Origin of the sequence: Halorubrum distributum JCM 10118 (assembly GCF_000337335.1) — an archaeon.
In the GTDB taxonomy this organism is placed as follows: domain Archaea; phylum Halobacteriota; class Halobacteria; order Halobacteriales; family Haloferacaceae; genus Halorubrum; species Halorubrum distributum.
Map to the genome: position 1 here is coordinate 108,220 of NZ_AOJN01000023.1, position 49,321 is coordinate 157,540.

A 49,321-nucleotide genomic window follows, 5' to 3' on the forward strand; every position below is an offset into this window, starting at 1 on the left:
GGTCGCCGAGAGCGTCGTCGACTCCTCGGAGATCATCAACACGCTCTCCGGCGGCGGCGTCTCCACGGTCGGCTACGCGGAGGAGGAGGTCGAGGAGCGCTCCTCGGGCGGCCTGCTCTCGCGGCTGCGCGACGACGGCGACGACGAGGAGCTCGACAGCGCCCACACCACGAACCGGATCACCAGCCTCGTGCGCAAGGCGGCGCTCGGCCGGCTCACGCTCCCCTGCGAGATCGAGGGCGCCGAGCGCGCACTCCTCGTGCTCGCTGGCCCGCCGGAGTACCTCAACCGGAAGGGTATCGAGCGCGGGCGGAAGTGGCTCGAAGAGCAGACCGGCTCGATGGAGGTCCGGGGCGGGGACTACCCGTACCGCGGCGCCGGCTTCGTCGCGACCGTCATCCTGCTCGCGGGCGTCACGAACGTCCCGCGGATCAAGGAGCTCCAGCAGGTCGCCATCGAGGCGCAGGACAACCTCGACGAGATCCGCGAGGAGAGCGACGAGAACCTCGACGAGCTCGTCAGCGACGACAGCGACGAGCTGGAATCCCTGTTCTAGGGCCCGCCGTCCGCTGCGATGGAGGTCATCGTCCCCTTTTCGACCGACCGCCCGAAGTCGCGACTCTCCGATGTCCTCTCGCCCGACGAGCGACGTGACTTCGCGAGAGCGATGCTCGACGACGTACTCGACGCGGTCGCGGCCGCCGACGGCGAGCCGCGCGTCCTCGCCACCGACCCGGTCGACGTCGACTCGCCGGTCACCGTCGACGACCGCCCGCTGACAGACGCGGTGAACGCGGCGCTGGACGCGCGGCTGGGAGCGGACAGCGAACGCGGAGGAGCAGTTGAGCCGGTCGCCGTCGTGATGGCCGACCTCGCGCTCGCGACGCCGGCCGCGCTCGACCGCCTGTTCGAGGCCGGCCGCGACGCGGACGTGGCCGTGGCGCCGGGCCGCGGCGGCGGCACGAACGCGTTCGTGGCCTCGCACCCGGAGTTCCAGGTGGACTACCACGGCGCGTCGTACCTCGACCACCGCGAGATCGCGAGCGAAATCGACGCGGCGTTCAGGACGGTCGACTCCCATCGGCTCGGCACCGACGTCGACGAGCCGGCCGACCTCGCGGAGGTGCTGATCCACGCCGAGGGGCGGGCCGCGGCGTGGCTCCGCGAGGCCGGCTTCGCGCTCGACGCGGAAGAGGGGCGCGTGGCGGCGGTTCGAGAGTGAGGCGCCGCCGAACCGCGCCGCGCGCCTCCCGCCCCGTCCGCGGTCAGTGACGCGACAGTGAGGTCACCGCCGAGTCAACTCGCCCGTTTCTTGGATGTCGAAGAGAAGGGCCTCCGTCTCGTCCCCCGACGGGACGAAGTGAACGTGGCCCTCGTCGGTCAGCGTCGAGTTCTCTTCGTACGCGCGATAGCGGACGAGATACCGTCCCGCGTCGACGACCCCCTCGGCCGTCGCCTCCCCGTCGGGCCCGACGTCGAACGACGAACTGAACGCTCTCGCCGCGGCCTCCGTCGCACCGTCGTCGCCGTAGAACGCTACTTCGACGGTGTAGGGTGCGTCCGTCTGGTTGAACACGGTCACGTCGATTCGAGCGCCGCGCGATCGGAGCCGCGAACAGCCGGCGAAGGCACCGGCCGCGGCGGCACCAGCTGCCCGAAGCGCGGATCGTCGGGAGGGCATGGCTTCATCGTCGAGAGACGCGGGTTATCGGCTTTCGGCTCGCTTCCGACCCGAACCGCGCGTCCCCTCTCGCGCGGAGGCCGGCTCTGTTGTCCGACCCGTGTCGGCCGGCCGCGGCGTAACCGGATCCGGTGTCGTCGAGGGATCCGCAACCGCGATTCTTTTTAAACGCCGACCGCGAGTGACGGCCGTGTTCGCCGGAGCCGACGAGTACGACGTCGACGTGACGGTCGACGAGCGGGCGGTCGAGCGGCTGCTCTCGGTCCGCCCGACCGACGTCGACGCGGCCGACCGGCTCACCTTCGCGCGCAACGTCTTCATCCCGCTCACGACGGCGTGCCGGTACTCCTGTACGTACTGTACCTACTACGACGTGCCCGGCGAGGCGTCGCTCCTGTCGCCCGAGGAGGTGCGCGAGCAGTGCCGCGTCGGCGCCGACGCGGGCTGTACGGAGGCGCTTTTCACCTTCGGCGACGAGCCCGACGAGCGGTACACCGAGATCCACGAGACGCTCGCGGAGTGGGGGTTCGACTCGGTCCACGACTACCTCTACCGCGCCTGCGAGATCGCCTTGGAGGAGGGGCTGCTCCCCCACTCGAACCCCGGCGACCTGACCGAGGGCCAGTTCGCCGACCTCCGCGAGGTGAACGCGTCGATGGGCGTCATGCTGGAGACGACCGCCGACGTCGACGCGCACAGCGGTGGCCGCCGGAAGACGCCCGGCCAGCGGCTCAACACGATCCGCGCGGCGGGTCGGCAGGGCGTCCCGTTCACCACCGGAATCTTGGTCGGGATCGGGGAGGACTGGCGCGACCGCGCCGAGAGCCTGCTCGCGATCCGCGAGCTCCACGAGCGACACGGTCACGTCCAGGAGGTCATCGTCCAGAACGTCGTCCCCAACGAGCGCTCCGACTTCCCGAAGCCCGACCTCGCGACGATGCGCCGAGTCGTGGCGATGGCCCGCGCGGCGCTCCCGCCCGAGGTGTCGGTTCAGGTGCCGCCGAACCTCTCGCCGGCGGCGGACCTCGTCGACTGCGGGATCGACGACCTGGGCGGCGTCTCGCCGGTGACGGACGACTACATCAACCCGGCGTACGAGTGGCCAGACCACGGGGAGCTCGAAGCGGTGGCGGACGCCGGCGGCGTCCCCCTCCGCGAGCGCCTCCCGACGTACGCGCGGTTCCTCCCTGACGAAATCCGGCCCGCGGGCGTCGACCCCGCCCCGGAGCCCGACGGTCGCGAGGCGTGGATCCCGCCGACGGTCCGAGAACGGATCGCCGCGGACGACGTCCACGGGCGCCGGCTGCGAGCGGTCGCGCGCGGCGACGGGCCGCTCGCGGTTCGGAGCGACTGACGCGCCGCCGCTTCGGGGCGATCGACGCCTCGCGCCGGACGTAAACAACCGCGCTGCCAGTAGCTTCTTTATATAGTCTCGTGAAAGAGTCTCTGATGGCTCCCTTACAGTTCGACGCGATCACGAACGCGGTCGACGTGGCGGCGCTCGCGACCACGGCGCTCCGGTTCGTCGCCGGCTTCCTCGCCGTGTTGTTGCTCGGAAGACTCGTCCTGATTCCCGGGCTCCGGCGGGTCGTCAGGTCGCGCGGGTTCGACGAGGCCGTGTTGAGCCTCGGGACGAACGTCCTCAACGCCGTCATCTGGGTGGCCGCGATCGCGATCGGCTTCGCCGTGGCCGGCTACGGGAGCTTCCTCTCGGCGTTCGCGGTGTTCGGCGGCGCCATCGCGCTCGCGGTCGGCTTCGCCGCGCAGGACCTCCTCGGGAACTTCGTCGCCGGCGTGTTCATCCTCAAGGACAAGCCGTTCGCGGTCGGCGACTGGATCGAGTGGGGCGGCAACTCCGGTCGCGTCGAGGAGATCGACCTTCGCGTCTCGCGGGTCCGGACGTTCGACAACGAGCTGGTGACGGTGCCGAACGGCGACCTCGCGAACAGCGCGGTGACGAACCCCGTCGCCTACGACACGCTCCGACAGAAGTTCGTCTTCGGGATCGGGTACGACGACGACATCGAGACGGCGACCGACATCATCGTCGAGAAGGCCGAGGCCCACGAGGAGATCCTCGACGACCCCGGCGTCTCGGTCCGGCTCGTCGAGCTCGGCGACTCGGCCGTCGGGCTCCAGTCGCGCTGGTGGATCGCCGACCCCGACCGCGGCGACTTCGTCCGCGTGCGCTCCGAGTACGTCACCGCGGTGAAGGAGGCGTTCGACGACGCCGGCATCGACATGCCGTACGTCCACCGGCAGCTCACCGGGAGCGTCGAAGTGATCGAGGACGTCGCCGCCGACGAGTAGGCCTCACCCGACCTCTTCCTCCGCGTCGCCCGCGTCGGGCCGGTACTGCCGGCTGACCGCCTGCCAGCGGTTCGAGCGGAACCGGTAGCCGTTCAGTCCGGCCGGCACGAGCTTCTCCGCCACCAGCGCCGCGTAGAGGCCGCCGACGCCGAGCGGCGTGACGAGCCCGACCAGCGCGACCGGGAGCGCGAACGCGTACAGCCCGATCATCGACGCGACGAAGGGCCACCGCGTGTCGCCCGCGCCGCGCAGCGACCCCGTGATCGAGCCGTCGACGCCGAGCGGGACCGCCGAGACCGCGGCGGCGACGACGAACGCCGCCGTCGCGCTCACCGCGGCCGGGTCGTCGACGAACACGCCGGCGATCGGCGCGGCGGCGGCGATCACGGCGGCCGACGCGAGGACGTAGACGACCGCAGACAGGGCGATCACGTCGCGGCCGTACGCGGTCGCGAGCGACTCCTCGCCCGCGCCGAGCCGCTGGCCGACGAGCGTGCTCGCGGCGATCGAGAACCCCCAGCTGAAGGAGCCGAGCAGGGCCCTGACGCGGCGGCCGACCTCCAGGGCGGCGACCGTCGCGGAGCCGAACGACGACGCGATCCAGAGGAGGGGGAAGACGACGACACCCTCGGCAACCCGCCGCGCGATGAGCGGTGCGGACACGCGGAGCAGCTGTCGGGTGAGCCCCGCGTCGAGCCACGGCCCGGAAACGCCGACCGGCACGGGCGAGGCGCCGCGGCCGAAGTACGAGCGCCCGGTCATCCCCCACGCGAGGACGAGCCCGACGGCGGCGATGGAGACCGCGGTGCCGAGCCCCGCGCCGAACACGCCCAGTCCCGCGCCGAGGACGAGCCACGTCGTGAGGACGACGTTCAGCATCGCGCCGCCGGCGCGCGCGACCATCGGGGTGCGGGTGTCGCCGACGCCGGCGTACGTCCGGCTGGCGATCATGTTGAAGAACTCGAAGGCGAGCGCTGGCGCCGTCACGACGAGGTAGGTCGTCCCCGCGGACAGCGCCGCCCCGTCGCCGCCGACGAGGCCGATCAGCCGCTCCGCGCCGAGGACGTAGCCCGCGACGATCGGCGCGACGAGCAGCGCGGCCACGAGCAGCGACTGCTTGACGACCAATCCCGCCCGCTCGCTCTCGTCGCCGCCGTAGTTCTGCGAGACGAGCGAGACGGTGCCGCCCGCGAGTCCGATGGAGACGAACTTCGCGAGCTGCCAGAACGCGAAGGCGTACCCGAGCCCGGCGACCGCCGAGACGCCGAGCGCGTACCCGATCACGGCGAGGTCGACGGTGTTCTTCGACATGATCGCGAACCCCGTCACGATCCTGGGCCACGCGAGTCCCATCGTCTCGTCGAGCCGCGATCGGTCGATGACGCCGGCCCGGTCGAGAGCGCCCGCGACCGCCTCGCCGACGCGGACGGCGCCGTTCCGGAGCCGGGATAACATTGGACCGCGGTACGGACCGGGCGGGCTTGTGTCTGTCCGTCCGACCCGCGTCCCCGGGCTCGCCCGTCCGCGGAGCGCAACCGTTTTTACCTGACTATCCGCTTGTACCACGCATGAATATCGGCGGGTGGCAGACGTATCTCGTCACGGCGACGAGCCGCTCCGCGGGGCGCACGACGCCGGAGGTGGTCGCGGCCGCGCTGGACGGTGGCGTTGACGTCGTCCAGCTCCGCGACAAAGCGGCGAGTGCGCGGGAGCGCTACGAGACGGGGCTTCGGCTCCGCGAGCTGACCGCCGAGGCGGGCGTCCCGCTCGTGGTGAACGACCGGATCGACCTCGCCGCCGCGGTCGACGCCGACGGCGTCCACCTCGGGCAGTCGGACCTCCCGGTCGCGGTCGCCCGCGAACAGCTGGGCGAGGAGGCCGTCGTCGGCGTCTCGGCCTCGACGGTCGAACAGGCCGAGGCGGCCGAGGCCGCGGGCGCGGACTACCTCGGCGTCGGCGCCGTCTACGGCACCGACTCGAAGGACGTCTCCGGCGACCGGAACGGGATCGGCGTCGAGCGGATCGCCGCGGTCGCCGACGCGGTCGAGATACCCGTGATCGGGATCGGCGGCATCGACGCGGGGAACGCGGCGCCGGTGGTTGCGGCGGGCGCGACCGGCGTCGCGGTCCTGTCGGCGATCACGGCCGCCGAGGACCCGGCGGCGGCGACCGCGGCGATCCGGGAGGCGGTGACGGAGTGAGGCGAACGCGGCCGGACCGACGCGTCCGGCTCGTTCACCACTCGCGTTCGAACTCGGGGGCGAACAGCCGCGCCGACATCGGCGCCGGGTCGCCCTCGGTGAGGTTGTACTCCGAGAAGTCGGTGACGCCAGCCTCGCGGAGGAGCTCTTCGTCGTAGAAGCTCTCGCCCGTGCACTCCGCCGGGTCGCGCGCGAGGATCTCGAGGACCGCGTCGGAGACGACCTCGGGGGTGCGCCAGTCGTCCTCGGTGCCGAGCCCGAAGTAGCGCGTCGCGCGGGTGTCGATCGTCGTCACCGGCCAGAAGGTGTTGCAGCCGACGTCGTCGCTCGCCAGCTCCTCGGCGAGCGAGAGCGTGACGAACGACATCCCGAGCTTCGACCACGCGTACGGCGCCTTGCCCGGCGAGCGGTCGGTCGTGACCGGCGGGGCGTTCGTCAGCAGCCACGCCTCGTCGAGGTCCGCGAGGTGGTCGGCGAAGGCGTGCGCGACGAGGTGCGTCCCGCGGACGTTCACGTCGGTCAGGAGGTCGAAGCGGTCGGCCGGCAGGTCGGCGACGTTCGCCAGCTGGATCGCGCTCGCGTTGTTGATGACGATGTCGACCTCGCCGAAGCGATCGATCGCCTCCTCAACGACTTCGTCGACCCGGTCCTCGTCGCGGAGGTCGAGTTCGAGCGCGAGCGCTTCGGGCCCGCGCTCGCGCACTTCGCGGGCCGTCTGCTCGATCGATCCCGCCAGCTCGGAGTCGTCGTCGTCCGTCGTCTTGCCCGTCGAGACGATGTTACACCCGTGGTCGGCGAGCGCGAGCGCTAGCTGTTTGCCGATGCCGCGAGTCGTTCCGGTGATGAACGCCGTCGAGCCCGAGAGGTCGGGGTCCGCGAGTGGCATACCCCACCTTCGACCGGCCGCGGGATAATTCTCGGTGGTCGAGCGCGGAATCGACGATGTGGTATTTAAATACCGAGGAGCGGCGGCGACATCTGTTTATAAATAACAACCGCGGTGGCGCGTGCCTCCGAGTGGCCGCCGGAGGCGGCCGCGAGGAGCACGCGCGAGGGAGTCGCTGGCGCCATCGGCGCCAGCGACGAGGCTGGGGAGGTGTGAGGTGCGGTCGCTGTGCGGGGCGGGACTCAAAGGGGCAGCCGCGAGGCGGGCGCAGGCGACGTAAGCACCGCAGCGAGCAACGCGAGCGAGGAGCGCAGCGAGCGTGCGCCCGCCTCGCGGCTGGGGCTTTGGAGGTGTTCGTCGCCGATCTGCGGACGGATGTTTATAACTGAGCGGCTGGGGCTTTGGAGGTGTTCGCCGGCGATCTGCGGACGGATGTTTATAACTGAGCAACTGGGGCTTTGGAGGTGTCTCCCGTCGCCGATCTGCGGACGGATGTTTATAACTGAGCGGCTGGGGCTTTGGAGGTGTCTCCCGTCGCTCCGTCAGCAATCATTTATAAACAAACGGCTGAGACTTTCCCAACCTTTGTCGCCGATTCGGCGGAAATCCACACTCATCGCGTCGCGGACTTCCACTCCCGAAGTCCCAGCCGCTCGCCGTTCAGGTCCTCGGCGGGCGCCTCGGTGGCGGCCCAGACGAAAAGCGGCGCGACGCTCTCGGGGTCGCGGGCGCGCTCCTTCCCGGTGAGGTCGGTGGCGACGAGGCCGGGGTCGACGACGCCGACCGTCGCGTCGAGGTCCGCGGCGAAGCCGCGCGCGACCGCCTCGGCGGCCGCCTTCGACACCGCGTACGCGCCCATCCCGGGCTTCGACTCGGCCGCGACCGCGCCCGACGGGACGACGACGCGCGCGTCGTCGGCGAGGTGGGGGACGGCCTCGGTGATCGTCGCGAACACGCCGCGCGCGTTCGTGCGCATCGTGTCGTCGTAGTCGGCGTACGAGAGCTCGGTCGTCGGGCTCTCGCCCGGCGCGCCGTGGAACACGCCGGCGTTCGCGAACACGACGTCGACCGGGCCGGCCTCGCGAGCGATGCGCTCGAAGAAGCGTTCGAGGTCGAACTCGTCGCGCACGTCGACCCGGTCGCCCCACGCGGTGCCGCGCTCGGCCGCGGTCTCGTCGGCCTCGTCTCCGTCCGAGCCGTCGCCGTCTTCGGAAGCCTCCGTGTCGCCCGCGTCGTCGCCCTCGCCGTTCAGCGCCGCGACGGTGCGATCGACGGCCGCGCCGTCGCGTCCGGAGACGGCGACGAACGCCCCCTCGTCGACGAACGCCTCGGCGACGGCTCTCCCGATCCCGCTCGTTGCGCCGGTGATCGCGACCGTCAGGTCCATGTGGAACCCGGTACGCGCGTCGGCGACTTAGTGGTATCCACTCGCGTCGGGACCGGCGGAGCGGGTCTCCCGCCTCGCCCGGCATCCCGGACACGTTCGGGACGTTTCCGCGGCGCGTCTGACCGGATTTATACCGTCGCCGCTCCTACGATCGCGTATGGACGTGGTCCCGGACATCGACGGCGTCGCCGGCGAGTCCGTCGTCGTGATCGGCGGCGGATTCGGCGGCCTCTCGACGGCCTGTTACCTCGCGGACGCCGGCGCGGACGTCACGCTGCTGGAGAAGAACGAGCAGCTCGGCGGGCGCGCCAGCCGGCTCGAAGTCGACGGCTTCCGGTTCGACATGGGGCCGTCGTGGTACCTGATGCCGGACGTGTTCGAGCGGTTCTTCGGTCACTTCGGCCGGTCGCCCGACGAGTTCTACGAGCTGGAGCGGCTCGACCCGCACTACCGGGTGTTCTGGAAGGACGGGGACAAGGTCGACGTGCTGCCGGACCGCGAGGAGAACAGGGAGATATTCGAGTCGTACGAGCCCGGCGCGGGCGAGGCGTTCGACGCGTACCTCGAGGAGTCGCAGCGCACCTACGAGATCGGGATGGAGCACTTCGTGTACGAGGACCGCCCGCGGCTGCGCGACTACGTGGACAAAGACGTCCTCCGCTACTCGTGGGGGCTCTCGCTTTTGGGCAAGATGCAGGGGCACGTCGAGGACTACTTCGACCACCCGAAGCTCCAGCAGCTGATGCAGTACACGCTCGTGTTCCTCGGCGGCTCGCCGACGAACACGCCGGCGCTGTACAACCTGATGAGCCACGTCGACTACAACATGGGCGTCTACTACCCCGAGGGCGGGATCGGCGCCGTCGTCGACGGCATCGTCGAGCTCGCCGAGGAGCTCGGCGTCGAGTTCGTCACCGACGCCGAGGTGACCGGCATCGAGGGGCGGTACGGCGCCTTCGCGGTCGACACCGAGAACGGCGAGCGCTACCTCGCCGACCGCGTCGTCTCCGACGCCGACTACGCGCACACGGAACAGGAGCTGCTGCCCGAGCGCAAGCGGCAGTACACCGAGGAGTACTGGGAGTCGCGGACGTACGCCCCCTCCGCGTTCCTGCTGTACCTCGGCGTTGAGGGCGACGTGCCGAACCTCGAACACCACACGCTCGTCCTCCCCACCGACTGGGACGGGCACTTCGCGCAGATCTTCGACGACCCCGAGTGGCCAGACGACCCCGCCTACTACCTCTGCGTCCCCTCGAAGACCGACGACACGGTCGCGCCGGAGGGCCACAGCAACCTCTTCGCGCTCGTTCCGATCGCGCCCGGCCTTGCGGACACCCCGGAGATCCGCAACCGCTACCGCGACCTCGTCATCGACGACATCGCCGAGAACACCGACACCGACCTCCGCGGCCGGATCGTCGTCGAGGAGACGTTCTCCGTCGACGACTTCGCGGACCGGTACAACAGCTACGCGGGCAGCGCGCTCGGCTTAGCGCACACGCTCACCCAGACCTCGCTGCTCCGCCCGCCGCACACCTCCGACGCGGTCGACGGGCTCTACTTCACGGGGTCGACGACGACGCCCGGCATCGGCGTCCCGATGTGCCTCATCAGCGGGGGGCTGACCGCGGAAGCGATGGCCGACGACGACGTGTGATCTCCGCCGTGAGCGACCAGAACCGATCCGCCGAGGACGAGCAGCCTCACTCCCCCGGGGAGGATCGGGAGCGGCCCGCCGGGACCGGGAGCGAAGGGCTCCGCTACCTGTTTGTGCTGTCGCGGCCGCGCTTCTGGCTGTACCTCGCCGGCCCCGTCGCGGTCGGCGTCACCTACGGCATCGACGCCGTGAGCGGACTGTTCACGCCCGTCACGATCGCGCTCGCCGCCTACTTCCTCGTCCCCGCGAACGTGTTCCTCTACGGCGTCAACGACGTGTTCGACGCCGACATCGACGTGCTGAATCCGAAGAAGGAGGGCCGCGAGGCGCGCTGGCGAGGGAGCCGGTTCGTGATCGCCGCCGTCGTCGCGTCGGGCCTCCTCGGACTCGCGACGCTCGCGATCACGCCCCGCGTCGCGTGGCCGTACCTGCTCGGGTTCCTCGTCCTCGCGGTCGGCTACAGCGCGCCGCCCGCCCGCTTCAAGACGACGCCGTTCCTCGACTCGCTGTCGAACGGGCTGTACGCCCTGCCGGGCGCGGCGGCGTACGCGACCGTCGCGGGAGCGCACCCGCCGCTCGCGGCGCTCGCCGGCGCGTGGCTCTGGACGATGGGGATGCACACGTTCTCCGCGATCCCCGACATCGAACCGGACCGGGCGGCGGGGATCGACACGACCGCGACGTTCCTCGGCGAGGGGCGCACGTACGGCTACTGCTTCGCGGCGTGGACCGCCGCGGCCGCCGCGTTCTGGCTCGTCGACCCGCGGCTCGGCGCCCTGCTCGGGGTGTACCCGGTCTTCGTCGCGTGGGTTGCGCGCTCGTCGGTCTCGGTCGACCGCGCCTACTGGTGGTTCCCGGCGCTCAACACCGTCGTCGGCACGCTGCTGTCGATGGGCGGCCTCTGGCGGGTGTACCCGCTCTGGGAGGCGCTGCCGTGACCGACGGCGACGGCGGGGGATCGGCCGAGGGCGGCTCGGCAGGGGACGGGGCGACCGGAGGCGCCGCCGCCGCGACGACCCCCTCCGGGCTCGACGACCTCCGCGAGCGCGCGCCCGACACGCGCCGCGAGGCGGAGGCCCTGTTCGACCGACTCGTCCGCGAGAACCGCTTCACCATCGCGGTCGTCTTCCCGCTCGTCGGGGCGATCGCGCTCGTCGGCAGCGCCGAGGGGTGGGTGCCGGAGCCGTTCGCGTTCCACCCGTGGTTCGTGCTGTTCGGCGTGATCGTGATGCGCTCGCCGCTGGTCGTGGGCGTGTTGCCGACGATCGACCGCCGCGCGCTCGGCTGGATCGGCGTGCTGACCGCGTACACGTACCTCATCGAAGGGGTCGGCGTCGCGACCGGGTGGCCGTACGGGGAGTTCGCGTACACAGTCGACCTCGGGCCGATGCTCGGGGGCGTGCCGGTCGCGCTCCCCGTCTTCTTCATCCCGCTCGTGATGAACGCCTACCTGCTCTGCCTGCTGCTGCTCGGGTCGCGGGCCGACAGCGTGTGGGTCCGGCTGGCGACGGTGATCCCGGTCGTCGTCGCGATGGACGTCGTCTTGGACCCCGGCGCGGTGTCGCTCGGCTTCTGGGACTTCGGCGGCGGGGCGTTCTACGGCGTCCCCCTCTCGAACTACGCCGGGTGGGTGCTGTCCGCGGTCGTCGCAGTGGTCACGCTCGACCGCGCCTTCGCCGCGGCGGGGATCCGCGAGCGCCTCCGGGACTGCGAGTTCATGCTCGACGACATGGTGAGCTTCGTGATCCTCTGGGGCGGAATCAACGTCTGGTTCGGGAACCTCCTGCCCGCGGCGGTCGCGGCCGCGTTCGGCGTCGGCCTCGTCCGCGCCGACCGGTTCGACACGCGGCTGTTCACCGAGTGGCGGCGGTCGTAGGCTCCCGCCCGACTCGGCCGGCTTATATACCGGGATCGCGTTTGCTCGCTCGTGACCGACGGCGGCAATCGCGGCGGACGACCCCTGGAGGACAGACAGCGATGAGCGACCTCGCCATCGACTACGGCGACCACGATCGGGTGCGCGAGGTCGTCGACCGGCTGACATACTGCGCCGAGCACGTCAGCGTCTCCTTCGACGGGTGGGAGGAGCCGCACGTGAAGGGGCCGGGGCTCTACTTCGCCGTCATCGGCGACAGCGACTACGGCGCGTACGCTGACCCGATGGGCGACAACTGCTGGCCGCGAGACACCGCCCCTTCCGTCTTCGACGGCGACGCGCTCGCGGCCGCCGCCGAGTCGGTGAGCGTCGCGCAGGACGGCGGCGTCGTCGTCGCCGTCGACGGCGAGATCGAGAGCCAGATGGTCCGGTTCCGCGACCTCGGCACCCGCGACGAGGAGGCCGACCTCGTCGACGACGTGAGCTACGAGCCGTGGATGGGGTCGCGACATATGAGCGCGATCGAGACCTCCGTCCGGCCCGAGGTCGTCGCGACGGTGACCCTGAGCGAGGAGACCGGGCGCGTCAGCGTCTTCCGCGACGGCGAAGCGAACAGCATGCGGCGCGAGGAGATCGGCGGCCGCTGGCGGGGCGAGTAGCGCTCCCCGCTTCGCCTCGCGCGCGGCGCTCCCGGACGCCGATACCGAGGCCCCACCGTTAAGCCCGGGCCGGGCGAACGTCGACGCATGTACGACGAGATCCTGGTGCCGACCGACGGAAGCGAGGCCGTCGACCGCGCGCTCGACCACGCGATACGGCTCGCGACGGACCACGACGCGACGCTCCACGCGCTGTACGTCGTCGACCAGCGGGTGACGACCGCCAACTCGGGCGACCTCCACGAGGAGGTCGTCGCAGATCTCGAATCGCAGGGCGAGGCCGCGGTCGACGCGGTCGCCGACGCGGCGAGCGAGGCCGGCCTCGACGTCGAGACCCACATCGCGCACGGGACGCCGGACACGGAGATCGTCGAGTACGCCGACGAGTTCGGCATCGACGTGATCGTGATGAGCCCGGAGGGGAAGTCGCCGCGCGAGCGGATCCAGTCGCTCGGGAGCGTCTCCGACCGCGTCGCCGACGACGCGTCGGTGCCGGTGTTCCTCATCAAATAGCGAAACGCCCCGATCGTCGGCCGCGGTCCCGGCTCGTCCGAGCCAGTTAGGTGGATCCGGACGCGACCGGTCGACATGGAACTCACGGTGCTCGGGTCCGGCAGCGCGATGCCGGTCCCCGACCGCGCGCAGGCCGGCTACCTCCTCGACGACGGCGACCGGTCGCTGCTCGTCGACTGCGGCAGCGGCGTCCTCCAGCGGCTCGCCGGGACGGACGCGGGCTACGAGGGCGTCTCGACGGTCCTGTTGACCCATCACCACCTCGACCACGTCGCGGCGCTGCTCCCGCTCCTCAAGGCGCGCTGGCTCGCCGGCGAGGAACACCTCGAAGTCGTCGGCCCCGCGGGGACGAAGTCGCTCGTCGACGGCCTGCTCGACGTCCACGACTACCTCGACGGGCGGATCGACCTGGCGGTCCGCGAGGTGTCGGCGTCGCGCTCGTTCAGCGCCGGCGGGTTCGACGTGACCGCGCGCGAGACGCGCCACTCGATGAACGGGTTCGCCTACCGGTTCTCGCCGCCGAGTTCGGACGCCGAGGCCAGCGACGGGCCGCTCGCGCTCTCCGGCGACACCGAGGCGTTCGCGGGGATGGCGTCGTTCGCGGACGGCGCGGAGCTGTTGGTTCACGACTGCTCGTTCCCGGACGACGTCGACGTGTCGAACCACCCGCGGCCGACGAGCCTCGGCGAGTCGCTCGCGGGCGCGGAGATCGGGACGCTCCTCCTCTCGCACCTCTACCCGCACACCGGCGGCCGCGAGCGCGAGATGGAACAGGGGGTCCGCGACGCGGGGTTCGACGGCGAAGTGCGGACCGCGACCGACGGGCTCCGCCTGTCGCTCTGAACCCGGACTCGTAACCGACGGTCGCCGCAGTCACGGCCGCGACGTAACCGCTGAGTGTTACGCACCCACACGTTCAACCCGGATATTTAAGCGCGCGTAGTCGCTCCGGACTCGTATGGCCGGCCCACTCGCGGACGACTTCGGACGGGAGGTGACGGGGGTGCGGATCTCGCTCACCGACCGGTGTAACTTCGACTGCGTCTACTGTCACAACGAGGGGCTCGGGGACACGCGCGGGCCGATGGAGCCGAGCGACGAGGAGATGACCGCCGACGACGTGGTGCGCTTCCTGGAGGTCGTCGAGGGGTACGGCGTCGACGCCGTGAAGTTCACCGGCGGCGAGCCGATGCTCCGGCAGGACCTCGAAGAGATCATCGAGCGCACGCCCGACTCGATGGAGGTCTCGATGACGACGAACGGCACGTTCCTCCCCGGGCGCGCCGAGGACCTGAAGGCCGCCGGGCTCGACCGCGTCAACGTCTCGCAGGACGCGCTCGACCCGGACGACTTCGCGGAGGTGACGAAGTCCGGGGCCTACGAGAAGGTCTTGGAGGGGGTCAAAGCCGCAGTCGACGCCGGGCTCGACCCCGTGAAGCTCAACATGGTCGTGTTCACGCACACCGCGGGCTACGTCGAGGAGATGGTCGATCACGTCGCCGACAACCAGGGGCTCCAGCTCCAGCTCATCCAGTACATGCCGGAGCTGACCGGCAAGCCCGAGTGGAACGTCGACATCGGGCGCGTCCACGACTGGCTCGCGGAGAAGGCCGACCGCGTCGAGCACCGCGAGATGCACGACCGGAAGCGGTACTTCGTCGGCGAGGAGAGCGACGACGAGACGGGCGGCATGGTCGAGATCGTCGACCCCGTCGAGAACGAGGAGTTCTGCGCCAACTGCGGCCGCGTCCGCGTCACCCACGAGGGCTACCTGAAGGGCTGTCTCAACCGCAACGACGACCTCCGCTCGATGGGCGAGATGACCCGCGAGGAGATCGCGGAGACCTTCGAGGAAGTGGTGGCGAACCGCGTGCCCTACTACGGCGAGTACCTCGTCGAGGGCGAGGACGGCGAGTACGAACTGAACGAGAAGTACCTCGGGACGCCGCCCGCGGCGGACTGAGTCTATTTTTATTGGGAGCGCGTCGCTGTCCGAATCATTGCTTTTGAACTGTTCGAAAGCATTGAACGGAGTCGACTTTATGACCGGTATTTTCGGCGCTTAATACGCAGGGTGAGTGTTGATTGTCAACCAAATCAATCTGTACCAGAAACAACAGCTGAATACAAACTCCAAGAGACTGATCGGGGAAAAGGAAAAATATCGTAGGCTGAATTTAACGATATGGACGAGTGGACGGCAGAAGACCTCTCACCGGAAGAATCTGCGATGATCGTGGATTTTGTCGAGTGGGCAGGAGAGTTTGATAGGCAAGTATTGGAGAAGCAAACAGTCGAAGGAGATCAGGATGCTATCGGGATTGAGGAGGCATTCGAGTTTTTGATGCCACACATATCTGAAGGGGCCACTGAGTTTGACGCGAAGATGCTCAAACTCTTTCGGTTAGAAAAGGAAATCAAATCAGGACCTGTTTTTGAGTACGAATATGAAAGTGAGTTACCGCCTGACTCAACAGTAACAGCAGAAGGACTCAATGCGTTCTTGAAAAGAGAGGAACTGAGAGAATTCTTCAGTATTGCGGGCCAGATGATTGAGTCACTAAGTGTTGAATTGGTCATGGAAAAAGTAGTAGAGCCATCCAAGAAGAGTAAATCTGTCCGAAGACGAGTGGAGAGGAAGTCACAAAAAGAGCGAGAGTGGTTACTTCATATTACAGGCAACATATCTGACGGAGAAAAGGGGGAAATAAGACGGACTTACGACATGCGAAGTTCATTGGTCCACGACTCTGAGAATGTCTTTGTCGATGATATTGATATACCAACTGATGTTGATCGGGGAGTGAAAGCAGTCAATATCTTACATGAAAACCTACATGGTATAGAATTGAAACATCGATTTGGTGATTTGGTGGCTTAGCGGGACAGTAGGTGATTTATGCTTGTGAGTGGCGGAGAGAACAAACGAGCACGGTGGGATTCGAACCAAAATCAGACGTGCTCGCTCACTGCGTTCGCTGCGCGCGACTGATAGGATTCGAATCCCTGTGCCGCTACTGCTCGCTTCGCTCGCAGATAGCGGGCACGGTGGGATTCGAACCCACGACCATCGGATTAGAAGTCCGACGCTCTATCCGGGCTGAGCTACGTGCCCTCATCAACTCCTGATTCCCCGCGTCTAAAAACGCCCGCGGTTCGCGTCGGGAATTGCCCGAGTCGACCGCGTTCAGTAGCTGTACTCGACGACGGTGTTCCCGTCCGGATCCGTGACGAACACGGTGTCGCCGCCGTTGTTCCAGACCGGCGACCCGCGCCCCAGTACACCGTGTCGTCGGTGTCGTTGCCGCTGCCGGTGTACAGCGTGATCGTCGTGCCCGGATCGACGCTGATCCCGGAGAACGTGTAGCTGTTGTCGACCTCGTCGTCGACGACGCACCCGTCGAGGTCGACCGTCTCGTCGCCCTGATTCACGAAGCTGACGTACTCGTCTTCGGTCTGGTCGCCCTCGGGGTCGGCGACGAGTTCGTCGACCGCGAGGTCGACGCTCGACCCGCCGTCCCCGCCGTCGTCGCCGTCGCCGTAGGCGCCGAACAGGTCGAAGTCGGTGTCGAAGTTCGTCGTCGTCGGATTCTCCGGCCCGCCGAGGTTGTTCTCCTCGTCGGTCACCGCATCGCCGGTCCGCAGGTCGGAGCCGAGGTCGGCGGCGAGCGCGTCGAGGTTGTCGCGGGCGTCGGCCGCGTCCTCCGCTCCGGCGCCGGCGAGGATGACGGCGCCGCCGTCGTCGCGGAAGTCCTCGATGGCGGCGACCTCGTCGCTCCCGAGTTCGTCGTCGGGCGCGGTGACGATCACCGCGCGGGCCTCGGCGAGGTCGCGCCCGGTGTCGTCGTCGAAGTCGTTCTTGCCGTCGAACTCGATCGCGAACCCTTCGAGGTAGCGCTGGAAGTAGGCGGCGTCCTCCGCGGAGAGCGCGTAGTCGGCCGCGAACTGGCCGTGCCCGCCGTCGATGACGACGCTCCCCTCGCGGCCGTCGGCCGAGACGGCGTCGATCAGGTTCGCGAGGAAGACGTAGTTCCCGTACGGCTCTGTTCCGGGACCGTCCTCGTCGCTCTCGAAGCTCTCGGCGGGGAGCGGTCCGCCCAGCAGCGCGACGTTGCTCGCCTCGTCGACGCCGACGAGCGGGTCGCCGCCCTCGGAACTGACGGGCACGCGGTCGCCCGCGATGTCTCCGTTCGCGGTCGCGACCGAGGAGGCGAACGGAACGAACAGCTCGTCGACCGGCTCGTCGCCCATGGGGGGCGTGTCCGCGACGTCGGAGATCTCCCAGATCCCGTCGCCGGCGTCGCGGGCGGCGCGTTCGAGGTCCCAGTACGCGTCGTGGTTCGCCAGCCCGGAGTCGTACACCCGGGCCCAGCCGTCCTCGATCGCCTTCGCGTTGTAGACGCTGCCGTCCGGGAGTTCGAGGAAGCCGAGCAGGCGGTTAAAGTTGCCGCGGAGCCCCTCGTTCTCGTCGAACGACAGGGTGACCGTGCTCCCGACTTCGAGCTGGGATTCTGCGTAGTCGGTCGCCTCGTCGCCCTTGGTCTTGAGCGCCGGACCGTCGTCGATCCCCTCGTACTCCTGAAGCCGCTCCTCGGTATCGCCGGTCTCCGGGGTGTCGATGCCGAGGATCCGCACCGTGTCCTCGATCCCGGAGTCGAACGCCACGTCGGCCGTGTCGCCGTCGGCGACGCTGACGACCTCGACCTCGTACTCCTCGGTCGGGTCGAGTTCGAGTCCGAGCCCCTCGCGGTCGGCGAACAGCCCGGGGTAGTTCTCGGTATCGAGGTCGCTCGTCGTCGGAACGAACTGGGCGCCGGTGTTGTTCTCGGGGTCGATCACCTGATTGTCGTTGAACCGGATCTGCGTGTCGATCCCGCTCGCCACCGCGTTGAGGTTGTCCGTCTGGTCGAAGTTGTTGAAGTCCGACTGGTCCATCAACACGATCAGCCCGCCCGCGTCGGCGAAGTCGTCGAGTGCGCCGAGTTCGTCCGGAGTGAACGACTCCGACGGCGACGTGATCACGATCGCGCTGGCCGGGCCGAGCAGGTCGGTCTCGAGGTCGGTCGTCGCCGCCACGTCGTAGCCGTTCTCCCCCGCGTATCCCTCGAACCCGGAGTGACTGGCGAGGTCGTAGAACTGCCCGTGGCCCTCGTCCCACAGCACCGTCTCCGAGTCGGCGTACTCGTCGAGGACGTTCAACAGCACCTCCTCGTTCCCGTACTCGCCGAACGTGACGCCGTCGTCTTGCCCGAACGGGAAGCCGAACGCGACCACGGGAAGGTTCTGGTCGACCGCCATCAGCGGCAGCGGCTCGTCGTCCGGGTAGGTCGTGGCGTCGCCGTTGCCGTCCGCGTCGACGGACTGCGCGGTCGACTCGGCCGCGACCGCGATCGCCTCGCTCGGCAGGTAGCCGTCGTCTTCGGCCAGCAGGCTCGCGGTCGAGTCGAACACCAACTGGTCGACGAACTCGGTCGGCGCGTCGCCGGGGCCGTCGCCCGGGTCCTCGATCGGTCCGTCGCCGACGCCGACGGTGATCGACACCTCGCCGTCGGTCGGATCGTCGCCCGCGTCGACCTCGACGCCGACCGCGACCGCCTCGCCGACGTCGAGTTCGACTGTCGGGTCGGGGCCGAGCTCCTCGCCGTCGACGGTGAGCGCGAACTCGGCGTCGCCGATCGCGCCGTCGTCGACCGTCGCGAACAGCCCGAGGTCCTCGGTGCCCTGGTTGCTCACCTGGAACACCTCGCCGACCTCGTAGACGGTGCCCGAGCCGAACCCGGTGCCGCCGCCCTCCACCTCGTCGAAGACCAGGGCGAGCTCGCCGGAGTCGTCGACGAACGCGAACTCGTCGTCGAGTGGGGTGAGCGACAGCAGCGAGCTCGCGTCGTCCGCGAGCGCGACCGTCGCGTCCCGCTCGGCGCTCGCCGTGTCGAACGCGCCCGTGGCGATCGCTCCGCCGCCGGCCGCGGTCGCGCCGAGGCCGATGATGACGCTGCGGCGCTTCATAGTTCACCCTCCGCGAGGAAGAAGTCGGGAAACTCGTCGTCGTTGAAGTTGCTCGTTTGCGGTACGTACGGCGCGAAGCCGCTGTTTTCCTCGTCAGTCACTTCGTCGAAGTTAAATCGGAACGCGGGGTCGAGTTCCTCGAGTATCTCATTCAATTCACCGTTGGAAGTGCCGTCGTACGATGCGGTCCCGTGGAGGAACACCGCACCGCCGTCGTCGACGAAGTCTGCGAGCGCGGACCGCTCCCCCTCCGAGAAGCCGCCGAAGTCCGCGACGTCGCCGTTAGTGGTCGCGATCATCACCGCATCGGCGTCGTCGAGCGAGTCGACGAAGTCGCTCTCGAGCGCCTGAACGTTGAATTCGCGTCCTTCGGCCACGGACTCGAGATCCGAGAAGTCGCCTGCGAGCGTCCGTTCCTGGCCGTGCGTCTCGTCGTACAACACCGTGCCGGTCCCGTCGAGCGTGACCTCCCAGGCGTTCACGATGAGCGTCCGATTATCGTCGACGCCGCTGGCGTTCGGGCCGAGCCCGGACCCGAACCCGACGATGCTGCCGTCGGCCGCCGCCAGCGGAATTTCGGCGTCGTCCGGATACGAGACGAACCCGTCGTCGTCCTCTGGATTTCCGTTCTCCGCCGTCGGCTCCGCGCGGACCGCGACGACCGAGTCGTCGTCGAGCGGGTTCCCGTCGGCGTCCGTGAGGCTCGACGTCGAGTAGAACTCCGCCATGTCGATCGTCTCGGGCGGCTCCGGCGTGGGGTCGTCCGGCTCGTCGTCGCCCTCCTCGAAGGCCGCCTCGATGGTGATGTCGATGTCGAGGTCCTCGGTGACGTCGACGTCGCCCGTCTCCACGTAGGTCCCGACCGACTGCTCGTCGCCGGTCTCCAAGACCACCGCGTTGTCGGGGTCGTCGAGGACCCCGTCGCGGTCGCCCGTCGGGTAGAGCCGGAACTCGCCGTCGAACGAGCCGGTGTCGCTCGTCGCGGTGATCGAGACCGTCTCGGTCCCCTGATTGGCGATCGCGAACACCTCGTCGAAGAAGAACTGCGAGTTGCGCCCGATCCCGTCGCCCACGCCCGAGACGTCCCCGAACGCGAGCGCGAGCTCGCCGTCGCCGTCCGTCGTCGCGTACGCGCTCTTCGAGACCAGGCCGAGGTACGCGTCCTCGTCGTCCGCGAAGTTCACCGTCGCGGTCCGCTCGGCGCTCGCCGTGTCGAACGCGCCCGTCCCGATGAGTGTTATCCCGCCGATACCGCCGGCCGCCGCTCCCGTGATGAGTGTTCGTCGTCGCATGAATCGTCCGCGGCCGGCGCGCGCCGTCGCGACTCTCCACCGTCCGAACGGAACCGCGAGGCGCGAGATTCCAGAAAGCGGAGGGCGAGCGCGAGGGGAAGTACGAGTCGTACTGTCACACGTCAGCCACGAACGCCCCGTCAGACGGCTAATTTAAATAATTTTATACTAGTCGTCCGGAATGATCTCCCCCACTACGGAGCGTTCCGGAGCGCTCCGAAACGCTCCGCAGTCGAGGGCCGAGTGCCCCCGCGGTCCGTCCCGTGCGGAGAGCAGACTAACCTCCGCCGGCGGGCGGCGCCTCTCAACAGCAGACATAAGTCCGCGAGCGGAGTATCCGCCGATAATGAACGTCATCGGAACCGTCGGCCTCCCCGGCAGCGGGAAGGGGGAGGCGGCGAACGTGGCCGAGGCGGCTGGCATCCCCGTCGTCGTCATGGGCGACGTGGTCCGCGCCGAGTGTCGCCGCCGCGGCCTCGATCCGGCGCAACACCACGGTCGGATGGCCGGCACGCTCCGCGAGGAGGAGGGCGACGACGCCATCGCCGCCCGGACGCTCCCCCGGATTCGGGAGGCCGCGGCCGAGAGCGACCGCGACGACACCGTCCTCGTCGACGGCCTCCGCTCGACCGTCGAGCTCGAACGCTTCCGCGAGGCGTTCGGCGACGACTTCACCCTCGTCGCGATCCGCGCGCCGTTCGAGCTGCGCGCCGAGCGGCTGGGCGAGCGCGGCCGCGACCACTCCGACTCCGACATGGCGGCGCTCCGCGAGCGCGACGAGCGCGAGGTGGAGCTCGGCCTCGGCGACACCCTCGAACGGGCCGACGTGGAGATCGACAACACCGACAGCCTCGCGGCGTTCCGCGAGCGCGTCCGCGAGGTGCTGGGCGTCGCGGACGCGGAGTCTGGCTCCTCCGACGGCGACCCCGCCGACGCCGAGGCGCCCGGGGCCGGAGGTGACGGCGCGTGATCTACAGCGTCGACGTCCGGATCGAGACGCCGGTCAACGACACGGAGGTGACCGACCGGGTCGCGGACGCGGTCGAGAACGTCTTCCCCGACGCGGAGCCGGTCCACGAGGACGGGCGGCTCGTCTCCGAGACGCACAGCCTCGACGCCTTCTCCGACGTGCTCCACGAGCAGGAGATACTCGACACCGCGCGGCGCGTCTTCCGACAGAACAGCACCGACGAGGGGTTCGCCTTCTCGCTGAAGAAGCAGGCGGCGTTCGAGGGCGTCGTCAACTTCGCGGTCGGCGAGCCGGACGAGCTCGGCGAGATCGACGTCGACGTGCGCGTCCGCGAGCCGGACGTCGAGTCGTTCATCGACTACGTCGCGCCCGAGACCGACGAGGGACAGCCCGTCGACCCCGTCCGCGAGTACGGCGACCGGTTCGACCCCGAGGACGAGGCGTACTGAGGCGCCAGACGGCGCGAGCGGGTCCTTCGCTTCAGTTACTCAGCGCCGACGAGCCCGCGCCGCCGATAGCACCGAAGACGGCCGGGTAGACGGCGCCGGCGAGCAGGACGGCGGTAACGATGTCCGGCGCCACGCTCCCGTCGCCGACGGCGTACCGGAACAGGAACGCCCCGACGACCGCGAGCGGGAGGTAGCCGGCCGCGACGAGCGCTCCCGAGCGGGCGCCGTCGAGGGGACTGTCCGCGTCGGCGACCCGACCCGCGACGAGGCCCGCGACCAGCAGTAGGACCGGCGGGACGAGTAGCAGGAACCCCGCGCCCTCGGCCTCCATGAGGAGGTTCCGCGACGACGTGCCGCCGAACACCGCTGGCGACACGGTCTCGACGAAGTGGGCGTTGTAGAACATCCAGCCGGACACCTGCCACGCCGAGATGGGGTCCCCCCCGAACAGCTCGGCGAGGAAGTTCAGGCCCGACAGCCCCTCCTCGATCCGGCCGCTCTGCGTGACGTAGACGGACAGGTAGCCGACGAGGTACGCGGCGGCGCCGGCGACCGCGCCGCCGACCGCCTCTCTGGCGATGCTCGGATCCGAACCGGTCGTCGCGGTCGTTCCACCGGATGGTGACGAGGACATGCGCTCGGTGTCGTTTCGGGCGCCGTAAGTGTTTGTTGGGTCGGGATCGTCAGCGTAATTCAACGGCGTACTCGGTTGAAACGCCTCGCACCGTCGGAGCTACCCCGTGTTCAGGCGGTCGACTCCCGCCACTCCGCCTGCGAGATCGTGTACCGGACCTCGTCGTGGACGCTCCCGTCGGCGTAGACGAGCGCGTTGCGGAGGCGTCCCTCCCGTCGCCCGCCGAGCCGGTCGACGTACTTCTCGATGGCGCGCCGCGACTGCTCGTTGTCCGGGTGGTGGCTCACGGCGACGACGTCCAAGTCGAGGTCGTCGAACGCGACCGCGACGAGCGCGGCCGCCCGCTCGCCGGAGTAGCCGCGCCCCCAGAACCGCTTCCGCAGCCACGTGCCGAGGACGGCGGTTCGCTTCTCCCAGTCGACCTCGAAGCCGCCGAACCCGGCTATCTCCCCCGCGCCGTCCTCGCCCTCGCGGGGCCGGATCACGTATCCCGCGGCCTCGTCCGCCTCGAACAGCTCGCGGTTGCGTTCGAGGAACTCCAGCGTCTCTTTCTTCGTCTCGTGGGGGTCCCAGGTGACGTACTCGGTCACCTCGTCGATGCCGAGATCCGACGAACAGATCCGGTAGCACTCGTCGAGGTCGACGTTTTCGGGGCCGCCGACCTCGAGTCGGAGTCGGTCCGTCTCGATCGTCTCCGGGAACATACCGGCGAAGACGACGACCTGCGGATAAAACCCACCGGCGCTCTGCGAACCGTTCGCACGACGAGCTCGGAGGCTCCCGTCGAACGTCGGGGACTCAGTCGTCGAGCGCGTCCGCGAGGTCGGCGCCGACGCTCGCGATCGCGTCGCGGGCCCGGTCGACCTCTTGCATCGTCATGAACCCGTGGACCATCGACGGGTAGTTCTCGTAGCGCGTCGCGACGCCGTCCGCGACGAGCTTCTCCGCGTACGCCGTTCCGCCGTCCCGAAGCGGGTCGAAGCCAGCGGTGACGACCGTCGCGGGCGCGACGCCGGAGAGGTCGCCCGCGTGTATCGGGTCGGCGTACGGGTTCCGGCGGTGGATCTCGTTCCGGTAGTAGGCCTCCGAGAACCACTCGATGTCGTCCCGCGAGAGGACGATCCCGCCGTGTTCGCGCACCGACTCCTGTTCGGGGTCGATTCCGATTCCGGGGTACAAAAGCGCCTGGCGCTCGATGTCGGGGCCGTCCCGCTCGGCGGCCATGAGGGCGGTGACGGCCGCGAGGTTGCCGCCCGCGGAGTCGCCCGCGACCGCGACGTCGCCGGTGCCGCGGAGCCGCTCCGTCGAGTCCGCCGCCCACTCGACCGCGGCGTAGGCGTCCTCGACGGCGGCCGGGAACGGGTGTTCGGGCGCGAGGCGGTACTCGACGGAGAGGACGGCACAGCCGCTCTCTCGGGTGAGATGTCGACAGAGCCAGTCGTGGGTCTCGACGCTCCCGAGGACGAACCCGCCGCCGTGGAAGAAGACGACGGTCGGGAACGGGGGGTCGCCGTCCGGGAGGTACAGACGCGCCTGGCTGTCGCCCGCGGGCACCGGGACCGTCACCGACTCGGTCGCCCCGACGCTCGGCGGGTTGCGGTTCTGAAGCCGCGTCAGGGGGCCGGTCAGGAGCCGGAGCAGTTTCAGCTTGTAGCGACCGTGCGGGAGGGGAATACGCGACTGGCGGGCCGCGGCACGCTTCGCCTGGGGGTCGATCTGGTCGGCGCTCACGTCCCGAGACTCGTCGGGCCCTCGACAAGACGGTTGCGGCGGGGTCGCCGGAGGTCGTCGACTTCGGCGTGCGCGCGTTCGGACCGGTCACCGCACCAGTCCGGCCGCCCGCAGCTCCTCGCGGATCGCGGCGCGTTTCACCAGCGCGAAGCCGACGCAGATGATCAGGAAGCCGGCGACCGTCGTTGCGGTGATCCCCTCGTCGAGGACGAGCCAGCCGACGACGGCGGCGAACACGGGCGCGACGTAGGAGACGAGGTTGATCTCGATCGGGCCGAGCCGGTCGAGCAGGTCGAAGTAGATGAGGAAGCCGATACCGCTCGCGACGACCGAGAGGTAGCCCAGGGCGAGCAGCGACTCCGTCGTCCACACCGCCCCGGCGATCGACTCGCCGAGCGCGAGCGAGACCACGTGGGTGAGCCCGGCGCCGAGCAGCATCGACCACGCCTCCATCGTCTCGATGGAGATGTCGGCCTCGGAGGCCCGCGAGAGGACGGAGCCGAGCGCGAACGAGGCGGCCGCGAGCAGCACGAGCAGCTTCGCGCCCGTGCCGCCGCCGGTCAGGTTCGCGGGGTCGGGGTTCGCGAGGACGACCGCGCCGACGAGTCCGATCGCCAGCCCGAGCGCGCCGATCGCGGTCAGCCGCTCCGCGGGGAGGAAGGCGCGCGCGAACACCGTGGTCAGGAGCGGCGAGAGGCTGACGATGACGGCCGCGACGGCGCTCGTCACCGCCGGGTCGGTCTCGCCGACGAACAGGAACGAGTGGTACGCGGCGATGATGAACACAGCGCCGGAGAGGACTTCCAACCACGCGTCGCGGCCGCGGGGGATCGGGTCGTCGACCGCGTACGCCGCGTAGGCGAGCATGACGACGCCCGCCACGTCGTACCGGAGCGCCGCGAACAGCACCGGCGGGACGTACGCCAGCCCCGCCTTGATCGCGACGAACGCCGAGCCCCAGACGGCGGCGAGGACCAAGAACAGCGAGAGGTTTCTGAGACGGCTCACGTCCGCCCTCTCCCCGCGGCGCGCCAAAAGGTTCCGGAAACGGCCGCGTTCGCTGGATTCGCCAGGGAGGGAACGGCGGGCGGATGCCCCTACCGGACTCGGTACCCGTCGGCGTCGCGGGCGACGACGCCCACGTCGGAGAGCCGGCGGAGCGCGCCCTCAACGGTCGACTCCCGCGCGCCGACCTCGTCGGCGACCGCCGCGGGCGTGCCGTCCGTCTCGACCACCGCGGCGATGACGGCCGCGAAGAAGCGGCTGTCGGCCTGCCCGCCGAGCCGCTCGTCGATCTCGGCGAGGGCGTCCTCGACGCGGCCCTGGACCCACCGCTGGGCGAGCGAGAGCTCGCGGTCGAGGTCCTGGAGTCGCGCGAACTCCTCGGCGAGCTCCGCGAGGTCGCCCGTCGAGCCCGAGCCGTCGGGGGCCTCGATCGAGAGGTGCGGACAGCGGCCGGACATGTCGAGGCTGTTCTTCGCCGGGTAGGCGCTCTTCGCGCCGAAGCCGTACGGCGAGACGCTCACCTCCAGCCGGAGGCTGCGCGCGATCCGGAAGTACTTCCGCCGCTGGTCGTCCGTCGTCGACTCGACGACCCCGGCCTCCTCCAGCTTCCGCAGGTGGTCGATCACCGCCTTCGGACTCACGTCCAAGTACTCCGAGATCTCCGTGACGTAACAGGGCTTGGTGGCGAGAAGCCGGAGGATGCGCCGCCGGTTCTCGTTGCCGAGGAGATCGAGCAGTACCGCGGAGTCCATTAACGTGTAGTTAGCGTTCAGCGGATAAAAGGTTGGCTTCCGGAGACGGACGCGTCGGGCGGAGATCGAAGGACGGGACGGCGGGTGGTGCGGTTCGTTCGTGCTCGCTTTCGCCCGCCGCTGAGGCGGTCGCCCCCGAGCGCGTGCGGCTCGCTCGCTCGACCGCCTCACGCTGCGACGTATCTCGATCCCGCCGCGGCGGCCCAAATACTGATTACCGTGACGGCGCACCCTTACGGAGGGAATGCCCGAGAAACAGCCGCGTCCCGAATGGAACCTCTCCGAGCGGGACACGATCATCTTACAGGAACTCGCGCGCGACCCGCAGCTCACCTCCCGCAGGCTCCGGGACCTCCTCGACGAGGAGTACGACATCGACGTCTCTCACGTCACCGTCAACGAGTCGATCCGGCGGATGCGCGAGGACGGGGTGTTCCGGGAGGCGCTCGTCCCCAACGAGGAACACCTCTTCTTCTCGCTTTTCGAGTTCCAGTTCAACCCCGAGGGGTTCGAAGAGAACTGGCGGGACGCGCTCGAACACATCCGGTCGAGCCGCCACACGTTCATGTACTTCCTCTCCGACGGCGACTACCAGTGGAAGACCATCATGATGTTCAAAGACCGCGAACAGGAGTCGAAGTGGATCCACGAGTTCTACAAGGAGTACGGCGAGCTCATCACCAACCTCCGCAACTCCGTCGTGACGAACGTCCTCAAGTTCGGGACCGACCCCGAGCTGTTCGAGGTGTTTCAGGAGGACGGCGACGACGAGTGACCGTCGTCATCGGTCACCGAATCAGTCGAACTCCCCGAACCGAGTGACGGCCTCCAGCTCCTCCGTCGGCGGGTCCTCGAACGCGTCCCGTGCGATCGTCCGCCGGTGGACCTCGTCGGCGCCGTCGACGATGCGGAACTGCCGGACGTTCTCGTGGAAGCGCGCGATCGGCAGGTCGTAGGCGATCCCGTTCCCGCCGCAGAACTGGAGCGCGTCGTCGATCGCCTCCTGGACCACGTTCGCCGCGAACGTCTTCGCCATCGCCACCTCGATCCGCGCCTCGTGGCCGTCGGCGATCCGGCCGGCCGCGTGCCGCACCATCGTGCGGGCGGCGTGGAGCTCGGTCCGGCGGTCGGCGATCCGGAACCGCGGCCCCTGCTTCTCCGAGAGCGGCTCGCCGAACCCCTCCCGCTCGGAGAGGTAGGCGGTCGCGATGTCGAGCGCGCGGTCGGCCATCCCGGCGTACCGCATACAGTGGGTGAGCCGGGCCGGCCCGAGCCGCCGTTGGACCAGCGTGAACCCCTCGTTTTCCTCGCCGAGCGTGTTCTCGACCGGGGCCCGGACGCCGTCGAACCGGATCTCGGCGTGCGTCGTCCCCACCAACCCCTCGCCGAGGTGCGGGATGTTCCGGACGATCTCGACGCCGTCGGCGTCGGCGGGCACGAGGATGACCGAACAGCCCGCGTACGGGTGCGCCTCCTGGTCGGTGCGCGCGAACGTCAGGAACACGTCGGCGTCGAGTCCCCCCGTCGTCCACCACTTGTGGCCGTCGATGACCCACTCGTCGCCGTCCTTCTCGGCGGTCGTCCCCAGCATCTTCGGGTCCGACCCTCCGCCTCCCATCGGCTCGGTCATCGCGAAGCCGGAGTCGATCTCGCCGGCCGCGAGCGGGCGGAGCCAGCGCTCCTTCTGGTCCTCGGTGGCCGCGATCTCGAGGGTGTGCATGTTCCCCTCGTCCGGCGCCGCACACCGGAGCGCGGTCGGGCCGAGCAGGCTCCGTCCCGCCTCCTCGAACACGGGGAGCATCTCGCGGAAGCCGAGCCCGAGCCCGCCGTACTCCTCGTCGACCTGCGGGGCGTAGATCCCCTCGTCGCGCGCGGCGTCGCGCAGCGCCTCGATCTCCGCCGGCGGGATCGGCCCCCGTCCGAGCCACTCCCGCTCGACCGGGAGCACCGTCTCCTCGACGAACTCCCTGACAGCTTCGGCGACCTCCGGTCCGCGTCCGATGTCGTCGTACTCCATACCGTTCCTTATTTAGCAATGTAAATAGTGGTTCCGGCTATTCTCCCAAAATTCTATATGAGGGGAAACTGATCCCCAATGTACCGAAAAATAGATTTACAATGTTAGCCGAATATGCGACAACCGATGAAAGCCGTTCGGGCATAGATCGGTCACCCGCCGTTGCCTCCGGACCGCGTCGAACGGAGGACGACCGGTCGTGACCGACCCCGACTACCTCGACAGGCTGGTCGACGACGACGCGCTCGGGACGTATCTCGCGGCCGAGTTCGGGCCGGTGGACACGTTCGACGTCGAGCGACACGCCGAGGGGCACTCGAACGAGACGCTGTTCGTCACGTGGGGCGACCGCGAGCTGGTCATCCGGCGGCCGCCGCCCGGCGAGACGGCCGACACGGCCCACGACGTGCTCCGCGAACACCGCGTCGTCGACGCGCTCGGAGACACCGGCGTCCCGGTGCCCCAGACGCTGCGCGCCTGCGACGACCCCGCGGTGCTCGGGAGCGACTTCTACGTCATGGAGCGCGCCGACGGCGACGTGCTGCGCGACGCCGAGCCGCAGCGGTTCGCCGACCCGACCGCCCGCGAGCGGGTCGGGGTCGAACTCGTCGACACGCTGGCGGCGATCCACGCGGTCGACTACGAGGCGGTCGGCCTCGGTGAGTTCGGTCGCCCGGCGGGGTACACGGGCCGGCAGGTCGAGCGCTGGACGGACCAGCTCGACTGGGCCTTCGGGACGACGGAGTCGGTCAGGGAGGTACCCGACCTGGTCGCCGTCGGCGACTGGCTCGCCGACAACGTGCCCGACGAGCACCCGGAGACGCTCGTCCACGGCGACTTCAAGCTCGACAACGTGATGTACGGGCCCGGGACGCCGCCCGCGGTCGTCGCCGTCTTCGACTGGGAGCTGTCGACGCTCGGCGACCCCCTCGCCGACCTCGGCTGGCTGCTGCTGTTCTGGTACGACGAGGGCGACCCGGACCCGGCGATGCCCGACTTGATGTCGACGTTCACCGCCCGCGAAGGGTACCCGACCCGTGCGGAACTGATCGACCGGTACGAGGCGGTGACGGGCCGCGAGTTCGCCCACGAGCGGTTCTACCGCGCGCTCGCGGCGTACAAGATGGCCGCGCTCGGCGAGATGTTCCTCGCGCGGCACCTGAACGACGACAGCGACGACCCGCTGTATCCGAAGATGGAGTCGCAGGTCCCCGAGCTCGCGGCGCGGACGCTCGCGTACGTCGAAGGCGAGACCGAGCGATTGTAGGCCCGCAGTCGGGCCGCGGGCGGTGACTTACCGCGCCGTCCAGCCGCCGTCCGCGGCGAGCGTCTCGCCGGTGACGAAGCTCGCCGCGTCGCTCGCGAGGAAGACGACCGGGCCGGCGATCTCCATCGGCTCGGCGAAGCGGTCGAGCGGCGTCCGGTCCAGGATCGATTCTCGGAGCCGCTCGTTCTCCTGGAGCGTCTCCGTCAGGTCGGTCGCGACGTAGCCGGGGGCGACGGCGTTCACCCGCACGTCCGGCGCCCAGTCCATCGCCGCGCTCTTCGTCAGCCCGACCAGCCCGTGCTTCGACGCGACGTACGGATGCTGTTTCGGGAGGCCGACCTCCCCCGCCACGCTGGCGACGTTGACGACGCTCCCCTCGGCCTCCCGGAGGTGCGGGCCGGCGGCCCGGAGGGTCCGGAACGCGCCCCGCAGGTTCACGTCGAGCACGCCGTCGACCGCGTCCGACTCGACCTCGCTCGGGTCGCCGAGCGCGTCCCCCGGGTTGAACCCGGCGTTGTTGACGAGGACGTCGAGCGAGCCGAACGCCTCGACAGTCTCCTCGACGAGCGCGGCCACGTCGTCGTCGTCGGTCACGTCGGCGGTGATCCCGCGCGCCTCGACGCCCATGTCGCGGGCCTCGTCGGCGACGGCCTCGACCTCCGCGGCCGTCCGCGCCGAGGGGACGACCGTCGCCCCCGCCGCGACCAGCCCGAGGGTGACGGCGCGCCCGATTCCGCGCCCGCCGCCGGTGACGACGGCGACCTTCCCGGAGAGGTCCGGGAGGGCGTCGCCCGGCGTCGGGGCGGCGGCGTCCGCCCCGTCTCCGTCGGCCGACGGCGCGTCGTCGCCGCTCATTCGCCGCCCCCCTCGCCCGGGGCGTACGGGAGCTCCGGCTCCTCGACGGTCTCCCGCAGGGTCTTCTTGTCGAACTTCCCGGTCGCGGTCTTCGGGATCTCCTCGCGGAACCGCACGTCGTCCGGGAGCCACCAGCGCGGGAACTCCTCCTTGAGGAACGCCCGGACGGCGTCCACGTCGAGCTCGCGGCCCGCCTTCGGCACGACGAACGCCAGCGGCCGCTCCTGCCAGCGCTCGTGCGGCGCCGCGATCACGACGGCCTCGGCGACGTCGTCGTGCGCAATCAGCGCGTTCTCCAGCTCGATGCTGGAGATCCACTCGCCGCCCGACTTGATCACGTCCTTGGCGCGGTCGACGACCTCGACGTACCCGTCCTCGTCGACGGTGACGATGTCGCCGGTGCGGAGCCACCGGGCGCCGCCGTCCTCGGCCGCGACGAAGTCCGTCTCGTTGGCCTCCGGGCGGTTGTAGTACTCTCCGACAACCGTGGGGCCCCGGACGAGCAGCTCGCCGAACGCCTCGCCGTCCCAGGCGATCGGCTCGCCGTCGTCTCCGACGACCCGCATCTCCAGCCCGGGCGAGAGCAGCCCCTGTTTCGCCCGCTTGTCGAGTTCCGCCTCGCGGTCGCCGTCCGCGGTTCCGGAGGCCGGCCGCGAGACCGAGCCGATGCTCATCGTCTCGGTCATCCCCCACGCGTGTTCGATCGTCACGTCGTGTTCGTCCTCGTACCGGCGCATCACTTCCCGCGGCGCGGCGCTCCCCCCGACGACGATGCGTTCGAGCGAGGAGAGGTCGCCGCCGTGCTCGTCCAAGTGGTCGAGCACGTCGATCCACACCGTCGGGACCCCGGCGGTGAGCGTCACGCCCTCCTCCTCGATCAGCTCGACGAGGTCGGCGGGGTCCGGGGACGGCCCCGGGTACACCTGCTTCGCGCCCGCCATCGTCACGGCGTACGGGAACTCCCAGGAGTTCACGTGGAACATCGGGACGACCGGCATCACCACGTCGTCCTCGGCGATGTCGAGCGCGGCGGGCGTCATCACCATCATCGCGTGGGCGTAGATCATCTTGTGGGTGTACTCGACGCCCTTCGGCTTCCCCGTCGTCCCGGAGGTGTAACACATCCCGGCGGGGTCGTCCTCGGAGAGCGAGGGCCACGATTCCATCGGGTCGGCGTCCGCGATCAGCTCCTCGAACGCCGACAGCGGCAGGTCCGCCTCCGTCTCCGGCACCGTATCGTCCATGACGACGACCTCGCGGACGCCGTCGATCCGGTCCCACAGGCGGTCGAGGATCGCCACCACGTCGCGGTCGACGATCAACACGTCGTCCGCGGCGTCGTTGATGATGTACTCGACGTTGTCCTCCTGTAAGAGGAGGTTCACCGTGTGAAGCTGTGCGCCGGAGAGGGGGACCGCGTAGTACGCCTCGAGGTGTCGGTGCGTGTTCCACCCGAGCGTCCCGACGCGGTCGCCGGGATCGACGCCGAGGTCGGCGAGCGCGGTCGCGAGCCGCCGGACGCGGTCGCCGAAGTCGGCGTAGGTGTAGCGGTCGACCCCGTCGTGGGTGCGCGAGACGACCTCCGTCTCCGGGAAGAGCCGCGTCGCCCGCCAGAAGAACGGGCGGAGGGTGAGCTCCTCAGGCATCGGCGCTCCCCACGGAGAGGTACGTTTCGAGGAGGTCCTCGCGGTCCCGGATCTCCGCGACGGTGCCGTCGAAGACGATCTCGCCGGTGTCCATGATGTACCCCCGCTCGGCGAGGTCGAACGCGAACTCGACGTTCTGTTCGGTCAGCAGGACGGTGACGTTCTGGTCGACGACCGTCTGGACGATCTCTCGCAAGTCGTCGACGATCACCGGCGCGAGCCCCTCGGTCGGCTCGTCGAGCAGCAGCACGTCGGGGGCCTGAACGAGCGCGCGGGCGACCGACACCATCTGCTGTTCGCCGCCGCTGAGGTTCCGCCCGTTGCTGCCGCGGAGATCGTCGAGCGCCGGGAACAGCTCGTACATCTCCTCGACCGGCCGCGGGTCGCTCGCCAGGTTGTGGGCCAGCCGGAGGTTCTCCTGAACGGTCAGCGTGGGGAACACCCGGCGGTCCTCCGGCACGAGCGAGATTCCGCGCCCGTTGATCTCGTCGGACGACAGCCCCGCTATCTCCTCGCCGCGGTACGTGATCGACCCCGAGCGCGGCGGCGACGCGCCGACGATCGACCGCATCGTCGTCGTCTTCCCGGCGCCGTTGCGCCCGAGCAGCGTCACCACCTCGCCCTCGTCGATCTCCAGTGAGACCCCGTGGAGCACGTGGCTGTTCCCGTAGTACGTGTCGATGTCGTCGACCGTGAGTATCGTCATACGCTATCACTCCCCAGGTACGCCTCGGTCACCCGTTCGTCCGTGAGCACGTCCTCCGGCGCCCCGTCCGCGAGGATCGACCCCTCGGCGAGCACGACGATCCGGTCGGAGATATCGGTGACGACGTCCATGTTGTGTTCCGTCACGACGAACGTGGCGTCGAGGTCCGCGTCGAGCTCGCGGATCAGCGAGACGATCTCCGTGACCTCCGTCGGGTTCATCCCCGCGGTCGGCTCGTCCATCAGGAAAACGTTCGGCTCGATGGCGAGCGCCAAGGCGATCTCGACGGTCCGCTTCTCGCCGTGGCTCAGCGTGTCGCAGGGCGTGTCCGCGATGTCGGTGAGCCCGGTGAGCTCCAACAGCTCCTCAACGTCGGCCTCGACCGACTCGTCGCCGGTCGCCCGCGAGCGGAAGTCGAGCCGGGTCCCCTCGTGGCTGATCCGGGCGACCCGCACGTTCTCGCGGACGGTGAGCCCCTCGAAGATGTTCGTTATCTGGTACGAGCGCGAGAGCCCCGCCTGCGCCACCTCGTGCGGCTCCGCGTCGGTGACGTCGGCGAGCTCGTCCCCCTCTCCGCTCCGGAGCCAGATCGACCCCGACGTGGGTTCGAGCACGCCCGTCAGCAGGTTGTAGAACGTCGTCTTTCCGGCCCCGTTCGGGCCGATGATGCTGGTGATCTTGTCGTCGTCGATCTCGATGGAGACGTCGTCGACGGCGGTCAGTTGGCCGAACTGTTTGCGGAGGTCTTCGGTCTTGAGAACGGTCGTCACGAGTTATCACCTCTGTCAGCGCGCGCGTTGTCGTCGCCCGATTCGGCTCCGTCGTCCGTCGCAGCCGTCGCCTGCCCGCCGTCGTCGCGGGCGCCGCCACCGCCACTCCCCGCGTCGTCGGCGTCTCCGTCCCCGAACAGTCGGTCGCGGAGCAGCAGGAGACCGCCGACGGCGCCCTGCTTGAAGAACAGCACGACGGCGATGAGCAGCGCGCCGAAGAACAGCTCCCAGTACGCTTCGAGCGCCGGGAAGCGGCTGATCGCCCACCGGATGTACAGGAAGATGAACGCGCCGACGATCGGGCCGTAGAAGTAGGTCGCGCCGCCGATCACGGTCGCGATGACGGCGATCGCGCTCGTCGACCAGTGCGTGAGCCCGGGCGACGCGACGCTCGCGAGCCCCGCGCGCAACACGCCGGCGATTCCGACGACCGCCGCCGAGACGATGAACGTCATCCACCGGTGGTGGCTGACGTCGATCCCGAGCGCGGCCGCGCGGTCGGGGCTCTCGCGGATCGCCTTACAGACGGTCCCGAACGGCGAGTTGACGACGCGCCACACCCCGTACACCGCCGCGACCACGGTGACGGCCGAAATGGCGTAGTAGATCCGACGGCCGCCGATCCGGAGGCTGAAGCCGCCGAGGTCGACGGTCCCGAGCAGGACGATTACCCCGTCGGTCCCGTTCGTCAGCCCCGCCGGGTCCTGGATGATGAGCGAGTAGCCCAACATCCCGAACGCGAGCGTGATCAGCGCGAAGTATATCTCCTCCAGCCGGACGCTGAGCCACCCGACGGGCACGGCGAGGGCGACGACGAGCGCGAGGCCGACGACGCCGCCGAGGACGAACGTGACGAGCGGCGAGATCCCGGCGCCGACGACGTCGGCGATCACCGGGCCGAGGTCCCGCAACACGATCGCGATCCCGTACGCGCCGCCCGCGTAGAACAGGCCGTGACCGAACGACAGCAGGCCCGTGTAGCCGTACAGCAGGTTGAAGCCGAGCGCGAACAGCGCGACGACGAGGAAGTCGGTGAACAGGTACACCTGGAACGGCGGCGCGAAGGCGACGAGCACCAGCGCGACGGCGCCGAGGAGGCCCAACCGCTCGCGGGTCCACCCCTCGGCGACCGCCGAGCCGAACCGGCTGACCCGGCCGCCCGTGTCGGTCGCGCTCATTCGCCGATCCCCCCGAACAGGCCCTCTGGACGGATCAGCAACACGATCACCATCGCGAGGAAGGGGATCGCGATGCTGCCGGCGCTGATGAACTGCGGACCGAGGCTCTGCATCATGCCGATGAGCATCGCGCCGACGAAGGCGCCGCTCATGGACCCGAGTCCGCCGATGACCACGACGATGAACGCGTCGATTATCACCTGGTCGCCGAGCGCCGGACTGGTCGACTGGAGCGGCGCCGAGAGCGCGCCGCCGAGCCCGGCCAACACGCTCCCGAGGAAGAAGACCCCGGTGTAGAGCCGCGGCACGTCGACGCCGAGCATGGCCGCCATCTCGCGGTCAGAGGAGGTCCCCCGGACCAGCGAGCCGAAGTACGTCCGCGTGATGAACAGCCACAGCGCGACGAGCACCCCCACGGCCAGGCCGATGACGACCAGTCGGTACGCGTTGAACGTGCTCCCGCCGAGCGTCACGGAGAAGTTGAACACGTCCGGCGGGTCGATCGAGTACGACCCCGACCCCCAGACGAACCGGACCGTCTCGTGGATCACGAGCACGAACCCGAACGTGACGATGAGCTGGTCGAGGTCCGAGTCGACCCGGTCGTACAGCCGGCGGATCGCCGAGAACTCGATCGCGGCGCCGACGACGCCGACGGCGAGCGCGCCGACCACGGCGGCGACCCAGAAGTTGTCGACGACGTTCGAGACGACGGCGAGGGTGACGTACGCACCGAGCATGTAGAACCCGCCGTGCGCGAAGTTGAGCACGCCGAGCACGCCGAAGATGAGGCTCAGACCGACGGCGATCAGGAAGAGCCGACTCCCGAGGCTCAGCCCGATGACGACGTCGGCGATACCGATCAGTGGAACGAGTGATGTGAGACTCATGAGAACGGCGACGGGCTTAGATACCCGTCGGGAGGTCGGAGTCGCCGAGCGCGTCCGACAGCACGTCGGGACCCGCCTCGTACCGATTCACGGGGTCGAGCACGTTGCTCTCCCACTCCTCGTCGTACGTGACGGTGCCCCAGATGGACGAAACCGTCGCCTGGTTCGTCTCGGTGAACTGGTACTCGCCGACGGGGCCCGAATGCTCCATGCCGGTGAACTCGTCGACGAGCGCGTCGGGCTCCGTGCTCCCGGCCGACTCGATCGCCTCCTTGTACAGGTGGAGCGCGCGATACGCCCCCTCGGCGTTGTACGTCGGAAGGGAGCCGTACTCCTCGTAGTACGCCTCGCGGAATGAGTTGTTCGCCTCGGTGTCCGGGACGAACGGATCGTACCGGGTGGAGGCGTACTCCCCCTCCGGGAGCGGACTGCCGTCGCTCGGCAGGTCCGTCCCCATCCCGACGCTGAACAGCGTGTGGTCGATCTGGTCGAACCAGCCCGCGCTCTCGGCCTGCCCGATGAACGTCGTGAGGTCGGCCCCCCACAGCGGCGTGAGCACCGCGTCCGGGTCGGCGTCGAGGATGGAGCTGATGAACGGCGTGTAGTCGCTCGTCGCCAGCGCCGGGAACTGCTCGGCCGTGAACTCGGCCTCGACGCCGAGCCCGTCGCAGTACGCCTGGAAGTAGTCCCAGGTCTCGTACCCGAACGCGTAGTCCGGGCCGATGGTGGCCCACTCGGTGGCGTCGAGCTCTTGGGCGGTGCGCGCGGCCCCGTAGACGTCCTGTGCGAGGCTGTTGGAGTCGCGGAACACGTACTCGTTCCCGACGGAGTCCTCGTGTTCGCCCTGCGGCGAGGTGACGAACGGGGTCGCCGCGTGCGTGATCATGAACGGCATCTGGAGCTGCGAGATCTGCGGCGCGACGGCCTGCGCGACGCCGCTGGAGTCGAGCCCGAACAGCCCGTCGACGTTGTCCTCCTGAACGAGGCTGCGGATCTGCTGGATCGCCGTGTCGCCGCTCGCCTCGGTGTCGCGGACGAGCACCTCGACGTCTCGGCCGTCGATGCCGCCGTTGTCGTTGATCTCCGACACCGCGAATTCGATCCCGCGCTCGGCCTCCTCGCCGTACAGCGACGCGAACCCGGAGAGGATGTACGCGGCGCCGAGCGTCACCGGGCCGCCGTCGCCGCCCCCGCCCGAACAGCCGGCGAGCGCGACCGCCGTCCCCGCGCCGGCGGCTTGGAGGAAGCGTCGCCGCCCGACCGGCGCTCTGCGTTCCGAACTCGTCTCAGCGGCGTCGGCCCGTTTATACTTGTTTTCGGTATCGCCGTCTTCGGTTACCATTGTTAACAATCGTCCGTGAGTATCGCTCTCCACATAAATATGCGGGTCTATGACACACGGACGTATTGGGAAATTTATGTCTCTCCCGAGATCCCCGGCCTGAACCCGAATCGGCCGGGCCGAACGCGGGGGTCGGCGGCCCGTCTTCCGGCGTGACTACTATTACAACGACTGTACAACGTTCACACACCTCTCATGAACGTGGTAAACCCGGCGACCGGAGCACAGATCGAAACGTACAACGAACACGACGCGGACGACGTCGAAGCGGCGTTAGGTCGGTCGGTGCGAGCGTTCGAGGACTGGCGGACTCGCCCGCTCCGGGACCGCGAGCGGCTCCTCGCGAACGCGGCCGACGTGCTCAGAGAGAACAAGCGGGAGTACGCCGAGACGATGACGCGGGAGATGGGGAAACCGATCTCGCAGGCGATCGGCGAGGTCGAGAAGTGCGCGTGGGTCTGCGACCACTACGCGGAGCACGCGAGCGCGTACCTCGAAGCGGACCACCACCCGAGTCCCCCGGGCTCCGCGGTCAAGACCGAGTACGAGCCGCTCGGCCCGGTCCTCGCGGTGATGCCGTGGAACTTCCCGTTCTGGCAGGTGTTCCGCTTCGCCGCGCCGTACCTCACCGCCGGGAACGTGGGAATCCTCAAGCACGCGTCGAACGTGCCCGGATGCGCGCTCGCGATCGAGGAGGTGTTCCGCGAGGCCGGATACCCCGACGACGTCTTCCAGTCGCTTTTGATCCCCTCGGACCTCGTCGACGGTCTCCTGACGGACGACCGGGTCCGGGCCGCGACGCTGACCGGGAGCGGGCCGGCCGGGCGCGCGGTCGCCGCGAGCGCCGGCGAACAGCTCAAAAAGACCGTCCTCGAACTCGGCGGGAGCGACCCGTTCCTCGTCCTCGACGACGCCGACGTCTCGGCCGCGGCCGAGACGGGCGCCTGGGCGCGGAACCTGAACGGGGGGCAGTCGTGTATCGCCGCGAAGCGCTTCGTCGTCCACACGGACGTGTACGACGCGTTCCTCGACGCGCTGGTCGACGAGATCGACGCCCTCGTCGTCGGTGACCCGACCGACGAGGCGACCGACGTCGGGCCGCAGGCGCGGGAGGACCTCATGGAGTCGCTCCACGAGCAGGTGACGGCGAGCGTCGACGCGGGCGCGACGCTCGTGACCGGCGGCGAGCCGCTCGACCGGGCGGGGGCGTTTTACCCGCCGACCGTCCTGACCGACGTCCCCGATGGCTGCCCCGTCGACACCGAGGAGACGTTCGGGCCGGTGGCCACGGTGTACGAGGTCGACGACGAGGAAGCGGCGATCGCCACGGCCAACGACACCGAGTTCGGGCTCGGCGCGAGCGTCTGGACCGAGGACCGCGACCGCGGCGAGCGCGTGGCGAGCCGCATCGACGCGGGCTGCGTGTACGTGAACCAGCTCGTCAAGTCCGACCCGCGGGTCCCCTTCGGCGGCGTCAAGGACTCGGGCTACGGCCGGGAGCTCTCCGAGGCCGGGATCAAGGAGTTCGTCAACCGCAAGACCGTCTGGGTCGAGTGACCCCATCGAAGGGTAGTTACCCCCTGGGCGGCACGCTGGGGTATGGAGACGGCACTCGTCATCCTCGACGGCTGGGGGCTCGGCGACCACGACCGCCGCGACGCCGTGGAGGCGGCCGACACGCCGACGTTCGACGCGGCGACGGAGCGCGGGGCCGACGGCCGCCTCGTCGTCCACGGGCGGCGCGTGGGGCTCCCCGAGGGACAGATGGGGAACTCCGAGGTCGGCCACCTCAACATCGGCGCGGGGCGGGTGGTCAAACAGGCGTACACCCGGATCACGGACGCGCTCGCCGAGGGATCGCTCTCGGACAACGACGCGATCGCGGCCGCGCTCGACCACGCGAAATCGACCGGCGGCCGGGTCCACTTCATGGGGCTCGTCTCCGACGGCGGCGTCCACTCGGACGTCGAGCACCTGCTCGCGCTGATCGACGCCGCGGCCGACGCGGGCGTACCCGCGACGAGCCACGCGTTCACCGACGGGCGCGACACGGCCCCGGAGATCGCCGACGAGTTCCTCGCCGACGTGACCGCGAAGGCGGACGAGCGCGGGACCGGCCACGTCGCCACCGTGACCGGCCGCTACCACGCGATGGACCGCGACGAGAACTGGGAGCGGACGCGGAAGGCGTACGACGCGATCGTCTCCCGCGAGGCGCCCCACGAGGCCGAGGGCGCGGTCGCGGCCGCCCGCGAGGCCCACGCCCGCGGCGAGACGGACGAGTTCGTCGAGCCGACGGTCGTCGCCGACGAGCCCGCGCTCGATGACGGCGACGCCGTGATCTTCTTCAACTTTCGCGCGGACCGCGCCCGGCAGCTGGTCCGGATGCTCACCGGTGTCCGGCCCGAGTGGGGGTTCGACCTCGACCAGCCCGAGATCCGGATGACGACGATGACCGAGTACGACGAGACGTTCGACTTCCCGGTCGCGTTCCCGCCGGAGATCCCGGCGAACACGATCGGCGAGGTCGTCGCGGACGCCGGCGGCACCCAGCTCCGGATCGCGGAGTCGGAGAAGTACCCCCACGTCACCTACTTCCTCAACGGCGGCCGCGAGGTGGAGTTCCCCGGCGAGATCCGGACCATCGTCGAGAGCCCGGACGTCCCCACCTACGACCTCCAGCCCGAGATGTCCGCGCCCGAAGTGACCGACGAGGCCGTCGAGACCATCGCGTCGGACGATCCCGACCTGCTCGTGTTGAACTACGCGAACCCGGACATGGTCGGCCACACCGGGGACTTCGAGGCGGCCGTCGAGGCCGTCGAGGCCGTCGACGCCCAGCTCGACCGCCTGCTCGACGCCGTCGCCGACGCGGGCGCGCACGCGGTCGTCACCGCCGACCACGGCAACGCCGACGACATGGGCACCGCCGAGAATCCCCACACCGCCCACACGTACAACCCGGTCCCGTTCGTCTACCTGACGCCCGACGGCGACGACGGCGGGCGCGCGGTACGCGAGGGCGGGTCGCTGTGCGACATCGCCCCGACCCTGCTCGACCTGATGGACCGTGACCGGCCGGCGGAGATGACCGGCGAGAGCCTGCTCACGGAGTGACTTGGCGCCGTCCGCGCCCGTCAGTTAAATAAACGATAAACTTCGGATCGATTTTCGCTCGTTCCACGGCGTTTTAATACGCCGACTCACCTGTTATCTTTCATGACAGACGAGACCACGCCGGTGATCGCGGCCGCCTACCGAACGCCGCAGGGGAAAGAGGGCGGCGTCTACGAGGACGTCCGCAGCGAGGACCTCTCGACGACGCTCATCGACCACGCGCTCGACGAGACGGGGCTGACCAGCGACCACGTCGACGACCTGATGTGGGGCGTCGCCCAGCAGCGGACCGAGCAGGACAACAACGTCGCGCGCGTCATCGCGCTGCTCTCGGACCTGGGCGAGTCGGTACCCGCGACCTCGATCAACCGGTGGTGCGCCTCCTCGATGCAGGCGGTCATCTCCGCGTCGGACGCGATCGCCGCGGGGAACCGCGACTGTATCATCGCGGGCGGCGTCGAGAACATGAGCCGCGTCCCGATGGACGGCGACTCCTACGAGCACCTCCACCCCGAGCTCTCCGAGCAGTACAACATCTTCCAGCTGCAGATGGGGATGACCGCGGAGAAGGTCGCCGAGGAGTACGACGTGAGCCGCGAGGCGCAAGACGAGTACGCGGCCCGCAGCCACCAGCGCGCGGCGGAGGCGACCGAGTCGGGCCGCTTCGACGACGAGATCGTCCCGGTCGAGACCGACGACGGCCTCGTCGAGGCGGACGAGGGGATCCGCCCCGACACGACCGCCGAGAAGCTCGCCGACCTGCCGCCCGCCTTCACCGGCGACGGTACCGTCACCGCCGGGAACTCCTCGCAGATCTCCGACGGCGCGTCGCTGACAGTCGTCACCAGTAAGGCGTTCGCCGAGGAGCACGGTCTGGACGTGCTCGCCGAGGTCGGCACGAACAACGTCGCCGGCGTCGACCCGACCGTGATGGGGATCGGCCCGGTGCCCGCCACCCGCGGCCTCCTCGAACGCGCCGGCACCGACATCGACGACTACGACCTGGTCGAGCTCAACGAGGCGTTCGCCTCCCAGTGCGAGTACTCGCGGCGCGAGCTCGGCATCGACGAGGACAGCTACAACGTCAACGGCGGCGCCATCGCGCTCGGGCACCCGCTCGGCGCCTCGGGCGCGCGGCTCCCCGTCACGCTGCTCCACGAGATGCAGAAGCAGGACGCCGAGCGCGGCCTCGCGACGCTCTGCGTCGGCTTCGGACAGGGCGCCGCGATCGAGTTCCTGCGGTAGACAGCTTAAAAAGCGACTTTTTGCGGTGGCGCGTGCCTTCGAGCGCCCTCCGGGCGCGAGAAGCACGCGCGAGGGAGTCGGTGGTTCGAAGCGAAGCGAAGAACCACCGACGAGGCTGGGGAGGTGTGAGGCGCTGTGCGGTGCGGGGGCGGGACTCGAAGGGGCGGCCGTGAGGCGGTCGCAGGCGACGTAAGGACCGCAAGAAACGAGCGGAGCGAGTGACTGAGGACCGCAGCGAGCGTGCGACCGCCTCACGGCCGGGGCTTCGGTGGCGTTCATGTCGGTTGGAGGTTTATATGCGAAATCGTACAGCCGAACCACTGGGGCTTCGGTGGCGTTCGTGTCGGTCAGAGATTTAAAAACGGAATCGAACGGCCGATCGACCGGGGCATCGGCGGTGTTCGCCGTCGATCTGCGGACGATTATTTATAAATGACCCACTGAGACTTCGGTTATTTATCTGTCCCGTGCGTGAAGCCGCGGTCGGGCAGGGGGTCGCCGTCGGCCGTGACGCGTGCCGCCGCGTCGCCGTCCGACCCCTCAACCACGGTACCGATCCGCGTGAGGCCCGCGGGACACGCCTCGCTGACACCCGAAACGTCCTCCTCCGGCACCGCACACAACAGCTCGAAGTCCTCGCCGAAGTGCGCCGCGAGCTCGAACCGCTCCGCCGACGCCTCCGCAACCTCCTCGACCGCGGGATGAACCGGAACCGCGTCCCGTTCCAATTCGATCCCGACCTCGCTCGCCTCGGCCAGCTGGTGACACGACCGCGCCAGCCCGTCGGAAGAGTCCATCATCGCGGTCGCCGTCCCCGCGAGCGCGAGCCCGTCGGCCACGCGCGGCGTGAACCGGAACAGCTCGTTGGCGCGCTCGATAGCCCCGTCGTCTCCCCTTTTAAATAACCGCAGCGCCGCCGCGGACCGGCCCCACTCGCCGGTGACGCAGAGCGCGTCGCCGGGACGCGCCCCGTCGCGGGTGACCGGGCCTGCGTCGGTCACGTCCCCGACCGCGGTGGTCGCGGTCGTGAACTCGACGTGCTCGTCGAGGTCGCCGCCGACGTACTCCGCGCCGACCGCCTCGCAGACGTCGACCGCGCCCGCGACGAACCGGGTCAGCGCCTCGCGGTCGAACGCCTCGTCGGCGTAGACGGCGACCGCGGCGCTCGCCGCGGCGCCCATCGCGGCCACGTCCGAGAGGGACGCGCCCACCGCGCGCCAGCCGGCGGCGTACCGCGTCGTCCCGGGCGGGAAGTCGGTCCGCTCGTGGAGCATGTCCGTCGTGATGACCGTCCCGTCGATTACGGCGGCGTCGTCGCCCGCCTGCGGGAGGTCGGCGGCGATGGCTCGGAGGGCGTCGCGCTCGTTCACTACCCGACGCTCCGCGCGTGGAGCCAATAAGCGATCGGTCCGGGCGACGGGCGACGTCGCCGTCGGCGCGGGCCCACGAAACCGGGACGACCGCCCCGTCCGTGCCCCTTGTTGTCATGAACCATTTAAACAGGTAGTACACATTAACGAATATTATCATTATCAATCATTATGTTTATTATGCTCCTCCGAATTTCTCCGTTCGCAATGGCAGTACCCGTACACGGACACGCAGCGACCCGAGGCACGGACTCGATCACCAGACGACCGCCGCAACCGCCCACACGACCCGATGACGACACCTAACGACACGCCCGACGACACGACCCGACGCACAGACGGCACGACCGACACGGACTCGACGGCCCGCTCCGACCGCCGGACCGGGTCGAGCTCGACGACTACTTCTCCGCGGAAGATCCCCGGCCGCATCCCCCTCACCGAGGAGGCCGGCGCGCCGCTGGTCCCGACGATCGCGACCCGGCGAGCGACGGGGACGCGGACCCCCGGCTCGCCGCCGACCGACACCCGGCAGCCGACCGACACCCGGCAGCCGACGGCGACCGACACCCGCCGACCGACGCGCCCGCCGACGGACGGCGAGCGCGACGCGCCGCTCGTCCCCGACCTGCGTCCCGCCTCGCGGACGCGGACGGACGGGGGGTCCCGATGACGGCGAACACGACGCGCCGCCCCGTTCCCATGGCGGGGACCGGCGACGGCCCGCGACCGGACTCCACGACGTTCGCGTCCGCCGCGCGCACCGACGGCGGCCGCCGCGCCGCATCGAACCGCACCGCAGCCGACGACTCCACGCAGTAACCCGATGAATCCCAACGAACTCGACGACGACGTCTTCGACAGAGATATCGACAACCCGGCCGGCCGGAAGCTCCGCGAGCTGTTCGAGGAGCAGGAGTACACGTTCGCGCCCGGGATCTACCACGCCCTCGACGCCCGCCTCGCCGAGATGGCCGGGCTCGATGCGGCGTACATGAGCGGCTACTCGACCGTTCTCGGCCAGTTCGGCTTCCCCGACCTGGAGATGGTCACCATGTCCGAGATGGTCGAGAACGCGAAGCGCATGGTCGAGGCGACGAACCTCCCGGTCGTCGCCGACTGCGACACCGGCTACGGCGGCGTCCACAACGTCCGGCGCGCGGTCCGCGAGTACGAGAAGGCCGGCGTCGCCGCGGTCCACATCGAGGACCAGACCTCGCCGAAGCGCTGCGGCCACATCGCGGGCAAGCAGATCGTCTCCCGCGAGCAGGCCCGCTCGCGCTTCGAGGCGGCGGTCGACGCCAAGCAGAGCGAGGACACCGTCATCATCGCCCGCACCGACGCGTACGGCTCCGCGAACGGCGACTGGGAGGAGCACCTCGAACGCGGCCGGATCTACGCCGACGCCGGCGTCGACCTCGTCTGGCCCGAGATGCCCGACCCGTCCCGCGAGGACGCGGTCGAGTACGCCGAGACGATCCACGAGACCCACCCCGACCTCGATCTCGCGTTCAACTACTCCTCCTCGTTCGAGTGGGGCGCAGAGGAGGACCCGCTCACCTTCGAGGAGCTGGGCGACCTGGGGTACCAGTACATCTTCATCACGCTGTACGGGCTCCACTCGGGCGCCCACGCGGCCTACGAGGACTTCGAGAACATCGCCGAGAACGACGAGGAGGCGCAGTTCGACCTCGAAGAGCGCTACATCGGCCACGAGACCGAGAGCCACCACGAGCTCTCCTTCGTCCCGCGATACCAGGACATCGAGGCCGAGTTCGACCCCGAGGCGCGACAGCGCCAGGAGGAGTCGGCCGGCTTCACCGAGGACGAGAACGACCCGATCACGGCCTCGGAGGGCGACGACTGATGGGCGGGCCGGAAGACGTCACGCTCCGGCGAAGCCAGCTGGCGACGCCCGGGTCCGACCCGGAGATGATCGAGCGGGCGCCCGACTCCGGCGCCGACGAGGCGTTCCTCGACCTGGAGGACTCCGTCGCGCCGTCGGCGAAGGTCGACGCCCGCGAGACCGTCATCGAGGGGCTCATCGAGTACGACTGGTCCGACACCCGGCCCTGCTACCGGATGAACGGCGTCGACACCAGGTGGTTCTACGACGACGTGATCGAGGTCGTCGGGCGCGCCGGCGAGTACCTCGACACGATCATGGTGCCGATGGCGAACAACCCGGAGACGGTCGCCACCGTCGACAACCTCCTGACGCAGGTCGAGGAGAACAACGACCTGCCGGTCGGCGACATCGGGCTCCAGGCGCAGATCGAGTCGCCGGAGGCGATGACGAAGGTCGCCGACATCGCCCGCGCCAGCGACCGCTTGGAGTCGCTCGTGTTCGGTCCCGGCGACTACACCGCCAACGTCGGCGCCGCCGGCCTCACCATCGGCTCCGGCGGCGGCTACCCCGGCCACTACTGGCACTACCAGCTCGCGCGCATCGCCCACGCGGCGAAGGCGCAGGGGCTCCAGGTGATCGACGGCCCGTACGCCGAGATCGAGGACGCGGAGGGGTTCCGCGACTCCTGCCGCTGGGCGAGCCAGCTGGGCTGTGACGGCAAGTGGGCGATCCACCCGAGCCAGATCGAGCCCGCCAACGAGACGTTCGCGCCCTCGCCCGAGGAGGCCGAGAAGGCGCGTCGGATCGTCGACGCCTACGCGGAGGCGAAAGAGCAGGGCAAAGGCGCCGTCTCGGTCGACGGCGAGATGGTTGACGAGGCGACCGACAAGATGGCCCGCGGCATCGTCGCGCGCGCCGAGCAGGCCGGGATCCTGTAAGGTCTCCTCGCGGCGCCGCGTGCTGTGGGCAGTTCTTCTTATTTCGTGCCCGGTTCTACTCCGAGATCGCGCCCCGGTCCCGCAGCTCGTCGATGTCGCCGTCGCCGTAACCGTACTCCCGCAACACCGACTCCGTGTGTTCGCCGAGCGCGGGCGGGTGACGGCGGACGGTCGTCGGCGTCCGCGAGAAGTGCATCGGCGAGCCGGGGAACCGCACCGTGCCCGCGGTCGGGTGCTCCGCCTCGGCGAGCATCCCGCGGGCCTCGATCTGGGGGTCGGCGAACACCTCGCTCACGTCGCGGACGCGGCTCGCGGGCACGTCGTGGTCCTCCAGGGCCGCGGTCGCCTCCGCGGTCGTCATGGACGCGAACGTCTCCCCCAGCTCGCTGTCCAGCTCCTCGCGGTTCCGGACGCGCCCCTCGTTGGTCTCGTACCGCTCGTCGGCGAGCAGGTCGGGCCGGTCGATCGCCTCGCACAGCGGCGGCCAGAACCGGTCCGACGAGCAGGCGACGACGACGTAGCCGTCGGTCGTCTCGAACGCCTGATAGGGGACGATGTTCGGGTGCTTGCTCCCCATCCGCCCCGGGGGCTCGCCGCTGGCGAAGTAGTTCGTCGCCATGTAGCTGGTCCAGGCGGCCTGCCCGTCCAGCAGGCTCACGTCGATCTTCTGGCCGCGCCCGTCGCCGAGCTCGCGTTCGAGGAGCGCCGCGAGGATCGCCTGCGTCGCGTACATCCCGGCCCCGACGTCGGCGAGCGCGACGCCGATCCGGACCGGCGGGCCGCCCTCGACGCCCGTGAACGACATGAAGCCGCCGCGCGCCTGCATCATGATGTCGTACGCGGGCTTGTCGCGGTCGGGCCCCCACTCGCCGTAGCCGGAGATGGCGCAGTAAACGAGCTCGGGGTTCTCCTCCGCGAGGTCGCCGTAGCCGAGCCCCCACTCCTCCGTCTTGCCGACCCGGTAGTTCTCGACGAGGACGTCGGCCTCGCGCGCGAGGTCGCGGACGACCGCGCGGCCCGCCTCGGTCGTCAGGTCCAGCTGGATCGAGCGCTTGTTTCGGTTGACGCTGACGTAGTAGGCGCTCTCGGCGCCGTCGTCGCTCTCACCGCCCTCGCCGTCAGCTTTTCGCTCCTCGCCGCCGTCAGCCTTGCTGAACGCCGGCGGGACCCACGTCCGCGTCTGGTCGCCCGGGCCGGGCCGCTCGACCTTGATCACCTCCGCGCCGAGGTCGCCGAGCTGCATCGTACAGAACGGCCCGACGAGCACGCGCGAGAGGTCCAGCACCGTGAGGCCGTCCAGCGGCCCCGCGTCGCCCTCGGGCTCGCGCGCCTCACCGACCACGCGCTCTCGCCTCCGCGGACCGTCGCCGTGTCCGGTTCATGCGATCCGGCTCAACCGCCGGGGTACTGAGTGTTGCGGCGTCGCCGCGGCCGACGGAGAATGAGTGTCGCCTCAGGCCGGGAGGGTATCGATGCCGTCGACCTCGACGTAGCCGTAGCCGCAGTCGGGGCAGCGCCACTTCGTCTTCTCGCCGAGGTGGAGCGTCATCGCCGCGGTCCGGTAGAACGAACGGGTCTCGCCGCACGCGGGACAGTCCACGTCTTTTTCGAGCGCCATGCGCGCCGTTCGATCCGGGGCGGTGTTGAACCTACTGATTCGGGCGTCGGGAACTCACCACACCGGCGCGAGCAGCACCGCGACCGTCGCCGAGATGAAGACGAGCTTCAGGGCGGTGTTGACGACGATCACCTTCGTGCCGAACGACGCGCCCCAGATCCCGTATTGGAACGGGATCGAGCGCCGGAACGTCGAGACGGCAAACGAGAGGATGCTCCCGATGAGCAGCGACGCGACCGCGGTGCGCGTGGTGAAGACGCCGGCTTCCGTCCCGGCGAGCGTCGCCGCGCCCGCGGTCGTGTCGAGCGTGAACACCGCGATGACGGGCACCGCCTCGCCCGGCAGCCCCAGCACGCCAGTGATCGGCTCCGCGACGCTCGTCAGCGCGGCCACGTCGTACGTCGTGACGAGCCAGATGACGAGCGTGTACACGACCGCGAGCCGCGGGACGATCCGCCGGAGCGTGCTCCACGACTTCTCGGCGGCGTCGCGGACGCGTTCGCGGCCGGTACGGTCGTCGGCCTCTGGGCCGGTCGCGTCGACGTCGGCGAGCGCAGAGCGGTCGACGTTTTCCTCTGAGAGGAGGAGTCCGCCAGCGACGACGCCCGTGACGGTGATGAAAAGCGCGATGCCGGCGCGCGCGCCGACGTAGACGGCGCCCGTCGTCACCCCGAGGATCGGGATCAACACCGGGACGTAGTAGGTGAACACGTGCTGGACGAACCCGAAGAACGTGTTCATCACCACGGCGACGAGCGTCGCCCGGTCGTCGAGCAGGCCCGTCTCGCGGTACTCCGCCAGCGTCGCGTAGCCCGCCGTCGTCGACGCCGCGGTCGTGAGGATCGCCGTGCCGACCTCGTCCGGGAGGTTCGCCGGGCGCGTGAGCCACCCCGCGAGCCCGGCGACGTAGCGGACCAGCCCGAAGGCGACGGCGACGTTGGCGGCGAAGACGCCGCCCGCGATGAACGCCGTGATCCGGGCGAGTCTGGGGACCACGTCCGCGAGCAGCGTCGCGAGGTCGGCGGCGACCGATTGCACGAATCCGCGTACGCGAGCGGCGGCCAAATGGCCGTCGGAACGCGCGGGCGTTCCCGAGGCGTCGGAACGCGCGACGGTGCCCGGGGGGTCGGAACGCGCGACGGTGCCCGAACCCGGGCCGAGAGCGCCGGCGCGCGGGGCTTATGTCCCGGCGCGGAGAACGGCCATCCGATGGCTCCCGCCGAGGACGACATCTCGATCGACGAAAAGCGCGTGTACGCGGGCAGCGCCGGCCGCACCGACGCCTACGTCGCGACGGGGTCCGGGATCGTCCGCGTCTCGCTGTCGGCCGACAAGATCGGCGCGTTCGACATGGTCGCCCGCGACGCGGCCCGCGACGCGGCCGTCCTCGCGCGCGGCGAGGGGTCAGACCTCGTCGCCGCCGCGACACCCGACGGGCTCTCGGTCGCCGCGGTCGGCGACGACCCCGACTTCGCGCTGGTCGACGACGAGCCGACGGTCGCGGTCGGCGTCGCGGGCGGTCGCGACGGCGTGATCGTCGCGCGAGAGGACGGCGCGGTCGAGCACGTCGAGTTCGAAGAAAGCGGGACGGCGGTCGCGTCGACGACGCAACTCGGATCGGTCACGGACCCGCGCGCGGTCGACGGCGCGCTCGTCGCGGGTGCGGAGGGAGTGTTTCAGGCGGGAGATGGCGGACTCACCGACGTCGGCCTCGACGACGCGCGCGACGTGGCCGGGTCCGGGATGCCGCTCGCCGCGACCGGTGCGGGGCTCTACTGGCTCGGCAACGGCTGGATGACGGTCCGGGAGGGCGTCGCGGACGCGGTCGCAGCCGACGGCGACGGCCACGCGATGGCGGTCGGCGGCGGCGACCTGCTCGTTCACGCCGACGCGGGCGGCGAGTGGGGCGACGAGGCGTGGGAGACCGCCGAGCTCCCGGTGGACGAGGCGGTCGTCGCGCTCGGCTACGGGCCCGGTGTGTCGGTGGCGGTCACCGACGCCGGGACGCTCTGCGTCGACGCCGGCGACGGCTGGCGCCACCAAGTGGTCGGCGTCCGGGACGTGAACGGCGTGGCGCTCGCGGTCGTGGAATGAGTTGGAGATACTGTGTGGAGCGCCCCGAAATCTCGATCGTTCGCTTATAAATTATCGATAGCGAATCGGCGGCGACCGCCTCTGATGTCTCGGCTGCTGGTTTATAAATCGCGGATAGCAGATCTGCGGTGAACACCACCGGAGCCCGGCTGGTCGTTTATAAGTAGTCGGCTGCGGATCGACGGCGACTAACTCCAAAGCCCCGGCCGTGCGGCAGGCGCACGCTCGCTGCGCGCTTCGGTCGCTCGCGCTGCTCGCTCCCTCCAGTGCTTACGTCGCCTGCGCCTGCCGCACGGCCGCCCCTTCGAGTCCCGCCCCACCGGAAGACGTTCCTGCTCGCTCCCTTCGGTCGCTGTGCGGGCTGCGACTTCCGTGCTCCCGCTCGCTTCGCTCGCGGGAACGCACAG

48 protein-coding genes and 1 tRNA gene (1 of these 49 cut by a window edge) are annotated in these 49,321 nt (G+C 69.6%); 25 read left to right on the forward strand and 24 right to left on the reverse strand.

All coding sequences use genetic code 11. The features are described from left to right. Together C466_RS04560 and cofC are read left to right on the forward strand one after the other, a co-directional pair. Nucleotides 1–556, forward strand: the final stretch of a protein-coding gene (locus C466_RS04560) for a tubulin/FtsZ family protein (protein ID WP_193366042.1). Its footprint begins 623 nt before the window's first position; only the last 556 of its 1,179 coding nucleotides appear in the window; its start codon lies beyond the left edge, outside the window; its stop codon occupies nucleotides 554–556. A gap of 18 nt (nucleotides 557–574) precedes the next feature. Next, entirely contained in the window at nucleotides 575–1,222 is a 648-nt protein-coding gene (gene cofC, locus C466_RS04565; protein ID WP_004598985.1) for a 2-phospho-L-lactate guanylyltransferase, read from the forward strand. 63 nt (nucleotides 1,223–1,285) lie between these two features. Here cofC and C466_RS04570 read toward each other — a convergent pair whose 3' ends face one another. Then, nucleotides 1,286–1,681: a hypothetical protein gene (locus C466_RS04570; protein ID WP_049908428.1), complete on the reverse strand. Its 396-nt coding sequence runs from the start codon at nucleotides 1,679–1,681 to the stop codon at nucleotides 1,286–1,288. 190 nt (nucleotides 1,682–1,871) lie between these two features. Between C466_RS04570 and cofG the strand changes: the two genes are divergently transcribed. Both cofG and C466_RS04580 read left to right on the forward strand, forming a co-directional pair. Next, on the forward strand, nucleotides 1,872–3,035 hold the full coding sequence (gene cofG / locus C466_RS04575) for a 7,8-didemethyl-8-hydroxy-5-deazariboflavin synthase subunit CofG (RefSeq protein WP_004598989.1): 1,164 nt from the start codon (nucleotides 1,872–1,874) through the stop codon (nucleotides 3,033–3,035). A 95-nt stretch (nucleotides 3,036–3,130) separates the two neighbouring features. Further along, nucleotides 3,131–3,991 carry a mechanosensitive ion channel family protein gene (locus tag C466_RS04580; RefSeq protein ID WP_004598991.1) on the forward strand — a complete coding sequence of 287 codons (861 nt, stop codon included), beginning with the start codon at nucleotides 3,131–3,133 and terminating at the stop codon, nucleotides 3,989–3,991. A gap of 3 nt (nucleotides 3,992–3,994) precedes the next feature. Here the strand turns inward: C466_RS04580 and C466_RS04585 are convergent, their stop codons facing one another. Further along, nucleotides 3,995–5,446 (reverse strand): MATE family efflux transporter, encoded by a 1,452-nt coding sequence (locus C466_RS04585; protein ID WP_004598993.1) that lies wholly within the window; start codon nucleotides 5,444–5,446, stop codon nucleotides 3,995–3,997. Nucleotides 5,447–5,559: 113 nt separating this feature from the next. Here C466_RS04585 and thiE point away from each other — a divergent pair, with 113 nt between their 5' ends. Beyond that, a complete protein-coding gene (thiE, locus tag C466_RS04590; RefSeq protein WP_004598994.1) occupies nucleotides 5,560–6,192 on the forward strand; it encodes a thiamine phosphate synthase in 633 nt (210 codons plus the stop codon). Between the two features lie 34 nt (nucleotides 6,193–6,226). On the opposite strand, the gene C466_RS04595 is transcribed toward thiE, so the two are convergent. Further along, nucleotides 6,227–7,078 carry an SDR family oxidoreductase gene (locus C466_RS04595; protein WP_004598996.1) on the reverse strand — a complete coding sequence of 284 codons (852 nt, stop codon included), beginning with the start codon at nucleotides 7,076–7,078 and terminating at the stop codon, nucleotides 6,227–6,229. 613 nt (nucleotides 7,079–7,691) lie between these two features. Continuing rightward, complete coding sequence (locus C466_RS04600) at nucleotides 7,692–8,465, reverse strand: SDR family oxidoreductase (protein ID WP_004598997.1); 774 nt, start codon at nucleotides 8,463–8,465, stop codon at nucleotides 7,692–7,694. A gap of 157 nt (nucleotides 8,466–8,622) precedes the next feature. Here C466_RS04600 and C466_RS04605 point away from each other — a divergent pair, with 157 nt between their 5' ends. From C466_RS04605 to C466_RS16430, 8 genes are all read left to right on the forward strand, one after another. Then, nucleotides 8,623–10,125 carry a phytoene desaturase family protein gene (locus C466_RS04605; RefSeq protein ID WP_004598999.1) on the forward strand — a complete coding sequence of 501 codons (1,503 nt, stop codon included), beginning with the start codon at nucleotides 8,623–8,625 and terminating at the stop codon, nucleotides 10,123–10,125. Further along, nucleotides 10,122–11,063 carry a prenyltransferase gene (locus tag C466_RS04610; RefSeq protein WP_004599001.1) on the forward strand — a complete coding sequence of 314 codons (942 nt, stop codon included), beginning with the start codon at nucleotides 10,122–10,124 and terminating at the stop codon, nucleotides 11,061–11,063. Before C466_RS04605 ends, C466_RS04610 begins: the two co-directional genes overlap by 4 nt. After that, on the forward strand, nucleotides 11,060–12,001 hold the full coding sequence (gene cruF / locus C466_RS04615; RefSeq protein WP_004599003.1) for a bisanhydrobacterioruberin hydratase: 942 nt from the start codon (nucleotides 11,060–11,062) through the stop codon (nucleotides 11,999–12,001). The genes C466_RS04610 and cruF overlap by 4 nt, the downstream gene beginning before the upstream one ends. A gap of 101 nt (nucleotides 12,002–12,102) precedes the next feature. After that, entirely contained in the window at nucleotides 12,103–12,660 is a 558-nt protein-coding gene (locus C466_RS04620) for a diadenylate cyclase (RefSeq protein WP_004599004.1), read from the forward strand. A gap of 87 nt (nucleotides 12,661–12,747) precedes the next feature. Continuing rightward, complete coding sequence (locus tag C466_RS04625) at nucleotides 12,748–13,173, forward strand: universal stress protein (protein WP_004599006.1); 426 nt, start codon at nucleotides 12,748–12,750, stop codon at nucleotides 13,171–13,173. 75 nt (nucleotides 13,174–13,248) lie between these two features. Beyond that, nucleotides 13,249–14,016 (forward strand): MBL fold metallo-hydrolase, encoded by a 768-nt coding sequence (locus C466_RS04630; RefSeq protein WP_004599008.1) that lies wholly within the window; start codon nucleotides 13,249–13,251, stop codon nucleotides 14,014–14,016. A gap of 115 nt (nucleotides 14,017–14,131) precedes the next feature. Beyond that, nucleotides 14,132–15,136, forward strand: a complete 1,005-nt coding sequence (gene moaA, locus C466_RS04635; RefSeq protein WP_004599010.1) for a GTP 3',8-cyclase MoaA — start codon at nucleotides 14,132–14,134, stop codon at nucleotides 15,134–15,136. A 222-nt stretch (nucleotides 15,137–15,358) separates the two neighbouring features. Next, nucleotides 15,359–16,054, forward strand: coding sequence for a hypothetical protein (locus C466_RS16430; RefSeq protein ID WP_152418600.1), 696 nt, complete (start codon nucleotides 15,359–15,361; stop codon nucleotides 16,052–16,054). Between the two features lie 159 nt (nucleotides 16,055–16,213). On the opposite strand, the gene C466_RS04640 is transcribed toward C466_RS16430, so the two are convergent. The 3 genes from C466_RS04640 to C466_RS04660 form a co-directional block, all read right to left on the reverse strand. After that, nucleotides 16,214–16,288: transfer RNA gene (locus tag C466_RS04640), tRNA-Arg, on the reverse strand. Further along, nucleotides 16,279–19,179: a DUF4350 domain-containing protein gene (locus C466_RS15815; protein ID WP_004599012.1), complete on the reverse strand. Its 2,901-nt coding sequence runs from the start codon at nucleotides 19,177–19,179 to the stop codon at nucleotides 16,279–16,281. Before C466_RS15815 ends, C466_RS04640 begins: the two co-directional genes overlap by 10 nt. Further along, nucleotides 19,176–20,471 carry a DUF1102 domain-containing protein gene (locus C466_RS04660; protein WP_004599013.1) on the reverse strand — a complete coding sequence of 432 codons (1,296 nt, stop codon included), beginning with the start codon at nucleotides 20,469–20,471 and terminating at the stop codon, nucleotides 19,176–19,178. The genes C466_RS15815 and C466_RS04660 overlap by 4 nt, the downstream gene beginning before the upstream one ends. A gap of 346 nt (nucleotides 20,472–20,817) precedes the next feature. Between C466_RS04660 and C466_RS04665 the strand changes: the two genes are divergently transcribed. Continuing rightward, complete coding sequence (locus tag C466_RS04665) at nucleotides 20,818–21,441, forward strand: AAA family ATPase (protein WP_004599015.1); 624 nt, start codon at nucleotides 20,818–20,820, stop codon at nucleotides 21,439–21,441. Continuing rightward, nucleotides 21,438–21,890 carry an RNA-binding domain-containing protein gene (locus C466_RS04670; RefSeq protein WP_004599017.1) on the forward strand — a complete coding sequence of 151 codons (453 nt, stop codon included), beginning with the start codon at nucleotides 21,438–21,440 and terminating at the stop codon, nucleotides 21,888–21,890. The genes C466_RS04665 and C466_RS04670 overlap by 4 nt, the downstream gene beginning before the upstream one ends. 31 nt (nucleotides 21,891–21,921) lie before the next feature. Here C466_RS04670 and C466_RS04675 read toward each other — a convergent pair whose 3' ends face one another. The 5 genes from C466_RS04675 to C466_RS04695 form a co-directional block, all read right to left on the reverse strand. Continuing rightward, nucleotides 21,922–22,524: a hypothetical protein gene (locus C466_RS04675; protein WP_004599018.1), complete on the reverse strand. Its 603-nt coding sequence runs from the start codon at nucleotides 22,522–22,524 to the stop codon at nucleotides 21,922–21,924. 110 nt (nucleotides 22,525–22,634) lie between these two features. Continuing rightward, nucleotides 22,635–23,228, reverse strand: a complete 594-nt coding sequence (locus C466_RS04680) for a GNAT family N-acetyltransferase (protein WP_004599020.1) — start codon at nucleotides 23,226–23,228, stop codon at nucleotides 22,635–22,637. A 94-nt stretch (nucleotides 23,229–23,322) separates the two neighbouring features. Further along, entirely contained in the window at nucleotides 23,323–24,255 is a 933-nt protein-coding gene (locus tag C466_RS04685; protein WP_004599022.1) for an alpha/beta hydrolase, read from the reverse strand. 87 nt (nucleotides 24,256–24,342) lie between these two features. Beyond that, on the reverse strand, nucleotides 24,343–25,263 hold the full coding sequence (locus C466_RS04690; protein ID WP_049902565.1) for a DMT family transporter: 921 nt from the start codon (nucleotides 25,261–25,263) through the stop codon (nucleotides 24,343–24,345). Nucleotides 25,264–25,352: 89 nt separating this feature from the next. Then, nucleotides 25,353–26,012 (reverse strand): ArsR/SmtB family transcription factor, encoded by a 660-nt coding sequence (locus C466_RS04695; RefSeq protein ID WP_004599025.1) that lies wholly within the window; start codon nucleotides 26,010–26,012, stop codon nucleotides 25,353–25,355. Nucleotides 26,013–26,256: 244 nt separating this feature from the next. Here C466_RS04695 and C466_RS04700 point away from each other — a divergent pair, with 244 nt between their 5' ends. Next, on the forward strand, nucleotides 26,257–26,787 hold the full coding sequence (locus tag C466_RS04700) for a winged helix-turn-helix domain-containing protein (protein ID WP_004599026.1): 531 nt from the start codon (nucleotides 26,257–26,259) through the stop codon (nucleotides 26,785–26,787). A gap of 21 nt (nucleotides 26,788–26,808) precedes the next feature. Here C466_RS04700 and C466_RS04705 read toward each other — a convergent pair whose 3' ends face one another. Then, the gene (locus C466_RS04705; RefSeq protein ID WP_004599028.1) at nucleotides 26,809–28,029 is read right to left on the reverse strand and encodes an acyl-CoA dehydrogenase family protein; all 1,221 of its coding nucleotides are present in this window, start codon (nucleotides 28,027–28,029) and stop codon (nucleotides 26,809–26,811) included. A gap of 199 nt (nucleotides 28,030–28,228) precedes the next feature. On the opposite strand from C466_RS04705, the gene C466_RS04710 reads away from it, so the two are divergent. Further along, a complete protein-coding gene (locus C466_RS04710) occupies nucleotides 28,229–29,296 on the forward strand; it encodes a phosphotransferase family protein (protein WP_004599030.1) in 1,068 nt (355 codons plus the stop codon). 27 nt (nucleotides 29,297–29,323) lie between these two features. Here C466_RS04710 and C466_RS04715 read toward each other — a convergent pair whose 3' ends face one another. From C466_RS04715 to C466_RS04745, 7 genes are read right to left on the reverse strand one after another with little or no spacing between them, the layout of a single operon-like run. Continuing rightward, complete coding sequence (locus C466_RS04715) at nucleotides 29,324–30,151, reverse strand: SDR family NAD(P)-dependent oxidoreductase (RefSeq protein WP_004599032.1); 828 nt, start codon at nucleotides 30,149–30,151, stop codon at nucleotides 29,324–29,326. Next, nucleotides 30,148–31,797 carry a long-chain fatty acid--CoA ligase gene (locus C466_RS04720; protein WP_004599034.1) on the reverse strand — a complete coding sequence of 550 codons (1,650 nt, stop codon included), beginning with the start codon at nucleotides 31,795–31,797 and terminating at the stop codon, nucleotides 30,148–30,150. Before C466_RS04720 ends, C466_RS04715 begins: the two co-directional genes overlap by 4 nt. Continuing rightward, on the reverse strand, nucleotides 31,790–32,503 hold the full coding sequence (locus C466_RS04725) for an ABC transporter ATP-binding protein (protein WP_004599036.1): 714 nt from the start codon (nucleotides 32,501–32,503) through the stop codon (nucleotides 31,790–31,792). The genes C466_RS04720 and C466_RS04725 overlap by 8 nt, the downstream gene beginning before the upstream one ends. Then, nucleotides 32,500–33,273 (reverse strand): ABC transporter ATP-binding protein, encoded by a 774-nt coding sequence (locus C466_RS04730; RefSeq protein ID WP_004599038.1) that lies wholly within the window; start codon nucleotides 33,271–33,273, stop codon nucleotides 32,500–32,502. The genes C466_RS04725 and C466_RS04730 overlap by 4 nt, the downstream gene beginning before the upstream one ends. After that, nucleotides 33,270–34,451, reverse strand: coding sequence for a branched-chain amino acid ABC transporter permease (locus C466_RS04735; protein WP_004599040.1), 1,182 nt, complete (start codon nucleotides 34,449–34,451; stop codon nucleotides 33,270–33,272). The genes C466_RS04730 and C466_RS04735 overlap by 4 nt, the downstream gene beginning before the upstream one ends. Further along, nucleotides 34,448–35,341: a branched-chain amino acid ABC transporter permease gene (locus tag C466_RS04740; RefSeq protein WP_004599042.1), complete on the reverse strand. Its 894-nt coding sequence runs from the start codon at nucleotides 35,339–35,341 to the stop codon at nucleotides 34,448–34,450. Before C466_RS04740 ends, C466_RS04735 begins: the two co-directional genes overlap by 4 nt. A gap of 16 nt (nucleotides 35,342–35,357) precedes the next feature. Continuing rightward, a complete protein-coding gene (locus tag C466_RS04745; protein WP_004599044.1) occupies nucleotides 35,358–36,683 on the reverse strand; it encodes an ABC transporter substrate-binding protein in 1,326 nt (441 codons plus the stop codon). Between the two features lie 195 nt (nucleotides 36,684–36,878). Here C466_RS04745 and C466_RS04750 point away from each other — a divergent pair, with 195 nt between their 5' ends. From C466_RS04750 to C466_RS04760, 3 genes are all read left to right on the forward strand, one after another. Further along, nucleotides 36,879–38,240 (forward strand): NAD-dependent succinate-semialdehyde dehydrogenase, encoded by a 1,362-nt coding sequence (locus tag C466_RS04750; protein ID WP_004599045.1) that lies wholly within the window; start codon nucleotides 36,879–36,881, stop codon nucleotides 38,238–38,240. A gap of 42 nt (nucleotides 38,241–38,282) precedes the next feature. After that, the gene (gene gpmI, locus C466_RS04755) at nucleotides 38,283–39,800 is read left to right on the forward strand and encodes a 2,3-bisphosphoglycerate-independent phosphoglycerate mutase (protein ID WP_004599047.1); all 1,518 of its coding nucleotides are present in this window, start codon (nucleotides 38,283–38,285) and stop codon (nucleotides 39,798–39,800) included. A gap of 102 nt (nucleotides 39,801–39,902) precedes the next feature. Beyond that, nucleotides 39,903–41,045, forward strand: coding sequence for a thiolase family protein (locus tag C466_RS04760; protein ID WP_004599049.1), 1,143 nt, complete (start codon nucleotides 39,903–39,905; stop codon nucleotides 41,043–41,045). Between the two features lie 452 nt (nucleotides 41,046–41,497). Here C466_RS04760 and thiL read toward each other — a convergent pair whose 3' ends face one another. Next, entirely contained in the window at nucleotides 41,498–42,415 is a 918-nt protein-coding gene (gene thiL, locus C466_RS04765; protein ID WP_004599051.1) for a thiamine-phosphate kinase, read from the reverse strand. Nucleotides 42,416–42,707: 292 nt separating this feature from the next. On the opposite strand from thiL, the gene C466_RS04770 reads away from it, so the two are divergent. Genes C466_RS04770 through C466_RS04780 form a run of 4 tightly spaced genes read left to right on the forward strand, consistent with a single transcriptional unit; the run spans nucleotide 42,708 to nucleotide 45,202 of the window. Continuing rightward, entirely contained in the window at nucleotides 42,708–43,088 is a 381-nt protein-coding gene (locus tag C466_RS04770; RefSeq protein ID WP_004599052.1) for a hypothetical protein, read from the forward strand. Beyond that, nucleotides 43,085–43,237, forward strand: a complete 153-nt coding sequence (locus C466_RS16745; RefSeq protein WP_160163051.1) for a hypothetical protein — start codon at nucleotides 43,085–43,087, stop codon at nucleotides 43,235–43,237. Before C466_RS04770 ends, C466_RS16745 begins: the two co-directional genes overlap by 4 nt. Before the next feature lie 4 nt (nucleotides 43,238–43,241). Beyond that, nucleotides 43,242–44,282 carry an isocitrate lyase gene (gene aceA / locus C466_RS04775; RefSeq protein WP_004599053.1) on the forward strand — a complete coding sequence of 347 codons (1,041 nt, stop codon included), beginning with the start codon at nucleotides 43,242–43,244 and terminating at the stop codon, nucleotides 44,280–44,282. Then, a complete protein-coding gene (locus C466_RS04780; RefSeq protein WP_004599054.1) occupies nucleotides 44,282–45,202 on the forward strand; it encodes an HpcH/HpaI aldolase/citrate lyase family protein in 921 nt (306 codons plus the stop codon). The genes aceA and C466_RS04780 overlap by 1 nt, the downstream gene beginning before the upstream one ends. 55 nt (nucleotides 45,203–45,257) lie before the next feature. Here C466_RS04780 and C466_RS04785 read toward each other — a convergent pair whose 3' ends face one another. The 3 genes from C466_RS04785 to C466_RS04790 form a co-directional block, all read right to left on the reverse strand. Continuing rightward, nucleotides 45,258–46,544, reverse strand: a complete 1,287-nt coding sequence (locus tag C466_RS04785; protein ID WP_004599055.1) for a CaiB/BaiF CoA transferase family protein — start codon at nucleotides 46,542–46,544, stop codon at nucleotides 45,258–45,260. Between the two features lie 111 nt (nucleotides 46,545–46,655). Further along, the gene (locus C466_RS16905) at nucleotides 46,656–46,820 is read right to left on the reverse strand and encodes a DUF7838 family putative zinc beta-ribbon protein (protein ID WP_004599056.1); all 165 of its coding nucleotides are present in this window, start codon (nucleotides 46,818–46,820) and stop codon (nucleotides 46,656–46,658) included. A gap of 54 nt (nucleotides 46,821–46,874) precedes the next feature. Beyond that, nucleotides 46,875–47,858, reverse strand: a complete 984-nt coding sequence (locus C466_RS04790; protein WP_004599057.1) for a hypothetical protein — start codon at nucleotides 47,856–47,858, stop codon at nucleotides 46,875–46,877. A 171-nt stretch (nucleotides 47,859–48,029) separates the two neighbouring features. Between C466_RS04790 and C466_RS04795 the strand changes: the two genes are divergently transcribed. Continuing rightward, nucleotides 48,030–48,914 carry an HVO_0234 family beta-propeller protein gene (locus C466_RS04795; protein ID WP_004599059.1) on the forward strand — a complete coding sequence of 295 codons (885 nt, stop codon included), beginning with the start codon at nucleotides 48,030–48,032 and terminating at the stop codon, nucleotides 48,912–48,914. The last annotated feature ends 407 nt before the right edge of the window (nucleotides 48,915–49,321 follow it).

Excerpts from the sequence above, each read along its gene's own strand:
- C466_RS04585 (WP_004598993.1), bottom strand. The coding sequence starts at position 5,446 with ATGTTATCCCGGCTCCGGAACGGCGCCGTCCGCGTCGGCGAGGCGGTC.
- C466_RS04780 (WP_004599054.1), top strand. The coding sequence starts at position 44,282 with ATGGGCGGGCCGGAAGACGTCACGCTCCGGCGAAGCCAGCTGGCGACG.
- C466_RS04665 (WP_004599015.1), top strand. The coding sequence starts at position 20,818 with ATGAACGTCATCGGAACCGTCGGCCTCCCCGGCAGCGGGAAGGGGGAG.
- C466_RS04735 (WP_004599040.1), bottom strand. The coding sequence starts at position 34,451 with ATGAGCGCGACCGACACGGGCGGCCGGGTCAGCCGGTTCGGCTCGGCG.
- C466_RS04595 (WP_004598996.1), bottom strand. The coding sequence starts at position 7,078 with ATGCCACTCGCGGACCCCGACCTCTCGGGCTCGACGGCGTTCATCACC.
- C466_RS16745 (WP_160163051.1), top strand. The coding sequence starts at position 43,085 with ATGACGGCGAACACGACGCGCCGCCCCGTTCCCATGGCGGGGACCGGC.
- C466_RS04570 (WP_049908428.1), bottom strand. The coding sequence starts at position 1,681 with ATGCCCTCCCGACGATCCGCGCTTCGGGCAGCTGGTGCCGCCGCGGCC.
- cofC (WP_004598985.1), top strand. The coding sequence starts at position 575 with ATGGAGGTCATCGTCCCCTTTTCGACCGACCGCCCGAAGTCGCGACTC.
- moaA (WP_004599010.1), top strand. The coding sequence starts at position 14,132 with ATGGCCGGCCCACTCGCGGACGACTTCGGACGGGAGGTGACGGGGGTG.
- C466_RS16905 (WP_004599056.1), bottom strand. The coding sequence starts at position 46,820 with ATGGCGCTCGAAAAAGACGTGGACTGTCCCGCGTGCGGCGAGACCCGT.
- C466_RS04580 (WP_004598991.1), top strand. The coding sequence starts at position 3,131 with ATGGCTCCCTTACAGTTCGACGCGATCACGAACGCGGTCGACGTGGCG.
- C466_RS04660 (WP_004599013.1), bottom strand. The coding sequence starts at position 20,471 with ATGCGACGACGAACACTCATCACGGGAGCGGCGGCCGGCGGTATCGGC.
- C466_RS04630 (WP_004599008.1), top strand. The coding sequence starts at position 13,249 with ATGGAACTCACGGTGCTCGGGTCCGGCAGCGCGATGCCGGTCCCCGAC.
- aceA (WP_004599053.1), top strand. The coding sequence starts at position 43,242 with ATGAATCCCAACGAACTCGACGACGACGTCTTCGACAGAGATATCGAC.
- C466_RS04795 (WP_004599059.1), top strand. The coding sequence starts at position 48,030 with ATGGCTCCCGCCGAGGACGACATCTCGATCGACGAAAAGCGCGTGTAC.
- C466_RS04605 (WP_004598999.1), top strand. The coding sequence starts at position 8,623 with ATGGACGTGGTCCCGGACATCGACGGCGTCGCCGGCGAGTCCGTCGTC.
- C466_RS04725 (WP_004599036.1), bottom strand. The coding sequence starts at position 32,503 with ATGACGATACTCACGGTCGACGACATCGACACGTACTACGGGAACAGC.
- C466_RS04705 (WP_004599028.1), bottom strand. The coding sequence starts at position 28,029 with ATGGAGTACGACGACATCGGACGCGGACCGGAGGTCGCCGAAGCTGTC.
- gpmI (WP_004599047.1), top strand. The coding sequence starts at position 38,283 with ATGGAGACGGCACTCGTCATCCTCGACGGCTGGGGGCTCGGCGACCAC.
- C466_RS04695 (WP_004599025.1), bottom strand. The coding sequence starts at position 26,012 with ATGGACTCCGCGGTACTGCTCGATCTCCTCGGCAACGAGAACCGGCGG.
- C466_RS04715 (WP_004599032.1), bottom strand. The coding sequence starts at position 30,151 with ATGAGCGGCGACGACGCGCCGTCGGCCGACGGAGACGGGGCGGACGCC.
- C466_RS15815 (WP_004599012.1), bottom strand. The coding sequence starts at position 19,179 with ATGAAGCGCCGCAGCGTCATCATCGGCCTCGGCGCGACCGCGGCCGGC.
- C466_RS04625 (WP_004599006.1), top strand. The coding sequence starts at position 12,748 with ATGTACGACGAGATCCTGGTGCCGACCGACGGAAGCGAGGCCGTCGAC.
- C466_RS16430 (WP_152418600.1), top strand. The coding sequence starts at position 15,359 with ATGGACGAGTGGACGGCAGAAGACCTCTCACCGGAAGAATCTGCGATG.
- C466_RS04600 (WP_004598997.1), bottom strand. The coding sequence starts at position 8,465 with ATGGACCTGACGGTCGCGATCACCGGCGCAACGAGCGGGATCGGGAGA.
- C466_RS04760 (WP_004599049.1), top strand. The coding sequence starts at position 39,903 with ATGACAGACGAGACCACGCCGGTGATCGCGGCCGCCTACCGAACGCCG.
- thiE (WP_004598994.1), top strand. The coding sequence starts at position 5,560 with ATGAATATCGGCGGGTGGCAGACGTATCTCGTCACGGCGACGAGCCGC.
- C466_RS04720 (WP_004599034.1), bottom strand. The coding sequence starts at position 31,797 with ATGCCTGAGGAGCTCACCCTCCGCCCGTTCTTCTGGCGGGCGACGCGG.
- C466_RS04675 (WP_004599018.1), bottom strand. The coding sequence starts at position 22,524 with ATGTCCTCGTCACCATCCGGTGGAACGACCGCGACGACCGGTTCGGAT.
- C466_RS04745 (WP_004599044.1), bottom strand. The coding sequence starts at position 36,683 with ATGGTAACCGAAGACGGCGATACCGAAAACAAGTATAAACGGGCCGAC.
- C466_RS04620 (WP_004599004.1), top strand. The coding sequence starts at position 12,103 with ATGAGCGACCTCGCCATCGACTACGGCGACCACGATCGGGTGCGCGAG.
- C466_RS04750 (WP_004599045.1), top strand. The coding sequence starts at position 36,879 with ATGAACGTGGTAAACCCGGCGACCGGAGCACAGATCGAAACGTACAAC.
- C466_RS04680 (WP_004599020.1), bottom strand. The coding sequence starts at position 23,228 with ATGTTCCCGGAGACGATCGAGACGGACCGACTCCGACTCGAGGTCGGC.
- C466_RS04700 (WP_004599026.1), top strand. The coding sequence starts at position 26,257 with ATGCCCGAGAAACAGCCGCGTCCCGAATGGAACCTCTCCGAGCGGGAC.
- C466_RS04740 (WP_004599042.1), bottom strand. The coding sequence starts at position 35,341 with ATGAGTCTCACATCACTCGTTCCACTGATCGGTATCGCCGACGTCGTC.
- C466_RS04770 (WP_004599052.1), top strand. The coding sequence starts at position 42,708 with ATGACGACACCTAACGACACGCCCGACGACACGACCCGACGCACAGAC.